We start from the raw sequence: 55,730 nt of genomic DNA on the forward strand, positions 1-55,730 counted from the left end.
GGGTAGACGCAGAGGGCCGCGGTCGCGGGCGTCGAACGGTCCGTGGGGTCGGGGTGCACCGCCTTGGCGCCGAGCGCCCGGACCTTGCCCGGGGTGTCCGCGCCTTCCAGCGTCGTCAGGTCGACCATCGAGATGGCGAGGTCGAGGGCGTACGCCTTCGCGGTGGTCTTGATGGAACGGGTGCCGAGGGAGGCGGCGCGCGCCTCCAGGCCGACCGCGTCGACGCCGGGCAGCCCGTGCAGGAAGCGGCGCAGCGTGCTGTCGGACGCGGTGACGTCGGCGAGAGCGTGTGGGGCCTGTGCGGCAGTGGTGGGCATGGTCACCAGCCGAGCATATCTACGCGCGTAGCGGCTGTACAGCCCCGGGACAGCCCCGGGAGGCTCCGAGGCGGGCGCGGGCCGGCGGCGCACCCCGCGTGCCGGGTTGCCCCGGTGCGTACGCCGTGCACGCACCGGACGCGTCCCCGGGCGGCGTACCGGCCACGGGCCCGTCGTCCCGTCGTGCAGAATCGAACCCATGACGACCCCGGATCACCAGTCACCCGCGCCGGACTCCTCGGCACCCCCCTCCCGGGACCGCATCTACCGGTCGCCCGCCGGTATCGCGGCCGGCGGACTGCTGCTCGCCATCGTGCTCTGGCTCGGCATCGACGCACTGGTCTCCGGACACGGCCGCACCCCGTGGCTGGCGCTCGCCACGATGATCCTGGTCATCCCGCTGGTCACCGCCTTCACCCTGCGCCCGGCCGTGTACGCGAACGAGGAACGGCTGCGCATCCGCAACCCGTTCCGGGTCATCGTGCTCCCCTGGGGCTCGGTGGCCTCGCTCCGCTCCGGCTACTCGAACGAGGTCGTCGCCACCTCCGGCACCAAGTACCAGCTGTGGGCCGTGCCCGTCTCGCTGCGCGCCCGCAAGAGGGCGGCCCGGCAGCACACCCGGGCCACCGCCCAGGCCGCCCGCCCCGGCGCGCGGGGCCGCACCGACACTGCGCCGCCGGTACCGGCCGGCCCCACCCGCGCCCAGACCGACCAGATCATGGACGACCTGCGCGAACTCGCCGAGACCCGCCAGAACGCCGAGCACGCCCAGGGCGAGCCGACCGTCCGCTGGGCCTACGAGGTGATGGGACCGGCGGTGGCGGGGGCGGTGGTGCTGGCCATCCTGGTGGCGGTGGGGTGAGCCGCGGGCGGGCGGATGCTGGCGGGGGGAGGGGCGGTTGCCTGCGGGGACGGCGGCGGACGCCGGTGGGGGCGGGGCGGATGCAGGCCCCGTGAGCCGTACGTGGTGAGGGGGCCGGCGCCGCGCGTGAGGTGACGGTGGGAGCCGCTTCCTCTTCAGTGCTGTGGGGGGCGCCCGCTTCTTTGCCAGTGTCGTGCTTCCGCGGGCCGCGTCAAGGGCGCTGCGTTCCGCTGCGCTCCACTTCGCGTCGGCTTCGCCGATGGCCCTCCGGGCCACCCTTGACCCGGCCCGCTCCAGCACGGGGGAGAAGCGAGCGGGCGGCCGGGGGAGGAGCGGGTGCCCAACCGGGGTCGGGGGTTCCGTGGGCCGGGGCGTGGGCCGGCGGCTGGGGGCGCGGTCGCGCCTCGCATGCACGCCAGGTGGGCTCAGCGGCTTGCGGTCGGTGGGTGGGTGGAGCGCGGTCGCGGAGTGGCGGCACGGCGGGCCGGTTTGGCGACGTGGGGTCGGTGGGTGGGGCGCGGTTGCGGAGTGGCGGCACGGCGGGCCGGTTTGGCGACTTGCGGTGGGTGGGCGGTGATCGCGGTCGGTTCTCGTCGGCACGCCGGGCCGGTTCGGCGACGTGGGGTCGGTGTGGGTGGGGTCGGCGTGCGGGGTCGGGTGGGAGTCACTGCCACGTCACATCAGCCTCTGGAGTCACACCGCCGGGGGGATTGGTGGATTTGTGCCACCCCGGACGTCGGCCACCTTGCGCTGTCTTGGTGCTTCTCACCGTCGGCCTGCCGACGGTGGCACAAATCCACCAATCGTCCATCGCCACATCGCGGCCCGCGACGGTCGCACCATGTCATGTCGTACGCCGCCGAACCGGCCCGCCGTGCCGCCACTCGCGACCGCGCCCCACCCACCGTAAGCCGCTGAGCTCACCCGGCGTGCATGCGAGGCGCGACCGCGACCCGTCAGCCACCGGTCCACGCCCCGGCCCACCGCACCGCAAACCCCGGTTGGGCACCCGCTCCTCCCCCGGCCGCCCGCTCGCTTCTCCCCCGTGCTGGAGCGGGCCGGGTCAAGGGTGGCCCGGAGGGCCATCGGCGAAGCCGACGCGAAGTGGAGCGCAGCGGAACGCAGCGCCCTTGACGCGGCCCGCGGAAGCACGACACTGGCAAAGAAGCGGGCGGCCCCTGCGGTTACTTCCCGGCGTACGGGACGAAAGCGGACCACGCCCCGGGGGACAGAGCCAGCCGGGGGCCCTCGGTGTTCTTGGAGTCGCGGACGTGGACGGTGCGGGGCGTTATCGCGATCTCGACGCAGGAGTCGCCGTCGGGGCCGCTGCTGTAGCTGCTCTTGAACCACGCCGGCTCGGAGACGCCCCCGGCAGCGGTCTTGCGGATCATGTTTCCCCCAGCAGTCGCTCAATCAGGGCCAGCGACTCCCCTGGTGGAAGAGCCTGAGCCCGGATGGTGCCATACCGCAGCTCAAGGATGCGTAGCTGCCTAAGGTCGGAGACAGGGCGGCCGCTGAACGCGCCGTCTGAACGTCCGACAGCCGTGCCGTCGTCGAACTTCAGCAGCTCGATCCTGCCACTCATGCCGGGGTGCGCCGCGCTGTCCAGCGGCATCACCTGGAGGGTGACGTTGCTCAACCGCCCCACCTCCAGCAGGCGTTCGAACTGCTGCCGCCGCACCATTGTGTCTCCAACCTTACGGCGCAGCGTCGCTTCTTCCAGGACGAAACCGAGGGCGGGCGCAGGCGACCGTTCGAAGACGGACCTCCGGGCCATGCGGGCAGCCACCCGCCGTTCCAGGTCTTCCGGCGAATAGGCGGGCAGCCACGATTCCAACAGGGCCCGCGCGTGCTCCGGCGTCTGCAGCAGGCCGGCGATGCTGCTGCACTCGTACACCCCGATCTCGACGGCGCGCGCCTCCAGTTGTGCCAGCTCCCGCACCTTCTTCGGGTACCTGACCTTCTTGACGTCCTCTTTCATCGCCGAGAGCAGTCCGCCCGCCCCCAGCACCTCGTCCGCCTTGTCCAGATACTCGGGCCGGGGAATCCGCTTCCCGCCCTCGATCTTGTAGACCAGGTCCTCCCCGTACCCGACCGCCGCGCCGAACTCCGCGGCCCGCATCCCCGCCGCCTCCCGCCGCAGCTTCAGCTGCCGCCCCACGGTCGCGACGACCGCGACACCCCAGTCGTCGTCCGGGTCCACCTCCCAACCCGGCTCGTCCCTCTCGTCCTTGAGCCCAACCGTTGCACCGTCCACCCGCATCGCCCGCGCCCCTCCGGTCGTACCGCCGTGCCGCGACGCCCGGTACCCGCGCACCCCTTTTGAAAGCCCCGTCACCACCGGACACTCTCCGGACGGCGGCTGGACGTATGGGCGTCGTCACCGGTCAGATTAGGTGCAAGTGTCCACGCTGGGTGCCGTGAACGAGCAATCCGTCCAACTCCACGGCGGGGGCCGGATGCCCGGATCCGGAGCAATCACGTCACCCGGGCGTGCCGCCGCCCGTGACCGCCGCGTCCAGGAGATGGCCGGCCACCGTGCGCGCGCCCTCGTCGCCGACGAGCACCGTGTAGTGGTTGACGTCGGCCACCCGGTGTGTCGCGATTCGGGTGGGGTCCAGGTCCGCGGCGGCCAGCCGCCGCTCGTCGTACAGCCCCTGCGGCTCGTCCATCAGGCCCCGGTCGGCCCACAGCAGCCGGGCCGGAAGCTGCAGTCGCCGTACCGCGGACAGTACCTCCGGATCGCGCAGGACCTGCGTGCCGTCGACGCGCACGGCGTCGCGGACGCAGGACGAGCGCAGGTGGGGCTCCTCGCCGACGAGGTCGCGCTGGATGTAGGCGTCCACCCACGGTGACCACGAGCCGGAGAAGGCGGGATGGTTCCGCCAGTAGTCGCGGTAGGACTGCCGGTCGGGGAAGGTCATGGTCAGCCGGCGCATCGCCGGGCCGATGACGGCGTCGAGCAGCGCGTCCGGGTCGAGGTGGGCCGGAGCGGGGAAGCCGAGGCCGCCGTCGACGAGGACGAGGGAGGCGAACCTCGCGGGATGGCGTACGCCGGTGAACGCGCTGACGAAGGCGCCCATCGAGTGGCCGGCGAGCACCGCCCCGCGCAGCTCGAACGTGTCGGCGAGCGCGGCCATGTCCGCGGCGTGCGCGGCGATGCCGTACGGGCCGGGCAGCGACCGGCTGCCGCCCCGGCCGCGCAGGTCGGGCGCGATCAGGGTGGCCCGGCCCGCGAGGTGGTGGGCGACCCTGGCCCAGGAGAGCGCGTTGGCGGTGATGCCGTGCAGCGCGAGCACGGCCGGGGCGCCCGGCTCGGCCGCGGGCCAGCGCAGCACGGCGAGTTCGCCGCCCTCGACGGGCACGCTCAGCTCCTCGTACGGGCCGGTCTGCGGTGTGGCCTCGCGTTGCGGGCCCTCGGGGTGACGCGTCATTCTCGGCGGCTCCTCGTCTCGTCGCGCACCGGAGGGCGGTCGTCCGGTCGCGTGTCGCGCACGATAGGGCCCGGCGGGCGGCACCGACATGTGCTCGGTGCATGCAGGTGGCCTTGGGTTCGTGTGGCGGGCCCATGTGGGTGGGTGCGGCCACCGGCTTCTGATGTGCCCGTCGGCTCACCGGTCCTGCAGCACTGACGCCGCCCGGGCAGAAGAGGGGCGCGGTGCGCGTGATCCGGTACGGAACCCGTGCCCGCGGCTGCAGAAGCCGCGGGCACGTGCGTGCGTGGGTCAGATGCCGGCCGCGGCCGCCAGGTCGCGCTTGAGTGCCGCCAGCAGGTCCGTGGCCCTGGCCCGTGCCGCCGGGAGGCCGGCGCGCCCGGTGACGGGGACCACGACCTCCAGGTAGCACTTCAGCTTCGGTTCCGTGCCGCTGGGGCGGACGATCACGCGGGCGCCGTCGAGCGTGTAGCGCAGCCCGTCCGTGGGCGGCAGGGTGTCCGTGCCCCGTGTGAGGTCCTCGGACCGGGTGACGGGCAGGCCCGCGAGTTCCGTGGGCGGCCGCTCCCGCAGGCGGCGCATCGCGTCGGCGATGAGCGAGAGGTCCTCGACGCGCGCCGAGAGCTGGTCCGTGGCGTGCAGGCCGTGTTCGAGGGCCAGGTCGTCGAGGAGGTCCAGGAGGGTGCGGCCCCGCGCCTTCAGGTGCGAGGCGAGTTCGGTGATCAGCAGGGCCGCGGTGATGCCGTCCTTGTCGCGTACCCCGTCCGGGTCGACGCAGTAGCCGAGCGCCTCCTCGTAGCCGTAGCGCAGGCCCTCGACACGGGCGATCCACTTGAAGCCGGTGAGGGTCTCCTCGTACGCAAGGCCCGCCTTGGCGGCGATGCGGCCGAGGAGGGAGGAGGAGACGATCGACTCGGCGAAGGTGCCCCGGGCACCGCGCTCCACCAGGTGGGCGGCGAGCAGGGCGCCCACCTCGTCGCCGCGGAGCATGCGCCAGTCGGCGCCGTCCTTGACGGCCACGGCGCAGCGGTCGGCGTCGGGGTCGTTGGCGATGACGAGGTCGGGGTCCGTCTCGTGGGCCTCAGCGAAGGCGAGGTCCATGGCGCCGGGCTCTTCCGGGTTGGGGAAGGCCACGGTCGGGAAGTCCGGGTCGGGGTCGGCCTGTTCGGCGACGAGTACCGGAGCGGGGAAGCCGGCGCGGGCGAAGGCGGCGAGGAGGACGTCCCTGCCGACGCCGTGCATCGGGGTGTAGACGGTACGGGCGGTCCGCGGGGAGTCCGGGGCGAGCACGGCGTCCGTGCGGGCCAGGTAGGCGTCGAGGACACCGTCGTCGAGCGTGTCCCAGCCGCCGTCCGGGCGGGGGACGTCGGTCAGCGTGTTGATCGCGTCGATCTCGGCCGCGATCCCGGCGTCCGCGGGCGGCACGATCTGGGAGCCGTCGCCGAGGTAGACCTTGTAGCCGTTGTCGCGCGGCGGGTTGTGGCTCGCGGTGACCTCCACACCGGCGACCGCGCCGAGGTGCCGGATGGCGAAGGCGAGGACCGGCGTCGGCAGCGGGCGGGGCAGGAGCGCCGCGCGCAGGCCCGCGCCCGTCATGACGGCGGCGGTGTCGCGGGCGAAGTCGGCGGACTTGTGACGGGCGTCGTAGCCGATGACCACGAGGCCGTCGCCGTGGCCCTGGGACCTGAGGTACGCCGCGAGGCCGGCGGCGGCGCGGATGACCACGGCGCGGTTCATGCGCAGGGGGCCGGCGCCGAGTTCACCGCGCAGACCGGCGGTGCCGAACTGGAGGGTGCCGCCGAAGCGTGCGGCGAGCTCGGCGTGGTCCCCGGCGTCGATGAGCTTGGCGAGTTCCTCACGGGTCTCCGCGTCGGGGTCCTCGGCCAGCCACGCCTGGGCCCGTGCGATGAGTTCGTCGTGCACGTCGGGTCAACCTCTCGTTGTGTGTGGGTGGGGCGGGGGCTGCGGCGTCCGTGGTCGTTCCCGCCCGCTCGGTCCGGTGCCGGGCCGTCACCGGCGGCCGCACCTACAGCCGCTCCAGCACCTGGGCGAGGAGCGCTCCCATGCGCGCCGCGCTGTCGCGGCCCGCCTGGAGGACCTCCTCGTGGTTCAGCGGCTCGCCCGTCATACCGGCGGCGAGATTCGTGACCAGGGAGATGCCCAGGACCTCGGCGCCCGCCTCGCGCGCGGCGATCGCCTCCAGGACCGTCGACATGCCCACCAGGTCCGCGCCCATGCCGCGGGCCATGCGGATCTCCGCCGGGGTCTCGTAGTGCGGGCCGGTGAACTGCGCGTACACACCCTCTTCGAGGGTGGGGTCGATCTCCTTGCACAGGCTCCGCAGGCGCGGGGAGTACAGGTCCGTGAGGTCGACGAAGTTGGCGCCGACGATCGGGGAGGTCGCGGTCAGGTTGATGTGGTCGCTGATCAGGACCGGCTGGCCGGGACGCATCGTCTCGCGCAGGCCGCCGCAGCCGTTGGTGAGGACGACGGTCTTGGCGCCGGCGGCGACGGCGGTGCGGACGCCGTGTGCGACGGCGGCGACGCCGCGGCCCTCGTAGTAGTGCGTACGGCCCAGGAAGACCAGGGCCCGGGTGTCGCCGACCAGGTAGGAGCGGAGCTTGCCGCCGTGGCCCTCGACGGCCGGAGGCGGGAAGCCGGGCAGCTCCGTGACCTGGAACTCGGCCTCGGGCTCGCCGAGGGCGTCGACGGCCGGGGCCCAGCCGGAGCCCATCACGAGGGCGACATCGTGGGTCTCGGCACCCGTCAGCTCGCGCAGGCGCGCGGCGGCGGTGTCGGCGGCGGCGTAGGGATCGCCCTGGATGTCGTCCGGAAGAAGAGATGCGTTCACGCGGATGAGAGTAGCCGCTCTCTGCCTACGCGCGTAGATGAGGGAGCTCACGGGAATGCGATCGTTGTCTTGTCGTTTCCGACGATTCCCGTCGTCGCTGTGGCTGTGGGCGCGGCCGGTCCGGCGCGTGCCGGGGCACGCCGTCCGCTGTCGCGGCCGGGCGTTGTGCCGTGGTTGTGGTGCGCTGTCCGCCGTCGTGGCCGGGCGTTGTGCGGCCGCCGGCCCGCCGGGCGCTGTCCGCCGCCGCTGCCGTCAGTGCCGTCGTCGCCGGAGGGGAGGTGTTCCGGCGCCGGCGGCCTCGGCAGGGCTCAGCAAGGGCGCTTGCGCAGTTCCATCACGTAGTCGTGCGGCGCCCCGGCCGACTCCGCCGCGTCCGCGATCCCGCCCAGGTAGCGGGCGGACGGGAGGCCGCCCTCGTAGCCGTTGAGCACGTAGGTCCAGGCCGGTTCCTCGCCGTCCAGGGTGTGGGCGCGCACGCGCAGCCTGCGGTAGACGCCGAGACCCACGCCCTCCCAGCGGTCCAGGGAGTCCTCGTCCATGGGGGCGATGTCGTACAGCGCGACGAAGACCTGGGACAGCGGGTCCTCGACGATCGTCGCCAGGGCGCCCTCCCACCCGATGTGCTCGCCCCCGAAGGTCAGCCGCCAGCCGTTGAGCCAGCCGGTGGCGCGCAGCGGCGAGTGCGGTGCGCGGCGGGACATCAGCCGCGCGTCGAGGTTGCCGGCGTACGCGGCGTAGAGCGACATGGAGTCGAGGGTACGACAGCGCCACGGCGGCCTCTGCTGTAACAGAAGTACCACCGGGCGGCCCCCGGGGAGAGCGCCACCCCACGCGTGCGGGACAATGGAGTACGTGACTCGGATCGTGATCATCGGTGGCGGACCCGGCGGATATGAAGCGGCGCTGGTGGCCGCGCAGCTCGGCGCGGAGGTGACCGTCGTCGACTGCGACGGTCTCGGCGGCGCGTCGGTGCTCACCGACTGCGTGCCGTCGAAGACGCTCATCGCGACGGCCGAGGTGATGACGACCTTCGACTCCTCGTACGAGGAGCTCGGCATCATCGTGGCCGACGACACCCCTCCGCTGGAGAAGGCCGCCCGCGTCGTCGGAGTGGATCTCGGCAAGGTCAACCGACGGGTGAAGCGCCTCGCGCTCGCCCAGTCCCACGACATCACCGCATCGGTCACCCGCGCGGGCGCCCGGGTCATGCGCGGGTGCGGCCGGCTGGAGGGCATGCAGGCCCTGGACGGCTCGCGCAAGGTCGTCGTGCGGGTCGCGGACGGCAGCGAGGAGACCCTCACCGCCGACGCCGTGCTCATCGCCACCGGCGGTCACCCGCGCGAGCTGCCCGACGCCCGGCCCGACGGGGAGCGGATCCTGAACTGGACCCAGGTCTACGACCTCGACGAGCTGCCCGAGGAGCTCATCGTCGTCGGGTCCGGTGTCACCGGCGCCGAGTTCGCGGGCGCCTACCAGGCCCTCGGGTCCAAGGTCACCCTCGTCTCCTCGCGCGACCACGTGCTGCCCGGTGAGGACCCGGACGCCGCCGCCGTCCTGGAGGACGTGTTCCGGCGCCGCGGCATGAACGTCATGGCCCGCTCGCGGGCGCAGTCCGCCAAGCGCGTCGGCGACCGGGTCGAGGTCACCCTCTCCGACGGGCGGGTGATCACGGGCTCGCACTGCCTCATGGCCGTCGGCGCCATTCCGAACAGCAGCGGGATGGGCCTGGAGGAGGCCGGGGTCAAACTGAAGGAGTCCGGGCACATCTGGACCGACAGGGTCTCCCGGACGACGGCACCGGGCGTGTACGCCGCCGGCGACGTGACCGGTGTCTTCGCCCTCGCGTCGGTCGCCGCCATGCAGGGACGCATCGCCATGTACCACTTCCTGGGCGACGCGGTGGCCCCCCTCGACCTGAACACCGTCTCCGCGAACGTCTTCACCGACCCCGAGATCGCCACCGTCGGCTGCAGCCAGGCCGACGTCGACTCCGGGAAGATCGACGCCCGGTGCGTCAAGCTGCCGCTGCTGCGCAACCCGCGCGCCAAGATGCAGGGCATCCGCGACGGTTTCGTCAAGATCTTCTCCCGGCCCGGCACCGGGATCGTGGTCGGCGGTGTGGTCGTCGCGCCGCGCGCGTCGGAACTGATCCATCCCATCTCGATCGCGGTCGACAACAATCTGACGGTCGAGCAGATCGCGAACGCCTTCACCGTGTACCCCTCCCTGTCGGGCTCGATCGCCGAGGTGGCACGGCAGTTGCAGACCCGGAAGGTCCCGGGCGAGATCTGACCGCCCCGCCGGGAAGACCGCCGGTCACGGGGAGTGGCCGGCGAAGCGCGCGGCATCGGTGTCGGGAGTGGGCGTCTATACCACTTTCGGCCCCGCTGTGCGAACAACTTCTGTTATTCGGCGCAAACTGCTGAAAGCAGACGGTCGTTGGGGTTACTGTCAGTTTCGTGTTCGCTGCAGAACGTCGTCAATTGATCCTCGAAATGGTGCGAGCCAACGGGGCCGTGTCGCTCCGTGAGCTCGCCCGCGTCGTCCAGACCTCCGAAGTGACCGTACGGCGGGACGTGCGCGCACTGGAGGCAGAAGGACTCCTCGACCGCCGGCACGGCGGTGCGGTACTGCCGGGCGGGTTCACGCGGGAGTCCGGCTTTCCGCAGAAGTCACATCTCGCGACCGCCGAGAAGACCGCCATCGCCGACCTCGCCGCGGGCCTCGTCGAAGAGGGTGAGGCCATCGTGGTCGGGGCGGGGACCACCACGCAGGAACTGGCGCGCCGGCTCGCGCGTGTGCCCGGGCTGACGGTCGTCACCAACTCCCTGCTGGTGGCCCAGGCGCTGGCCCACGCCAATCGCGTCGAGGTCGTGATGACCGGCGGCACCCTGCGCGGTTCCAACTACGCCCTCGTCGGCAGCGGGGCCGAGCAGTCCCTGCAGGGGCTCAGGGTCTCCAAGGCGTTCCTCTCCGGGAGCGGGCTCACCGCCGAGCGCGGGCTGTCCACGTCCAACATGCTGTCGGCGTCCGTCGACCGGGCGCTGGTGCAGGCGGCCGCGGAGGTCGTCGTCCTCGCCGACCACACCAAGCTCGGCACGGACACCATGTTCCAGACCGTGCCGACGGACGTGATCACCCGGCTGGTGACGGACGATCCGCCGTCGCACGACGACCGTGCGGCCACCGAACTGCAGGCCCTGGCCGACCAGGGGGTGCAGATCGCGGTCGCCGGTGCGCCGGGCGGCGGGTCCGGAAGCGAATCAGCGCCCACGGGGCGCCAGCCGCGCCGGGACGTGCCGCTGCCGGGGCCGCGCCGCAGCCAGGTCCCCGGCGGCCCGCAACTGCGCAGCGCGACCGCCCTCGGGGAGCCGTCCACGGGCGACCGGGCCAGGGTGGCTGACCTCCGCCGCCGCTGAGCGCTCCGCCGCAGTCCGGTACGCCGTCCTCGGGCGCGATGGAGGCGCCCCCTGCTCGAACGTGGTTGAGAGCCTGGGGAAGGCCGGTCGCGCCCACGCGGCGCAAAGCCGCTTACCGGCGCGCCGGGAAACGCCAGGCGCCCGGGGGACCGGTTTGTGCGGTCGGCCGGGCGCCTGGTTCTTGGGGTGGGTGGGTGGGTGTGGGTCAGTCCTTGATGTCGCAGATGGTGGCGCCGGAGGTGATGGAGGCGCCGACTTCGGCGTTGAGGCCCTTGATGGTGCCGGCTTTGTGGGCGTTGAGGGGCTGTTCCATCTTCATGGCTTCGAGGACGACGATGAGGTCGCCTTCCTTGACGTCCTGGCCTTCTTCGACGGCGACCTTGACGATGGTGCCCTGCATGGGGGAGGCGAGGGTGTCGCCGGAGGCGAGGGGGCCGGACTTCTTGGTGGCGCGGCGTTTGGGCTTGGCGCCGGCGGCGAGGCCGGTGCGGGCCAGGGACATGCCCAGGGAGGCGGGCAGGGAGACTTCCAGGCGTTTGCCGCCGACTTCGACGACGACGGTCTCGCGGCCGGGTTCTTCCTCCGTCTCGGTGTCGGCGGGGGAGGCGAAGGCCGGGATGTCGTTGACGAACTCGGTTTCGATCCAGCGGGTGTGGACGGTGAAGGGGTCCTGGGAGCCGGTGAGTTCGGGGGCGAAGGCGGGGTCGGTGACGACGGCGCGGTGGAAGGGGAGGGCGGTGGCCATGCCCTCGATGTGGAACTCGGCCAGGGCGCGGGCGGCGCGTTGCAGGGCCTGCTCGCGGGTGGCGCCGGTGACGATGAGTTTGGCGAGCAGGGAGTCCCAGGCGGGGCCGATGACGCTGCCGGGTTCGACGCCCGTGTCGAGGCGGACGCCGGGGCCGGTGGGCGGGGTGAAGGTGGTGACGGTGCCGGGGGCGGGCAGGAAGCCCCGGCCGGGGTCTTCGCCGTTGATGCGGAACTCGAAGGAGTGGCCGCGCAGTTCGGGGTCGGTGTAGCCGAGTTCCTGGCCGTCGGCGATGCGGAACATCTCGCGGACCAGGTCGATGCCGGTGACCTCTTCGGTGACGGGGTGCTCGACCTGCAGGCGGGTGTTGACCTCGAGGAAGGAGATGGTGCCGTCCTGGCCGACGAGGAATTCGACGGTGCCGGCGCCGACGTAGCCGGCTTCCTTGAGGATGGCCTTGGAGGCGCGGTAGAGCTCCGCGTTCTGCTCCTTGGTCAGGAAGGGGGCGGGGGCTTCCTCGACGAGTTTTTGGTGGCGGCGTTGCAGGGAGCAGTCGCGGGTGGAGACGACGGCGACGTTGCCGTGGGTGTCGGCCAGGCACTGGGTCTCGACGTGGCGGGGTTTGTCGAGGTAGCGCTCGACGAAGCATTCGCCGCGGCCGAAGGCGGCGACGGCTTCGCGGACGGCGGAGTCGTAGAGTTCGGGTACTTCGTCGAGGGTGCGGGCGACTTTCAGGCCGCGTCCGCCGCCGCCGAAGGCGGCTTTGATGGCGATGGGCAGGCCGTGTTCCTTGGCGAAGGCGACGACTTCCTCGGCTCCGGAGACGGGGTCGGGGGTGCCGGCGACCAGGGGTGCGCCGGCGCGTTGGGCGATGTGGCGGGCGGCGACCTTGTCGCCGAGGTCGCGGATGGCGTGGGGCGGCGGGCCGATCCAGACGAGGCCGGCGTCGAGGACGGCCTGGGCGAAGTCGGCGTTTTCGGAGAGGAAGCCGTAGCCGGGGTGGATGGCGTCGGCGCCGGAGTCCTTGGCGGCCTGCAGCACCTTGTCGATGTCCAGGTAGCTGGTGGCGGGGGTGTCGCCGCCCAGGGCGAACGCCTCGTCGGCCACGCGGACGTGCAGGGCGTCCCGGTCCGGGTCGGCGTACACGGCCACGCTCGCGATCCCGGCGTCACGGCAGGCCCGGGCGACACGGACAGCGATTTCGCCACGGTTGGCGATCAACACCTTGCGCACGATGGCTCCCTCTCCTTGAAACAAGCCGAGTTTAGGGACTGCCGACACGACGTTTCGACCCGTCCCCAGTGGTGAGCTTGCCCACACGGAGCGTGAAACGAGGCTCACTCAAGCTGTGAAATCCCTTGTCGCACCGCCGCACAGGGGAATCCACCGCAAAACCCTAGCCTTCCCATGTGGTCAAGGTCTCTATGAACTAGTCCCGCCGACCGTCGTGTTTCTTTGTGGAGTCCCTACTAATGGCCCAACGAATCTTTGCCCGTGCCGGACCTCTTGTCCCCAGGTTTACTCGTTAGTAGCGTTCGCATGGCTCGAACGTACTTGAGGTAACAGTCAGCGCGCGTCGAAGGTGGGTGGGGACCGGTGGTCCGCAGACCGGTGGCATGGATCTTGGCCCTCGTCCTCTTCGTGGAGGCGTTCGGCATCGCGCTGCTGAACTGGTTCCTCGGGATGGTCGTCGACCGCCAGGACATGTCCCTGGCCGGGCTGGACCCGAACGCGATGTCCGTGTCGTCGAAGGCGGGCGGCGTCGCCTTCGGGCTCTACTTCGCGGTGTGCGGGCTCGCGGCCCTGCTCGTCGCCGTGCGTGACCGCTCACCGTCCGGTATCTGGCGCATCCTCCTGATCAGCGCCGCCGTGGTGCACGGCCTGCTCGGCGCCTTCACGGTCGGTCTGGTCGGCTGGGGTGCGTTCGCGTTCATGATGGTGGTGCTGGGGCTGATCCTGCTCACCCTCATGACATACGATGACCGCCGCGAGGGCCCGGCCGACACGCCGCCCGCCGAGAGCGGTCCCGAGGGTGACGGCGGCGCCGGGCAGTCGGTCCCGGAGCAGGGCGGCACCCCCGAGAACGGCGGCCCGGCACCGGTCACCTCCTGACCGCGGCCCGCTCCGCCGGCCCCTGGGTTTCCGGCCGCTGCGGGCTTTCCCCGCCTCCCCCGCCTCCCCTGCCTCCCCCCCCGGCACCCCGGCCGGCCTGTGCTCACGGCTCCCGCGGCGCCCACAATTCGGTGATCCGGACGCCCAGTTCGACCAGCAGCCGGCGGACCAGCGGCAGGGAGATGCCGATGACGTTGCCGTGGTCGCCGTCGATGCCGTCGATGAAGGGCGCCGAGCGGCCGTCGAGAGTGAACGCCCCGGCCACGGAGAGTGGTTCTCCGGAGGCGACGTAGGCGGCGATCTCCTCGTCCGTCGGCTCGCCGAAGCGGACCACGGTGGACGCCGTCGCCGACGCGTACCGGCCGCTGAGCGTGTCGTAGACGCAGTGGCCGGTCTGCAGCGTGCCCGCCCGGCCGCGCATCGACTTCCAGCGGGCCGTCGCCTCCTCCGCGTCCGCGGGCTTGCCGAGCGCCTCGCCGTCCAGGTCGAGCACCGAGTCGCAGCCGATCACCAGCGCGCCCATGACCTCCGGCCTCGCCGCCACCACGGAGGCTTTCGCCTCGGCCAGCGCGAGCGCGAGTTCCGCGGGCGTGGGTGCGCTGATGCCCTCCTCGTCGACGCCGCTCACGACGACGTCGGGGTCGAACCCGGCCTGCCGGAGCAGTCCGAGCCGGGCGGGTGACTGGGAGGCGAGGACGAGACGGCGACGGAGCTGATCGGTCATGTGCTCAGCGTATCGGCGCCCTTCACCGGATGCCGATGACGATCATCGTCAGCAGCATGGCCAGCGCCATGAGGACCCCCAGCCGCCGCAACATCTCCTGCATGTCGCGGAGTTCCTTGGGCGGCTCGTTCTCGGGGTCGGACCACAGCATGCCGTCGATCGTCCGTCGGTGAGGCGCACGGGCGCCTGAGTACGCGTACTCAACTTACCCAAACGGGTCTGCTGTTCCATTAAGCGTCGTCCGGCTGCTAGCGTCCTGTGCATCACTAAAGGGAGTGCAGTTCCATTTGGAAGGGAAGGCTGCCGTGTTCACCACCGCCTGGACCGCATCGCCCCAGCTCCCCAGCGAGGGCTTCACCCCCAACTGGTCCCGGGAGGGCTTCTGGCGCCAGTCACTGCGTCAGGTCGTCCGGCTCACCGCGGGCGGAAGCCGGGTCCGCGTCCGGCTCACCCACGCGTACGGGACCTCGCCGCTGAGGATCGCCGGGGCCACCGTCGCCCGTGCCGCCGACGGGGCGGCCGTCGCGCCGGGCACGGTACGGCGGCTCACCTTCGGCGGGGTGCGGGCCGTGCAGGTCCCCGCCCGCGGCCAGATCGTCAGTGACGCCGCCGAACTCGCCACCCGGCCGGGGACCTCGATCACCGTCACCCTGTACTTCGACGCCGCGACCGGCCCGGCCACCTTCCACGCGCAGGCGTTCGCGACCAGCTACCGTGGCGCGGGCGACCGGCTGGAGGAGGCCGGCGGAGCGGGCTTCGGGGAGTCCTCCGAGTCCTGGTACGTCCTGTCGGCCGTCGAGACCGACTCCGGCCGCCGGGACGGCATCGCCGTCCTCGGCGACTCCATCGCCGACGGCTTCGGCTCCACCCCGGGCGCGAACCGCCGCTGGTCCGACGCCCTCGCCGAACGCACCGGGCGGCCCGCACTCAATGCCGGCATCGGCGGGAACCTGCTGCTGAACGACTCGGCGTGGTACGGCGAGAAGGCCGTCCACCGCGTCGCCCGGGACGTCCTCGGCCACCCGGGCGTGGACACGCTGGTGGTCCTGCTCGGCCTGAACGACATCGGCTTCAGCGAGACGGACCGGCAGCCGACGTACAAGCCCGCGCCCGTGGTGGAGGCCGCCGAACTCGTCGACGGCCACCGGGACGTCATCCGCCAGGCGCGCGCGAGGGGCCTGCGGGCGGTCGGCGCGACCCTGCTCCCCTTCGGGGGCTCCGACCACTGGGGCGAGCATGCGGCGAAGGTGAGCCACGAGCTGAACGGCTGGATCCGGTGCTCGGGGGAGTACGACGCGGTCGTCGACCTCCACCGCGTCCTGGCGGATCCGGCCGACCCGGACCGGCTGCACCCCGCGTACGACTTCGGTGATCACCTGCACCCGAACGACGCGGGACACGCGGTGATGGCCGAAGCCGTCGCGAAGGTGCTGTAGGCCGGCCGGGCCACCCGGGCGCGGCCGTCAGCCGGGCCAGTAGGTGCGGCTCCATGCCGTCGGTCCCGGCTCGGGCAGCCGGTGGGAGGCGATACGGGCCGGGTCGGCCCAGGAGTCCCGCTGCCGCGCCGCGCCCGGCGGTATGGAGGCCGCCGCTGCGGCGCGGGCTCGGACCACCGCCAGGGCGGCGGCGAGCTCCTCGGGGGTGGGGTTGCCCCGTACGACCTTGATCGTCATGTCGGTTTCCAGGGGGGCCGGGGTTTACAGGGGGATGTTGCCGTGCTTCTTGGGCGGGAGGGTTTCGCGTTTGGTGCGCAGGTGGCGCAGGCCGCGGACGATGTGGGCGCGGGTGTCGGAGGGCGTGATCACGGCGTCGATGTAGCCGCGTTCGGCTGCGACGTAGGGGTTGAGGAGGGTGTCCTCGTACTCCTGGATCAGGCGGGCACGGGTGGCGTCGGGGTCGGCGGCGTCGGTGATGGTGCGGCGGTGGAGGATGTTGACGGCGCCCTGGGCGCCCATGACGGCGATCTGGGCGGTGGGCCAGGCCAGGTTGAGGTCGGCGCCCAGGTGTTTGGAGCCCATCACGTCGTAGGCGCCGCCGAAGGCCTTGCGGGTGATGACGGTGATCAGGGGCACGGTGGCCTCGGCGTAGGCGTAGATGAGTTTGGCGCCGCGGCGGATGATGCCGGTGTGTTCCTGGCCGACGCCGGGCAGGAAGCCGGGGACGTCGACGAAGGTGAGCACGGGCACGTTGAAGGCGTCGCAGGTGCGGACGAAGCGGGCGGCCTTCTCGCTGGCGTCGATGTCGAGGCAGCCGGCGAACTGCAGGGGCTGGTTGGCGACGATGCCGACGGGGTGGCCCTCGACGCGGCCGAAGCCGGTGAGGATGTTGGGGGCGAACAGCGGCTGGGTCTCGAAGAACTCGGCGTCGTCGAGGATGTGTTCGAGGACCGTGTGCATGTCGTAGGGCTGGTTGGCGCTGTCGGGGACGAGGGTGTCGAGTTCGCGGTCCTCGTCGGTGAGGGCCAGGTCGGCTTCCTCGGGGTAGAGGGGTGGTTCGCTGAGGTTGTTGGAGGGCAGGTAGGACAGCAGTTGCTTGACGTACTCGATGGCGTCCTTCTCGTCGCCGGCCATGTGGTGGGCGACGCCGGAGGCGGCGTTGTGGGTGCGGGCGCCGCCCAGTTCCTCGAAGCCGACGTCCTCGCCGGTGACGGTCTTGATGACGTCGGGGCCGGTGATGAACATGTGGGAGGTCTGGTCGACCATGACGGTGAAGTCGGTGATGGCGGGGGAGTAGACGGCGCCGCCGGCGCAGGGGCCGACGATCAGGCTGATCTGGGGGATGACGCCGGAGGCGTGGGTGTTGCGGCGGAAGATCTCGCCGTAGGCGCCCAGGGAGGCGACGCCTTCCTGGATGCGGGCGCCGCCGGAGTCGTTGATGCCGATGACGGGGCAGCCGGTCTTGAGGGCGAAGTCCATGACCTTGACGATCTTCTGCCCGTAGACCTCGCCCAGGGCGCCGCCGAAGACGGTGAAGTCCTGGGAGAAGACGGCGACGGGGCGGCCGTCGACGGTTCCGTAGCCGGTGACGACGCCGTCGCCGTAGGGGCGGTTGCTGTCCAGGCCGAAGTTGGTGGAGCGGTGGCGTGCGAACTCGTCCAGTTCGACGAAGGAGTCCTCGTCCAGCAGCAGCTCGATGCGTTCACGGGCTGTCAGCTTGCCCTTGGCGTGCTGCTTTTCCACGGCGCGTTCCGAACCGGCGTGCGTGGCCTCCTGCACACGGCGCTGGAGATCCGCGAGCTTGCCCGCAGTCGTGTGAATGTCGATCTCTTCCGGCTCGGACATCGGGGCGCGGCTCCCTGCTCAGTGGGGACGTGGAGGTGAGGCGAGCGAGAATGCTCAGAAGTACGGACGGTTACTCATCCGTAGCGTAGTGGTGTGCCCACCCTTCGGCAGTGCGGCGTTTACCACACCTAGGGTTGCTTGCATGATGCCGCGAGATGCCTCTGACGCGAACGACCCGTCGAACGACTCCGCCGACGCCGCCGGGGGCGGCAGCCGCTGGTCCGACCTGGACCGCCCGCCCCTCAACGGCGCCGTGCTGCGCCGGGCGCTGGTGCGGGAGGGCGGGCTCTGGTCCCGGATCGAGGTGGTGCAGCGCACCGGGTCCACCAACAGCGACCTGGTCGACCTCGCCGTGACCGGTGCGGGCGAGGGCACGGTCCTGGTCGCCGAGGAGCAGACCGCGGGGCGCGGGCGGATCGGCCGCACCTGGACCGCTCCGGCCCGCTCCGGCCTGTTCTTCTCGGTGCTGCTCCGTCCGGCCGACGTGCCCGTCGCGCGCTGGGGCTGGCTGCCGCTGCTCACCGGGGTCGCCGTCGCGACCGGCCTGTCCCGGGCCGGGGGCCTGGACACGGCGCTCAAGTGGCCCAACGACCTTCTGGTCACGGTGGGGGACGAGGAGCGCAAGGCCGGGGGGATCCTCCTGGAGCGCGCGAGTGAGGACGCGGTCGTGATCGGCGTCGGCATCAACGTGACCCTCCGGGAGGACGAACTGCCGGTGCCCATGGCGGGCTCGCTGACCCTCGCGGGCGCCCGCGTCACGGACCGCGACACGCTGCTGCGGGCCGTGCTGCGCTCCCTGGAGGACTGGTACGGGCGGTGGCGCGCCGCCGGCGGCGACCCGGTGGACAGCGGTCTGCAGGAGACGTACGCGGCCGGATGCGCGACCCTGGGCCGGCTCGTACGGGCCGATCTGCCCGGTGACCGCTCCCTCACCGGGGAGGCGGTGGCGATCGACGGCGACGGCCGGCTGGTGCTGGCGACCGCGGAGGGGGTGCAGGAGCCCGTGGGGGCGGCGGACATCGTGCATGTGCGGCCCGCCTGAGCACCGCGGCCCGCCGTCCGCCCCGCCGACGCGATACCCACCTGAGCCGCTGAGGAGTGAGCTACCGCACACCTGCCGTAAAGTTGACCGCGGTCGAACCTGACCGCGGCAGATGGGAAGGGCAGCACGCGTGACCGTCGACGACACGGGCTCGGGCACGGGCGTACATCCCGACCCCGACGGCGAGCCGGAGCGGGACGCATACGCCGAGCCCGAGGGCAATCCCCTCGCGATCCGCCTGGAGCAGCTGATCCTGGGGGCGGAGCGCCGCTACACCCCCTTCCAGGCGGCCCGCAGCGCGGGCGTCTCCATGGAGCTGGCGTCCCGTTTCTGGCGGGCGATGGGCTTCGCGGACATCGGGCAGGCCAAGGCGCTCACGGAGGCCGATGTGCTGGCCCTGCGCCGTCTGGCCGGTCTGGTCGAGGCGGGCCTGCTGAGCGAGGCGATGGCGGTGCAGGTGGCCCGTTCGACCGGGCAGACCACCGCCCGCCTCGCCGAGTGGCAGATCGACTCCTTCCTGGAGGGCCTCACCGAGCCCCCCGAGCCCGGCATGACCCGCACCGAGGTGACCTACCCCCTGATCGAGCTGCTCCTGCCGGAGCTGGAGGAGTTCCTCGTCTATGTCTGGCGGCGCCAGCTCGCCGCCGCGACCGGACGGGTCGTCCAGGCCGCGGACGACGAGGAGATGGTCGACCGCCGCCTCGCGGTCGGCTTCGCGGACCTCGTCGGCTTCACGCGACTGACGCGCCGTATGGAGGAGGAGGAACTCGGCGAGCTCGTCGAGGCGTTCGAGACGACCGCGGCCGATCTGGTGGCCGCCCACGGCGGACGGCTGATCAAGACGCTGGGCGACGAGGTGCTGTTCGCGGCGGACGACGCCGGGACGGCCGCGGAGATCGCCCTGCGCCTCATCGAGACGATGGCGCACGACGAGACCATGCCGGAACTGCGCGTGGGCATCGCCTTCGGCACGGTGACCACCAGGATGGGCGACGTCTTCGGCACGACCGTGAACCTGGCGAGCCGGCTGACCTCGATAGCGCCCCGGGACGCGGTCCTGGTGGACGGCGCCTTCGCGGAGGAGCTGATCCGCACCGGTGAGGCGCCCGCCTCCGAGGCGGAGGCCGCCGAGGCCGCGGCCGCGGCGGAGAAGGAGGGCGCGGAGCCGCCCGTGTACCGCTTCGCGCTCCAGCCGATGTGGCAGCGCCCGGTGCGTGGCCTGGGCGTGGTCGAGCCGTGGCTGCTGACGCGCCGGGAGGAGACGGAGTAGCCCGCACGCCGTCGTCGGGCCGGCACGTCGTCGGGGCGGCCCGTCGTCGGGGCGGCCCGTCGTCGCGTATGTGCGCGAGCCCTGTGTACGGGGTTCCGCGCGGCGTCCGCGTGGGGTGCGGGGGCCGGCCGCCGGGAGGTCGTGGGTGCGGGGCGCGCCCCGGTGGCTGGGGATACGGGGTGCCTCGCCGCCCGCGGTACGGGCGGGCGTGTCAGGCGCTGCGGGACGCTGTCGCGTGGACGGGTCGGTGCAGGTGTCGCGCAGGTGTCGTGCAGCTGAGGAGCCGCGGGACCCCGCCGCGGCGGGCGGCCGTGCGCGCGGCCCGGCTCAACCCTCCGTTGCCATCAGGCCGTTGACGCACAGTCCGATGATAGGGACGCACAGGCCCGGAGGGTCCTGGTCCGGGGCGGGCACCGCGGTCGTGCTGGGGGACGGGGCGGGCGATCCCGCGGGCGGTGCCGTGGCCGTGGGGGAGCGCGGTATGCGCGATGCGGTGGGGTCCGACGGGGCGTCGGGAATGCCCGTCGCCGCGTCGGCCGTGCGCGGGGCCGCCGAGGACGGCTGCGCGAGGGGGCGCACGGTGGCCGTCGCGGCCCGGGCCCCGCCCCCTGCCGCTGTGCCGGGGACGGCGGAGTGGCCCCGGCCGCCCGCGGACGGAACCGCCGGGCCCGAGGCCGGCGCCGTGGACCCGGTGGTGGCGCCGATCCGGGGTTCGGCCTGCGCGGTTCCGCTCCCGCCCGTCACCGGAGGGGACGCGAGGTGGACGAGGCCGAGTGCCCCGGAGGCCAGCGCGAACCCGCCGACGGCGAGGACCAGCCGCCGGGGGCGGGGCTTGCGGTGCCGGCCCGCCGGGCGGAGGCGGAGGGGGCCCCGGGCGCCGTGCGGCGTCGTCGTGGTCCCGGCGGTGGCCGTGTCCGTGGTCATGGTCATGGTCATCCCTCCCGCGCCGGCGACTCCCCGATACGCCGTGGCGGTGCGCAGGTTATGTGCAGATTGGGGGTGGGGGGTGCGGAGACGGGTCGAATGTCACCCGAACGGGGGTGCGTAGCCCGGAAGTGGCCCCCGGCCGTCCGGGGCTCGCGGCGGCTTTCGCCGGGCCGCTTCGGCTGCGATGATCGTGGGATCGTAGTTAACCCGCGTTAACCGGGAGGGTGTCATGGCGGAGCAGGAGGACGAGCGCCGGTTCGGCGACCACGTGGTCGTACGGCGGCACGCGTATGTGGCGGAGCTGGCGCTCGACCGGCCCAAGGCGATGAACGCGGTGTCCACGGAGATGGCGCGTTCGATCGCCGCGGCGTGCGAGCACCTCGCCGCCGACCGGGACGCCCGGGTGACGGTGCTGACGTCGACGCACGAGCGGGCGTTCTGCGTGGGCGCGGACCTGAAGGAGCGCAACTCCTTCACGGACGCCGATCTGGTGCGCCAGCGGCCGGTCGCGCGGGCCGCCTACACCGGGGTCCTGGAACTGCCGATGCCGACGATCGCCGCCGTGCACGGGTTCGCGCTGGGCGGCGGCTTCGAGCTGGCACTGTCCTGCGATCTGATCGTGGCCGACCGCACGGCGGTGGTCGGGCTGCCCGAGGTGTCGGTCGGGGTGATCCCCGGAGGCGGCGGTACGCAGCTGCTGCCCCGCCGGGTGGGCGCGGCGCGCGCGGCGGAACTGATCTTCACGGCGCGCCGCCTGGAGGCGGCCGAGGCGCGGGAGCTGGGCCTGGTCGACGACCTCGTGCCGGAGGGCCGGGACCGGGCGGAGGCGCTCGCCCTCGCGGCCCGGATCGCCGCGAACTCCCCGGTGGGCCTGCGCGCCGCGAAGCGTGCCCTGCGGCTGGGGCACGGCCTCGATCTGCGGGCCGGTCTGGAGGTCGAGGACGCGGCGTGGCGGTCGGTGGCGTTCTCCGGGGACCGCGCGGAGGGGGTGGCCGCCTTCAACGAGAAGCGGAGCCCCCGGTGGCCGGGCGAGTAGCCGGGAGACGCCCCCGCCCCTGACGGCCCCGGGGCCCGCCGGCTCGCACCCCTGATCGCCGCACCGATGTCTCATATGGTGCCGATCGTCCCTAGCCTGGAGTGATGGGTGAGGACAGTCGGCTGAGGGCCGTGGTGGCGCTGGCGCAGGGCATGGCGGCGGCGCACACCCCGCGGGAGGCGTGGCGGGCGGCCGCGCTCGGCGCGTGCCGGGCCCTCGCCGGCAGCTTCGCCGCGCTGTCCGTGTGGGAGCGTGAGCGCGGACGGCTGAGGGTCCTCGTCAACGTGGGGGAGCGGGCACCCGGCGAGGAGGAGTTCCCGGAGCACGAGGCGTACCCGGTGCACCAGTTCCCGGAGATCACCGAGTTCCTGCACGAGCGCTGGGCGGGCGGCGGCGGGCCGAGCGCCTGGGTGGAGACGGCGGAAGGGCCGGCGGCGGGGCACGCCGGGTACTGCCACCAGCGTGTCGCCGCCCTGCGCCGGCGCGGCCGCGGCTGCTGTGTCGTCGCGCCGGTCGTGCTGCACGGCCGCGCCTGGGGCGAGCTGTACGTCGCGCGCCCCGTCGGCGCCCCCGTCTACGGCGGTGCCGACGCCGACTTCGCCACCGTCCTCGCCTCCGTCGTCGCCGCGGGAATCGCCCAGAGCGAACGTCTGGAGGAGGCCCGCCGGCTCGCCTTCACCGACGCGCTGACGGGCCTCGCCAACCGCCGTGCCGTCGATGTGCGCCTCGAAGAGGCGGTCGAACGGCACCGGGGCGAGGGGGCGGTGGTCTCGCTCGTCGTCTGTGACGTGAACGGGCTCAAGCGGGTCAACGACACGCAGGGGCACGCGGTGGGCGACCGGCTGCTGGAGCGCTTCGGGTCGGTCCTGTCCCTGTGCGGCGCCATGCTGCCGGGCGCTCTTGTCGCGCGGCTCGGCGGCGACGAGTTCTGCCTCCTCGCGGTCGGCCCGCCGGCCGACGAGGTCGTCCGGGTCGCCGACGAGATCTGCCGGCGCGCCGCCGAGCTGGAGCTGGGCGACGGGGTCGCCTGCGGGGTCGCCTCCACCGAGGACCCGATCGGTCCGGTCCGCTCGGCCCGCCGGCTGTTCCGGCTCGCGGACGCGGCCCAGTACCGCGCCAAGGCGCTGCGCGCCGCGAAGCCCGTGGTGGCGGGCCGTGAGGGGCCCGACGATCCGGTGGTGCGGCTGGCCGACGCGCCGCCTCCGGCCGCCGTGGAGCGTCGCCGCTTCCGGGGCCGCAGCTGAGAGCCCTGGGGCCGCGAGGGTCGGCGCCGTGGGGGTGCCGGAGGCGCCGGGTGCGGCCCGTGGGGGGGTGCGGGCCGTGGGCCGTGTGCCGGAGGCGCCGGGTGCGGGTCCCGCAGGGGTCGGGGTCATGGGGGTGCCGGAGGCGCCGGGTGCGGGCCCGCGGGGGAGCGTGGGGGTGTCGGAGCCGCCGGGTGCGGGCCGTTGGGGGTCGGGCCTGTAGGGGTTGTGCCGGAGCCGCCGGGTGCGGGCCGTGGGGGTAGGGCCCCGGGGGTTTGGGCGGCGGAGGTCGGACCGCGGAGGTCGGACCGCAGAGGTCCGGGTGGCGTTGGTGCCGCCGGGGCGGAGGCGCGGGCACAGCGGTTCGGGCGCGGGCCCGGGGCAATCCGCCGCCCCCTGGTGACATCGTCGAATTCACTGCGTACGCTCCTGAATATGGATATGCACACTGTGGTGGTGGGGACGTCCGGGCTGACCGCGTCCGACGTTCTCGCCGTGGCGCGCGACGGCGCCCGGATCGAGCTCTCCGACGAGGCCCTGGCGGCCCTCGCGGCGGCCCGCGAGATCGTGGACGCGCTGGCGGCGAAGCCGGATCCCGTCTACGGGGTGAGCACCGGATTCGGCGCGCTGGCGACCCGGCACATCGGCCAGGAGCTGCGCACCCGGCTGCAGCGCAACATCGTCCGCTCGCACGCGGCCGGAATGGGCGCCCGGGTGGAGCGTGAGGTCGTACGCGCCCTGATGTTCCTGCGGCTGAAGACCGTCTGCTCCGGGCACACCGGCGTACGGCCCGAGGTCGCGCGGACCATGGCCGACGTCCTGAACGCGGGCATCACCCCCGTCGTGCACGAGTACGGCTCGCTGGGCTGCTCCGGCGATCTGGCGCCGCTGTCCCACTGTGCGCTGACGCTCATGGGCGAGGGTGAGGCCGAGGGTCCGGACGGCGTCGTGCGTCCCGCCGCCGAACTCCTCGCCGAGCACGGCATCGCCCCGGTCGAGCTGCGCGAGAAGGAGGGCCTCGCCCTTCTCAACGGCACCGACGGCATGCTCGGCATGCTGATCATGGCGCTGGCGGACCTGGAGTCGCTGTACAAGGCGGCCGACATCACGGCCGCCCTCTCGCTGGAGGCGCTGCTCGGCACGGACAAGGTGCTGGCGCCGGAGCTGCACGCCATCCGCCCGCACCCCGGGCAGGCGGCGTCGGCCGCGAACATGCTGGCCGTGCTGAGGGGATCGGGCCTGACGGGCCATCACCAGGACGACGCGCCCCGCGTCCAGGACGCCTACTCGGTGCGGTGCGCCCCCCAGGTCGCGGGTGCCGGCCGGGACACGCTGGCGCACGCCCGCCTGGTCGCCGAGCGCGAACTGGCCTCCGCGATCGACAACCCGGTGGTGCTGCCTGGGGGCGCCTCCCGCTCGAGCGAAGCCGAGAGCGGGGGAGGCCGCGTGGAGTCGAACGGCAACTTCCACGGTGCGCCGGTGGCGTACGTCCTGGACTTCCTGGCGATCGCGGCGGCGGACCTGGCGTCGATCGCGGAGCGCCGCACGGACCGGCTGCTCGACAAGAACCGCTCGCACGGCCTGCCGCCGTTCCTGGCGGACGACCCGGGCGTCGACTCGGGCCTGATGATCGCCCAGTACACCCAGGCGGCGCTGGTGAGCGAGATGAAGCGGCTGGCCGTACCGGCCTCCGCCGACTCGATCCCGTCCTCGGCGATGCAGGAGGACCATGTCTCGATGGGCTGGTCGGCGGCGCGCAAGCTGCGCGCGGCGACGGACAACCTCACCCGGGTGCTCGCGGTCGAGCTGTACGCGGCGGCGAGGGCGGTCGAACTCCGCGAGGGCCTGACCCCCGCGCCCGCCACCCGGGCGGCGATCACGGCCCTGCGTGAGGCCGGCGCCCAGGGCCCGGGCCCCGACCGCTTCCTCGCGCCCGATCTTGCGGCGGCCGAGGCGTGCGTACGGGACGGTGGTCTGATCGCCGCGGTGGAGACGGTCACCGGGATGCTCAGGTAGCGCGGCCGGGATCGCCGGGGCCCTGTCGCCGGCCGGGCCCCGCCGGGCGCCCGGCTTCAGGAGTCCATGCGCTCCCTGCGCACCGAGTAGGTCACGAATCCCGCGCCCAGGCACAGGAAGAGGGTCCCGCCGACCACGTACGGCGTCGTGTCCACGCTTCCGGTGTCGGCGAGTTGCGTGTCCGCCGCCGTCGAGGCCGTCGCCGCGCCGGCCTCCTCGGACGTCCGCAGGGAGACCGACGACTGCGGCCCGGACGTGTCCGGGGTCGCGTTCGCGGACGGTACGAACCACAGGGCCCCGAGCAGGGTCCCTGCGGCGGTGGCGGTCAGCAGCGTCCTGCGGGCGCTGGACGACGATCGACGTGCGGCGGACACGAAATACCGATCCTCTTGTGACGCTTGCGAATTGGCCGGGTGGATCGATGCTAGTGAAAGGCGCGGGTCGCGGGAAAGCCGCACCCCCTCCGGGCCGTACGCTGCCCGGCATGAGTATTCCTGAGACATCACGGTTTGTCCGTCTTCGTGTCGAACTGGTCGTCGAGGTCGGCGACCCCGATGCCGTCACCAAGGCCGCCCTGCGCCGTGTCGCGGACGACCCGGACATGCCCGAGGGCGAGCGCGCGTACACGGAGAGCGCGGTGACGGACGACACAGCCGAGGCCCTCGCGTATCTCGTCGACCCGTCGGATCTGGTCCGCGAGGTGCCGGGGGTCGAACTCGCCCACGCCTCCTGGAGCAGTGAGCAGGCCGACTACGACCCGGATTCGCCGGACTGGGCCCTCGGCGAGGATGATGAGGCCGACGAGGCCGATGAGGAGGACGAGGAGGAGGCCGGGGAAGGGGTCGGACTCCGCTGACGCGTCCGGGGGGAAAGATCCGCGACCCCGGGCGGCAACCGGCGCCCGGGGTCCCGTCGTCTCAGGGAGCGTTCCCGGGTCCCGTGTGACGCGGGGGCACCGGGGCACCCGCCGGGACTGCCGTGCCCCGGCGCGGGACGTGGTGTGCCCCACACGTCCACGGGATATGGAACCGGTCGTACCGGTCGTAGCGTTGGTGGTTCTTACGGGGGCTCACGGGGTTTGGGGATATCGCGACGATGGAGAAGCGTGTGATGACGACCAGTAAGCGGCGCCAGGGCCTGATAGCCGCGTCCGCACTGCTCGGCGGGGTGCTGGTGCTCTCGGCGTGCAGCGGAGGGAGCGCGGCTGCCGGGGGCAGCGGCGGCGGGGACTCGCAGGCCAAGGTCGACGAGGCCGCCGCCCAGAAGACCTCCGAGGCACAGATCAAGATCACGCCGGCGGACGGTTCCGACAACGCCTCCATCAACAACGCCGCCAAGGTCACGGTCGCCAAGGGCACGCTCACCGACGTCACCATGACCACGCAGTCCGGCACCCGCGTGGACGGGCAGATATCCGCGGACAAGAAGAGCTGGGCACCCACCGGCCAGCTGGAGCGGGCCACGACCTACAAGGTCGCCGTGACGGCCGAGGACTCCGCGGGCCGCGCCGCCCACGAGAACGCCTCGTTCACGACCGTCGCCCCCGCCCACTCCTTCATAGGCAACTTCACGCCCGACAACGGCTCGACCGTCGGTGTCGGCATGCCGGTCTCGATCAACTTCGACAAGGCGATCACCGACAAGGCCGCCGTGCAGAAGGGGATCACGGTCACCTCCAGCAGCGGGCAGGAGGTCGTCGGGCACTGGTTCGGCGCCAACCGGCTCGACTTCCGGCCCGAGCAGTACTGGACGGAGGGCTCCACCGTCACCCTGAAGCTGAACCTCGACGGCGTCGAGGGCGCGAGCGGCGTGTACGGCGTCCAGCAGAAGACGGTCACCTTCACGATCGGCCGCAACCAGGTCTCCTACGTCGACGCGAAGACCAAGCAGATGAAGGTGACGCAGGACGGCAAGGTCATCAAGACCATCCCGATCTCCGCGGGTTCGCCGCAGAACAAGACGTACGAAGGCCAGATGGTGATCTCCGAGAAGTTCAAGGAGACCCGGATGAACGGCGCGACGGTCGGCTTCACCGACGACGACGGCAAGGGCGAGTACGACATCAAGGACGTGCCCCACGCGATGCGCCTGACCGGCTCCGGCACGTTCGTGCACGGCAACTACTGGGGCGCCAAGTCCGTCTTCGGCAGCGTGAACACCAGCCACGGCTGCGTGGGCCTGTCGGACACGAAGGGCGCGGGCGACCCGAACACGGCGGGCGCGTGGTTCTTCACCCACTCGATGGTCGGCGACGTGGTGGTCGTCCGGAACACGGGCGACAGGACGGTCTCCCCGGACAACGGCCTCAACGGCTGGAACATGGACTGGGCCCAGTGGAAGGCGGGCTCGGCGATCTGACCGCCGGACGCCGACCGCGTCGTACCCGATGCCGCCGACCGCCCCCGCGGGCAGCCGGCGGCATCGGCGTTCCATCCGACGTCCTCATCCGCAGCGACGGCGCCGGAGGCGCGAGGCGGATTGTCTGCGCGACGGGGACGAGGCCGTGGAGCTCGCCGGCATCGTCGGCGTGACGGGCGACCTGGACGGCACTCGGCTAGGCGTCGGGCCGTGCCGGCATCGTGTCCAGGATCGTGTCCGCCATGTGGGTGGCGGACGCGTTCGTCTGTGCCGCTACCCGGCGGAAGGTTTCCTGCGCCTGCTGCGCGGGCCAGGATGTCGGCAGATGCTGGGCGGGCAGCCGCGGGTCGCTGCGGATCACCTGAAGCCACTCGGTGACGAGACGCAGCCTGGTGCCGAGGGAGTCCGCAGCGATGTCCGTCTGCGCTGTCCACCGCTCGTGGAAGGAGGTGTAGCGAACGGCGATGCCGTCCAGGTCCCAGCTCTCCTTGATCATCTGATCGATGTCGGTCCCGGTGTCCGCCTGCCCATGGAAGATCTTCACATGGTCGGTGAGCCCGAGTTCCGCCACAGTGGTGGAGACATCGGTCCTTCCGGGGGCGATCCACAGTCCGCTGTACAGGGTTCCGAAGCCGAACCAGACCAACTTGGAGCGCAGTTCGTGCCGCTGGCGCTGCCAGGAGTCGGGCAGGGAGAAGCCCAGCAGGGTCCAGGTGCCGTCCCAGTCCTCGTTGACCGCGCCCTCTTTCCAGATGCGCCGGTCCCCTTCCTGGAGGATACGGATCGCGTGCGGTGTCAGGCCGAAGTACATCTTCCTGCCCTGTCGCTGGCGCCACAGCAGTCCCCGGTTGACCATGCGGGTCAGCGTGGAACGTACGGCCGGCTCACCGACTCCGACACGGGAGAGGACGTCGATGATGCTCCCCGAGTACACACAGCGCTCCTGCCGCCCGAGGAAGTGGTTGCCGAAGAAGGCGAGCATGAGCGACTGAGGACGCAGCACCGGGGCGGATGGGCCGTTCGCCGTCTCCATACGTTCCTCCACGAGGGTCAGCCTACGGTCCGGCCCGCAGACATCACCACGGCTCCCGCCCGAACACCGCCATGGGGCGGAGGCGCACGGCGTGGGATGGGTCGTCCGCGGTCGAGCGGGCCCGGACTCCACGGGCAGCGGCCGACGCAGCCCGCTCTGATCCGAACGAGACCTTCCGGATCAGGGCTGCCGCCTGCGCCGCCACGCATCCTGGAGCGTGGGCACGAGCCCGCGGGGTGCGAACAGCACGGCGACGATCAGCAGGATCGCGTAGACGGCGTAGGACAGCACCGTGGGTGCGGAATCGGGCATGCCCGGCCAGGTGCCCAGATCGTTGAGAAACTGGACGAGGAGGGTGATCGCGATGGCTCCGACAACGGCGCCCCACACGGTGCCCAGCCCACCGACGACCACCATGACCACGTACGTGATGGAGAGCAGCACCGGGAAGGATCCCGGGGCGACATAGCCGAGGTAGAAGGCGTAGATGCCTCCGGCCAGGCCGGCGAAGGCGGCGGCCTGGGTGAAGACGGTCAGTTTGTACCGGCCGACGGGGACACCGCTCGCGCTCGCCGCGGTCTCGCTGGTGGCCAGCGCGCGCAGGCCGCGCCCGCTGCGGGAGTTGACGATGTTCCGGGCCAGCACCACGGTCACGGCGAGCGCCGCCCATGCCAAGTAGGCGTAGTGGATGTCCTCGGTCAGCGTGAATCCGAACAGCGACATGGCGGGGATGCCCTGCAGGCCGATGGCTCCGCCGGCCCACTCCGCCTCGCCGACCAGGGACACCATGATCAGCTGGAGGGCGAGCGTGGCGAACGCCAGATGGTGGCCGCGCAGGCGGAGCAGGGGCACACCGACGATCACGGCGAACAGGCCGGCCGCGCACGGAGCCGCAGCCAGTGCGAGCAGCGGCGGCACGCCGTGGACGGACAGCAGGCCCGCGGTGTAGGCACCCACGGCGTAGAAGGATGCCTGGCCGAGGGAGACCTGCCCGGCGTACCCCATGAGAAGGGACAGCCCGACAGCCACCGTGCCGGCGAGGCCGAGCAGCACGTACACCGACAGCTGGCTGTCGCTGAGCACGGTCGGAAGCACCAGGGAGGCCACGGCCAGCAGCGCCGTTGCGATGTGCGCGAGCGAGGGTGTGGGCTTCCGCACGGCTGCCCGGGGGTTCACGGACTCCTCGGTCCGGGTTCGGACTCGATACGCTGTCACGCTGTCTCCTGTACGACGCTTCGGGTACGGGCGCCCTGCGCGATCATCAGCGCCAGCATCAGGACGAGGGCGACTTCCAGCTGGTACGCGGCATCGCCGTAGCCGGCCACCAGGGCCTGGGCGACGCCGAGGAGCAGGCCGCCGGCGAGGCTGAGTCCGATCCGGGCGAGGCCGCCGAGAACGGCTGCCGCGAACCCGTTGACTATGAGCACGACATCGGAGTCGAAGCTGATCGACTGCATCGGGGTGATGAGCACCCCGGCCAGACCACCGAGCGCGCCTCCGCACGTGAAGGCCACAAGCCCCATACGCCTGGTGTTGATGCCGACCACGCGCGCCGCGTACGGGTTGGCGGAGCAGGCGGTCAGCGCCTTGCCCAGATCCGTACGGCTGAAGAAGAGGGCGACCGCGGCGAACACGACCGCGGTGACCCCGATGATCAGCAGGTAGTGGCTCTGTATCCGGGCGCCGAAGAGGTGCACGGCACCGGGCACTCCCTCGGAGGACCTGGTCTGGTCGCCCCAGATCATGATTTCCACGGCGTACATGAGGATGCCGGCGCCGAGCGTGACGATCAGCGCGGACTGCGGGCTCGTGTCCCGGCGGCCGGTGGCGAGGAGCCCGACCATCAGGCCCGCGACCGCGGCGGCGACGACGGCCAGTGCCTCGCTCGCGATGTGCGGCAGTCCGGCGCCGAGCAGGGAGGAGACGGTGAGTCCCGCGATGACGGCGAAGGCGCCCTGCGCGAAGTTCACCACCCGGGTCACCCGGTGGATGACGACGATCCCGCTGCCGACCAGCGCGAATCCGCATCCGGCACCGAGGCCGGTGACGAGGTAGACGAGGAAGTCGTTCATGGCGTGCCTCCGGGGTCGGTGGCGTCGGGGATGTCGGCGTGGCCGCCCAGGTATGCCTGGGCGACGGCGGTGTTCGCCGCCAATTCGGCGCTGGTCCCTTCCAGCGCGATGCGTCCTGCCTCCATCACGTAGCCGCGTGTGCACAGGTCGAGGGCGAGCCGGGCGTTCTGCTCGATGAGCAGCACGGCGAGTCCCTGCTCCCGGTTGAGCTTCGTCAGATGGCCGGCGAGGTCGGCGACGACCAGCGGGGCGAGGCCGAGCGACAGCTCGTCGACCACGAGCACCTGCGGACGGCTCATGAGGGCCCGCCCGACCGCGACCATCTGCTGCTGACCGCCGGACAGGCTGCCGGCGCGCTGGCGGCGCACCCGGACCAGTTCGGGCAGCAGTTCGTACACCCAGGAGGTGTCCCGACTGCGGCGGTCGCGCAGCCGCCACGCGCCGAGCCGGAGGTTGTCGTCGACACTGAGGTCGGCGAACATCTGCCGGCCCTCGGGCACCTGAGCGATCGGGGCGCGTACCGTGACGCTTCCCGCTGCCGGGTCCAGCAGGCCGGTGAGGGTGTTGACCAGGGTCGACTTTCCCGCGCCGTTGGGCCCCACCAGGGCGACGGCCTCGCCCGGCGCCACCCGAAGGCTGACCCCGTCCAGCGCCGTCGCGGCCCCGTACCGGACGACCAGGTCACTGACCTCGATGACGTCGTGGTCGTCCCGCCGGTCTCCGGCCGGTGCGGATCGAGTGGCCGCGCCGGACCCGCTGTGCTCGGTCATGAAGCCTCCTTCCCGAGGTAGGCGGCGACCACCCGCGGGTCGGTGCGTATCTCGCCGGTGGTCCCTTCAGCGATCACCTCGCCCAGGTCGAGGACGGTGACCCGGTCGGCGAGGCGGGTGACGAAGGCGACGTCGTGCTCGACGAGAATCATCGTCAGCCCTTCGGCACGCAGTTGCTCGATCAGCGCGGCGAGACGCTCGCGTTCCGCCGCGCGCAGCCCCGAAGCCGGTTCGTCCAGGAGCAGCAGCCGTGGCTCGCCGCACAGGGCGCGGGCGACCTGCAGGACGCGCTGCTGTCCCAGGGGGAGCGTCTGCGCCGGGCGGTGGGCCCACGCCGTGAGCCCGACCCGTTCGATCGCCTCCTCGGCACGTGCCCGGATGGCGCGCTCCTCGGCACGGTGGCGGGGCAGCCGGAGCGATCCCGCGAGGAAACCGGCACGGCTGGTGGAGTGGGCGCCCACCATCACGTTCTCCAGGACGGACATTCCGTGGAACACCCTGGCGCCCTGGAAGACGATGGCGACCCCGAGGTGCGCACGGCGGTGCGGGGAGAGCTGGTCGATGCGCCGCCCGCCCAGCACGATTCGTCCGCGCTGAACGGGAAGTTGCCCGCTGACCAGGTTGAACAGGGTCGACTTACCCGCGCCGTTGGGGCCTATCACCGCGCGGACCTCGCCGTGCGCGACCCGGAGATCGACATCGCGCACGGCGTACACCCCCCCGAAGGAACGCGCGAGTCCGGTGGCGTCGAGGAGGGGCGCGGGACCGGACTCGGTCACTGCGCGGCGCCCTTCGCGAATTCGCCCCTGGCCCACTCGGTCGGTACGAAAGCCCCGTCCTTGACGGTGTTGACAGAGATGAAGTCGGCGGTGAGGCCGGCGTGGTTCTGCCCGCTGTAGCGGTAGGTGCCGTTCGGGGTCGTGAGGGTCAGGCCCTCGAGTGCGTCGCGGATCTTCTTGTGGTCGGTGCCGTCCGCCTTCTTGATGGCGGCGACCAGCAACTGCACCGCGCTGTATCCGTCCTGGGCGAACTGCGGCGGGTTCTGCCCGTACTTCTGGTGGAACGCCTGGGCGAAGTCGACGGCGGTCTTGGTCAGCGCGCTCTTGGGGAGCTTGTCGGCGACGACGCCGACCGAGCTGGCGAGGGTGACGCCCTCGGCTGCCTTGCCGGCGGGGGCAGCCCACAACTTGCTGGCCTGGGCGCCGGTGAGGGCGAGCGGGACGCCGAGGCCGGAGGCCGCGTACTGCTTGGTGATGATGACGCCGGGGGCGCCGGTGGCCCAGACGAGCAGGGCTTGGGCGTCGGTGCCCTTGACGTGGGTGAACATGGGGTTGAAGTCCGTGGCGGTGGTCTGGAACGTCTCCGTGGCCACCACTGTGATGCCGTATGTGGCGGCGAGTTCCTTCGTCCCGTTGTAGCCGGCGACCGCGTAGGAGCTCTTGGTGTCGTAGGCGACCGCGATCTTCTTGACGCCCTTGGCCTCGTAGTACTGCAGCAGCCGCTCGGCGTAGGTGCGGGAGGTGGCCGGGGCGAGGAAGACGTACGGATGGATCGGGTCCACCTGCTCGTCCGCGGGCGTCAGGGACAGGTAGGGGATCCTCGCCCGGTCCACGATCGGGATGGTGGCGAGCGCGGAGTTGGAGAACGGCGAGCCGATGACGGCGGTCACGTCGTCCTTCATGTCGTTGAAGGCGAGCACCGACTGGTCGGGCTGGCTCTTGTCGTCCTTGACCTGGAGTTCGATCTTGCGGCCGAGGACCCCGCCCTGGGCGTTGATCTGCTCGACCGCCAGCTCGACCGACTTCTTGTTGTCGGTGCCGAGCGGCTGGTAGTTGCCGGTGAGGGAGGCGATCAGGCCGAGCTTGATCGGGCCGTTGTCGGAGGCGGAGGCGGAGGAGCCGGACTGGGATCCACAAGCCGTGACCGTCAGGCTCGCAGACAGGACGAATGTGGCAATGGGCACGAGGGGACGCACGGTATCTCCTGGAGTGATCGCGAGGCGTTTGATGCGCATCTGGGGCGCTTTCTGCGCACGCTCCCAGCGTCGTGGAGGCGAACTTAGGCGTAGGTTTGACGGCCGTCAACTATGTGCGCAACATTGCTTCTCGCCGGACATGCTCGACCGAACCCGCCCCGGCTCGGGAACCAATCGGAGGCATCACCTTGAACGACCGGCCGCAGTCGCCCGGCACCGGGTACGGCCCGCCCCTTCGCCCGCAGTCGTTGATGTTCGGCTTCCTCGGGAGCAGCGTCCTCGGGCGGGACATCTGCGTCTTCTCGGGCAGCATCATCGACGTCTTCGCTCGCCAGGGCGTGTCCGAACAGGCAACCCGCTCGACCCTCACACGCATGGTCAACCGCCGGCTCCTCCGACGTCAGAGGAGGGGTCGCCGGATGTACTTCGGCCTCACGCCCCGCTCCCGGGAGATCCTCGAGAACGGGAAGGAGCGCATCTGGAAGACGGGAGCGGTCAACACGAGCTGGGACGGCACCTGGACGATCCTCGGCTTCTCACTCCCCGAGTCCTGGCAGCGCCAGCGCCACGACCTGCGGTCAAGGCTGGCGTGGGCGGGCTTCGGGCCGGTGCTCGGCGGGCTGTGGATCGCCCCCGGTGAGGTGGACGTCCACGAGATCGTCACCGGGCTGGGCCTGGAAGCGCACATCAAGGTCTTCCGCGCACAGGCCGATCCCGGCATGAACATCGAAGAAATGATCAAGGACGCCTACAACCTGGGCGATCTGGCCTCCCGTTACCGGGCATTCCTGGATGAATGGGCATGTCTGGCGACCCCGCCCCCTTCGGGAGAGCCCGAAGATCCGCTCGTACTCCAGCTCCGGCTCGAGACCCAGTGGCTCGGAATCACCAGGACCGATCCGCGGCTCCCCGTGCAGCACCTGCCCGACGACTGGCCCGCCGGCCCCGCGCAGCAGGTGTTCCAGCAAGTGCACGACAGGGTCTCGGGGCCGGCCCGGGAGATGGCGGACCGCATGCTGGACACCGTGCCCGACGAGACGGCGGGCTGACGGACGGCGGACCCGCCTTCGCCCCTGACCGCCTTCGCCCCTGACCGCCGTCGTCACAGCGCCGCGAGCCGCAGCCGGCGCTGGTCCCGGACACCGCCGTGAGAGAGGCGGAGGGCCTCTCGGCCGGTCCTCGCCCAGGACACGCCCTCCGTGCGGCACGGACTCCCGGTGCGGCGGCACAGGAGGCAGGGCTGGCGCCGGGCCGGCAGCCGAACGGCCGGGCCGTCACCGCTCCACGCGGACGACGGCCCGGCCCCGGCCGGTGGCACGGTCGCCCCAGGCGTAGAAGCGCGTCACGCATGGCGGCGGCGACCTCGCCGAGCGCCGACCTCGCCGAGCGCCGACCTCGCCGAGCGCCGACCGGCCCCTGGTGATCGTCGCAGGCGCATCATCGTCCTGACGGAGAGCGGCCGGGCCGCCCTGCACGACACCGGCAGGGCCAGCCGCCGCGTCACCGACGACCTGCTCGGCCAACTGAAGCCCGAAGAGCGCGAAGCCCTGCACACCCTGCTCCCGCAGGTCGCCGAGGACGACCTGAGCCCGTAAGCCCGCTGCGCGGCCTCCGGGTGACGCCCCGAACGCTCCCGGACGGGACCGGATCGTCCGATGTGGTGGTGTCAACCGTCCGCCCCGGCGCGGCCTTCTCATTGTTCTCTTATGTCGGGCTTACGGGTTCATCAGGGTGCCTCCCTAGCTTGCGGCCATGTTCTTCACCTACCTGAGGCGCGAACTGCGCCGCCGGAGAAGGGCGGCCCTCGTCGTCGCCTCCGGGCTCGCGCTGGGCATCGCTCTGGTCATCGTGGTCAACTCCGTGTCCTCGGGCATGGGGAAGGCGCAGGACAAGGTTCTGCAGTCGCTGTACGGACTCGGCACGGACATGACCGTCAGCAAGGCGGCGAGCTCCACGAGCAGCGCACAGCGGCCGCGCTTCCAGTTCGACGCCCGCGGCAACGACTCCGACGAGACACAGAGCAGCGACCGCGTGATGGTCCAGGGCTTCCAGACCCTGGCCGACAGCACGGTCGCGAAGGTCGGCTCGCAGAAGGGCGTGTCGGACTCCGTCGGCGGGCTAAGCCTGCAGGTCGTCAAGGTCAGCGGCCAGTTCAGGCAGGGCCAGTTCAAGCAGGACCAGAACGGCGGCAGGCAGGGCGCCCCGACCGGCGCGCCGCAGGGCCGCGTCGAGGGCGGCGGCGCCGACTTCGACGTGAACAGCTACTCCGTCTACGGCACCGACGTCACCAAGCCCGCCCTGGGCCCGCTGACCTCCTCGAAGATCACCAGCGGCCGTACCTTCACGACCTCGGAGACCGACGCCGAGGTCGTCGTCGCCGACGCGTCGTACGCCAAGCAGAAGAAGCTGTCCGTCGGTGACACGGTGACCATCAAGGGCGTCAAGTTCAAGGTCATCGGCATCGCCACCCCCGACAGCGGGGACGCGGCGGCCAATCTCTACATCCCGCTGAAGCAGGCGCAGACGCTCAGCGGCTCCAAGGGCAAGGTCACCACGATCTACGTCAAGGCGGCCGACTCGCAGCAGATCGACAGCGTCAAGAAGACCATTCAGAAGAACATCCCGGGGACGACGGTCACCACCTCCGCCGACCTCGCCAGCACCGTCTCCGGTTCGCTGTCCACCGCCTCCGACCTCGCCTCCTCCGTCGGCAAGTGGCTGTCGATCACCGTGCTCGTGGCCGCGTTCCTGGTCGCCGGGCTGCTCACCTCCTCGGCCGTCTCCCGGCGCGTGCGCGAGTTCGGCACCCTCAAGGCCCTCGGCTGGAAGTCCGGGCGCGTCACCCGTCAGGTCGTCGGCGAGGCCGTGGTCAACGGACTGGTCGGGGGTGTCCTCGGCATCGCGCTCGGCCTCGCGGGCGCCTACGCCGTCACCGCGGTCAGCCCCACCCTCCAGGCACAACTGGGCGGCGGCAGCGGCGGCGGCTTCGGCGGCGGCCCGGGCGGCGGCTTCGGCGGCCCCGGCCGCCAGGCCGCCAAGACCCTGGAAGTGGCGCTCACCGCGCCGGTGAGCCCGTCGACCATCGGCCTCGCGGTCGCCCTCGCCGTCACCGGCGGCCTGATCGCCGGCGCCTTCGGCGGCTGGCGCGCCTCACGGCTGCGTCCCGCGGACGCCCTGCGCCGCGTGGAGTAGCACCCGCCCCGCACACCTCTTGCCCTACGCGGTCCGCGTGCGCGGCACGGGGCCTGCCGCCGCGGCAGGCCCCGACCCCCATCCGTATCCCAGGAGTTGCACCCATGTACGAACTCAGAGGCGTCACCAAGCGCTACACGCGGGGCAAGGAGACCATCGTCGCCCTGGACGGCGTCGACCTCACCATCGGCGACGGCGACCGGCTCGTCATCCAGGGGCCCACCGGCGGCGGCAAGTCCACACTGCTGCAGATGCTCGGCGGACTCGACAAGCCCACCGCGGGCAGCGTCGAACTCGACGGCACCGACCTGGCCAGGCTCTCCGAGGCCCGGCTCACCAAGGTGCGCAGCGAGAACATCGGCTTCGTCTTCCAGAGCTTCAACCTCATCCCGACGCTCACCGCCCAGGAGAACGTCGAGACGGCCCTCGTGCCCCTCGGTGCGAAGGGCGGGGAACGGCGTGAACGGGCCGCCGAGGCCCTGGAGTCGGTGGGACTCGGCGAGCGGCTCGGGCATCTGCCGGCGGAGCTGTCCGGCGGTCAGCAGCAGCGCGTCGCCATCGCCCGTGCGCTGGTGAAGCGGCCGAAGGTGCTGCTCGCCGACGAGCCCACCGGAAACCTGGACGAGTCCATGCGCGACGAGATCATGGACGTCCTGGAGGCCCTGTGGAAGGAGCACGGGCTCACCTTCGTGATGGTCACCCACGACTCCACGATCGCGAGGAAGGCCCCGCGGCTCGCGACCATCCGCAAGGGGAAGATCACCATCCGGGAGAACGCCGCCCCGTAGCCGGCCTCAGGGCCCCAACTCATGGCCCCCCAGCGCTATTGAGGCATTGATCAACCCCCCGGCATACTGCGTACTCCGGGGGGCTGACGTGCATCTGTGCGAGACCACCCCCGGCCGGGTGAACGGGGAATTCGCCCGGTACGCCATCTCCAGGGGGAGTTTTGCGCAGACAAGTGAAAAGAGCATGCGCGGCGACCGTCGCCACGGCGGCCGCCGTCGCGCTGGCGGCGGGAATGACCAGCCCGGCGTCGGCGGGGCCCGGGACCGCGCCGCCCGAGGCCGCGCCGCCCGGGGCCGCGGCCGGCTTGACGGCCAAGCACCGCGTCACGCTGATCACCGGCGACCGCGTCGTCCTGGACACCAAGGGCCGTGTGGTCGGCTTGGAGCGGGCGAAGGGCCGCCAGAACGTTCCGGTGCAGCTCCGCAGGGCACACGGCCACACCTATGTGGTGCCGGCCGACGCGGCGGGCATGATCGCCACCGGGAAGCTGGACCGGCGGCTGTTCGACGTCACCGAACTCGACACGGCCCGCACGCGCAAGGACCAGAAGAACGGCCTGAAGGTCATCGTCGGCTACAAGGGCGCGGCGAGCACCGCGAAGGCCGGCGTCCGCGACGCGGGCACGCTCCGCAGGACCCTGAAGTCCCTGAACGCGGACGCCGTGCAGACGCCCCCGCGGGACGCGGCCCAGCTGTGGAGGGCGGTCACCGACGGCGACACCCCCGCCTCCGGCATCGCGCACGTCTGGCTCGACGGCACCCGCAAGGCGAGCCTCGACAAGTCGGTGCCGCAGATCGGCGCCCCCAGGGCCTGGGCCGCCGGGTACGACGGCAAGGGCGTCAAGATCGCCGTCCTGGACACGGGCGTGGACGCGAACCACCCCGACCTCAGGGGCCAGGTGATCGAGGCCAGGAACTTCTCGACCGCCGCCACCGCCGACGACAAGGTCGGCCACGGCACGCACGTGGCGTCCATCGCGGCCGGCACCGGCGCCAAGTCCCACGGGAAGTACAAGGGCGTCGCGCCCGGAGCGAAGATCCTCAGCGGCAAGGTCCTGGACGACGACGGGTACGGCGACGACTCCGGCATCCTCGCGGGCATGGAGTGGGCCGCCCAGCAGGGCGCCGACATCGTCAACCTCAGCCTGGGAGGCGGCGACACACCGGAGATCGACCCGCTGGAGGCCGAGGTCGACAGGCTCTCGGAGCAGAAGGGCATCCTCTTCGCCGTCGCCGCGGGCAACAGCGGCGAATTCGGCGACCAGACCGTCGGCTCCCCGGGCAGCGCGGCCGACGCGCTCACCGTCGGCGCCGTCGACGACCACGACAAGCTGGCGTCCTTCTCCAGCCGCGGGCCCGGCCTCGACGGCGCCATCAAGCCCGACGTCACCGCGCCCGGCGTGGACATCACCGCCGCCGCGGCCCCGGGCAGCCTCATCGACCGGGAGGTCGGCGAGAACCCGCCGGGCTATCTGACCATCTCGGGTACGTCGATGGCGACCCCGCACGTCGCGGGCGCCGCCGCCATCCTCAAGCAGGAGCACCCGGACTGGTCGTTCGCGGAGCTGAAGTCCGCGCTGACGGGCTCCGCGAAGGGCGGGGCGTACACCCCGTTCCAGCAGGGCTCGGGCCGGATCGCCGTGGACAGGGCGATCCGGCAGACGGTGCTCGCCGACCCGACCTCGGTGGACTTCGGCACCGCGCAGTGGCCGCACACCGACGACAAGCCGATCACCAGGCGGCTCACGTACCGCAACACGGGCACGGCCGACGTCACCCTCGCGCTCTCGGTGAAGGCCACCAGCCCCGGGGGCCAGGCGGCCCCTTCGGGCTTCTTCACGCTCGGCGCGACGAAGCTCACCGTCCCGGCGGGCGGCACCGCGTCGGTGCCCGTCACCGCCGACACCCGCCTGGGCGGCGGCACGGACGGCGCGTACTCGGCGTACGTGACGGCGACCGGCGGCGGCCAGAGCGTGCGGACGGCGGCGGCCGTGCAGCGCGAGGCGGAGTCGTACGACGTCACCCTCCACTACGTCAACCGTGCCGGGCGGTCACCGGTCCACCTCACCGACCTGATCGCCTTCGCGGGCGCGCACGCCGGCCAGGACTACTTCTCCCAGACCTCCGCGACCACGGTGAAGCTCCGGGTGCCCAAGGGCAGCTACCTGCTGGACTCCGTCTCGGTGAAGGACCCGGCCTCCATCGAGGGCGGCCTCGACTGGCTGGTCCGGCCCAGGCTGAGCGTCACCAAGGACACCTCGGTCACCCTGGACCTGAGGACGACCCGGCCCGCCGACATCACGGTGCCGGCCGCCGCCGCCGAGCCGCTGGCCGCGATGGTCTCGTACGCGTACGACCCCGCGGGCGTCGGCGGCGGCATCATCGTGCCGTCCTTCCCGGACCTGCGGGTGGCGCACACCGGCCCGGCGGTGTCCTCCGGCCTGCGGCAGAGCTGGTTCGGGCAGTGGACCAAGGGCGGCGCGGCCGAGTACGACGTGATGACCGGAGCCCCGGTGAAGAAGCTCGAAGGCGCACACGTCCGCCACTACGCGGCCCGCGAACTGGCCACGCTGAAGGTGAACCTCGGAGCTCCGACGGCCGGCAAGACCGGCGCCGTCGGCGCCTACGCCGTCCTGCCGGACGACATCGGTTTCAGCACGGCGGTCGAGCAGAGGCTGCGCAGCACCCGCACGCTGTACGTCTCGACCGGCGACCGGGCCCGGTGGTCGCTGGACTTCACGCAGTACGCCGGCAAGCGGGACCCGCAGGGCTTCCCCGTCCCCGAGGCGTACTACACGCTCGGCGACGCGCAGACCTTCAAGGCCGGCCGGAGCTACACCAAGACGTTCAACACGGCCGTGTTCGGGCCGCGGGTCACCTCCGAGTACGGCATCTTCCGTGAGGGCAACGAGATCTACGGCTATCTGCCGCTGTTCGCCGACGGCCGGACGCACGCGGGGTCCTCGGACTTCACGTCGGTCAGGACCACGCTCTACCGCAACGGCACCGAGGTCGGCTCCAACCAGGACCCGCTGCTGGGCGGCGAGACCTTCAAGGTCCCGTCGGGCGAGGCCTCCTACAAGCTGACGACCTCGGTCGTCCGCAGCGTGAAGGTCGCCGCGGCATCCACCCGGATCGACGCGAGCTGGACGTTCCGCTCGAAGAAGGCGAGCGACGCCAAGCTGCCCGCCTCGACGGTCCGCTTCGGCGCGACCACCGGCCTGGACAGCCGCGTCCCGGCCGGCCGGAAGGTCACGGTCCCGGTCAGCGTGCAGGGGTCGGCCGCCGGCCGCAACCTGAAGTCGCTGTCGGTGTGGGTGTCGTACGACCACGGCCGGACCTGGACCAGGCTCACGGTCAGGAACGGCACGATCACCTACAGGAACCCGGCCAGGGGCAAGGGCCTGTCGTTCCACGCGAAGATCGCCGACAAGAAGGGCAACACGTCGACGATCTCGATCTACAACGCGTTCTACGGCCGGTGAGCGATGCCCCGCGGGGTGTCCGGGCCACCGGGCCCGGGCCCCGCGGGGTGCCCGGGCCCGCAGCGGGCCCCGCGGGCCCGGTGCGCGAGCGCCTCAGCGACGGGGCGCGGTCGTGCCCGCCCTGGTCGCGTCCGTGCCCCAGCTCGCCAGCAGCCGCAGTGCCTCCGCCGACGCGGAGCCCGGCTCGGCGTGGTACGTCACCATCACCTGCTCACCGTCGCCGGCGAGTTTGAACGACTCGTAGAGCAGGGCGAGGTCACCCACCAGGGGATGCCGCATCAGCTTCAGCCCGTGGCTCTTCTCCTTGACGTCGTGCGTGGCCCACAGCCGCCGGAAGTCCTCGCTCTTCACCGACAGCTCCCCGACCAGCGCCGACAGCCGCGGATCGTCCGGTTGGCACCCGGCGTCGTAGCGCAGATGGCACACGATGTCGATGGCCTTCTGCTCCCAGTCCACGAACAGATCGCGGTACTCGGGCCGCAGGAACACCAGCCGCGCCCAGTTGCGCTCCTGCTGCGGCAGCTCCGCCCAGTCGCCGAAGACGGCGGCGGCCATCCGGTTCCACGCCAGGATCTCCGAGCGCCGACCCACGATGTACGCCGGGACACCTTCGAGGACACCGAGCAGATGGTGGAGCGACGCCCGCACGTGCTGCGGCCGTGTCGACGGCTTCTTCTTGTGCGCCGTCGGCTTCGCGAGATGCGTCAGATGCGCATGCTCGGCGTCGGTCAGCCGCAGCGCGCGGGCGATCGCGTCGAGTACCTCCGCCGACACGTTCCGTCCGTTGCCCTGCTCCAGGCGCGTGTAGTACGCCACGGACACCCCGGCAAGCTGCGCCAGCTCCTCGCGCCGCAGTCCCGGCACCCGCCGGTGCCGTCCGAAGTCCGGCAGCCCCACGTCCTCGGGCTTGAGCCGGGCCCGGCGGCTGCGCAGGAACTCGCTCAGCTCGGCACGCCGGTCCAGGGCGCCGCCGGCATCCGCCCCGGGCTGCCGTACGGCCTCGGCCTGTTCGTCCATACGTCCAGTATTCACGGTCGTACGACCACGAGGCTGACCCCGCCGGTGGTAGGACCGGCGGTCGTAGGCAGAGCCGTGGTCTGGGTGGATCCGAAGGCCCCGGGCACGCTGGGTGCTGTGCCCGGACGAAGGCAGCCGGGCACAGCACCCCACTGAGGAGAACTCGGCATGACCACTGTCGCCGCGTACGCCGCACCCGCTGCCAAGGCTCCGCTCGAACGCACCACGATCGAGCGCCGTGAGGTCGGCGAGTTCGACGTCCTGATCGACATCAAGTTCGCCGGCATCTGCCACTCGGACATCCACCAGGCCCGCGAGGGCTGGGGCAAGGCGATCTTCCCGATGGTTCCGGGCCACGAGATCGCGGGCATCGTCGCCGAGGTCGGTTCCGGCGTGACCAGGTTCAAGGCCGGCGACCGGGTGGGCGTCGGCTGCATGGTCGACTCCTGCCGCGAGTGCGAGAACTGCCGGGCAGGACTGGAGCAGTACTGCCTCGCCGGCAACGTGGGCACGTACAACGCCCTCGACAGGAACGGCGAGCCCACCTACGGCGGCTACTCCCAGAAGATCGTCGTCGACGAGAACTTCACCCTCCGCATCCCGGACGGCATCTCCCTCGACGAGGCCGCCCCCCTCCTGTGCGCCGGCATCACCACCTACTCCCCGCTCCGGCACTGGGACGCGGGCCCCGGCAAGAAGGTCGCGATCGTCGGCCTGGGCGGCCTCGGCCACATGGGTGTCAAACTGGCGCACGCGCTGGGCGCCGAGGTCACCGTGCTCTCGCAGTCCCTGCGCAAGAAGGAGGACGGGCTGAAGCTGGGCGCCGACCACTACTACGCCACCAGCGACCCGAAGACCTTCGAGGAACTGCGCGGCACCTTCGACCTGATCGTCTCGACCGTGTCGGCCCCGCTGGACCTCGGCGCGTACCTCTCGCTGCTCCGCACGGACGGCGCCCTGGTGAACGTGGGCGCGCCGGAGGAGCCCGTCTCCCTCAACCTGTTCTCGGTGATCTCCGGCCGCAAGACACTCGCCGGCTCCGGCATCGGCGGCATCCGCGAGACCCAGGAGATGCTGGACTTCTGCGCCGGGCACGGCATCGGCGCCGAGATCGAGCTGATCGGCGCGTCCGAGATCAACGACGCGTACGAGCGGGTGCTGGGCAGCGACGTCCGGTACCGGTTCGTGATCGACACGGCCACCATCTGAGGACCCGGCGGCGACGCCGTGAGGTGACCTGGGGCCACCTCACGGCGGCCGGCCACGCACGGGCGCGGAAGGGGGACCGGAGACCGATGACAGGGGCCGGCGCGGCCGCCTAGCGTGGGAGGTGGTACTGGCAGCCGAGGGGAGCGGAGGGCCGAGCCATGGCCGTCGAGCTCAACCACACGATCGTCGCCGCGCACGACAAGGAAGAGTCCGCGCGGTTCCTCGCGGACCTGCTGGGGCTTGACGTGGAGCCCCCGTACGGGCCGTTCATCCCCGTGCAGGTCCCGAACGGGGTGACGCTGGACTTCATGGACACGCCCGGCGCGATCACCCCGCAGCACTACGCGTTCCTGGTCTCCGAGGACGACTTCGACGCGATCTTCGCCCGCATCCGCGCGGCGGGCCTGGCGTACTGGGCGGATCCCCAGCACAGCCGCCGCGGCGAGATCAACCACAACGACGGCGGCCGCGGGGCGTACTTCGACGACCCGAACGGCCACCGCCTGGAGATCCTGACGAGGCCGTACGGCAGCGGAGGCGACCGGCCGTCCTGACCGGGACCGGGCGGCGGGGCGCGCGGCCGGTTTCAGGGCCGGGGCGGGTCGTCCACGGGACAGGAGACCCCGGTGCCGCCGAGGCCGCAGTAGCCCGCCGGATTCCGGTGCAGATACTGCTGGTGGTGGGCGCGCGCGGGATAGAAGGGGTGCCCGTCGGCCGGAAGGATCTCCGTGGTGACGGCGCCGTGCCCGAAGGAGGTCAGGGCCTCCTGATAGCGGGCGCGGGAGCGCTCGGCCGCCGAGTGCTGCGCCGGGGAGTGGGTGAAGAGGACCGACCGGACATGGGTGCCGACGTCGTTGCCCTGCCGGAAGCCCTGCGTGGGGTCGTGCCCCTCCCAGAACACCCGAAGCAGATCAGGGTAGGAGACCCGCGCGGGATCGAACACGACGCGCACGGTCTCCGCGTGCCCGGTGCGCCCCGTGCGCACCTCGTCGTCGACGGGGAACCGTGTGAACCCGCCCTGGAAGCCGGTCAGGGTCGTCCAGACGCCGGGGACCTCCCAGAAGCGCCGCTCGGCTCCCCAGAAGCACCCGAGTGCGAAGTCCGCGAGAGGGAATCCCTCGGGATACGGCCCCTGCAGCGCGGTGCCCAGCACGGCATGCGTCTCGGGCACCTCGTAGGCGAGCGCCGCCCGCCCCGGCGGAGCCTCCTCGGGCGTGGGCATGCGCGGTGCCCCGCCCCCTGCGAACCACACGACGACCCCCTCCGCCCCATGACGGCCACGGGACTCTGTCCCACGACCATGCCAGCGGGCGTCCCGTCCCGCCATGGGGCGGCCGCGTCACCGCCGTTCACCGGCCACCGGCGGCCGCCGTCCCCGTGCCGCGGTGCGTGTGTCAGCCGCCGGTGGACTGCTCCTTGCCGTGTGCGGCATGCCGGGGGCGGTACTTGCACGAGACCTGGCCGACGAGTTCCCGGAAGCACACCAGGGCGGTGATCGGGGGAATCCCGACGATCACCATGGAGAGGATCGAATGCGAGGAGTGGCTGACACACAGGGCCACCGCCGTGCCCGAGGCGACCAGGAGGACGGACCAGGACCGCCGGGCGGTCCGGTGCTGAACGGCGGCCCGCAGGATGGACAGGGCGGCCACGAACCACGGCCCGTACACCGTCAGCGGCCACCACTGCGCCAAGGGCGCCGGAAGGACCGTCCCCGCGATGGCGCGCAGCTGGTTGTAGGAGTAGCCGATGGACCAGCCGAGCATGGCCACCGCGCACGCGGCGATCGTCGCCACGAGGATCGTGACGGGGGTGACTTTGTGGGCGCCGTCGAGGACATGGGAGCCTGGCCGGGGCCGCCTCCGATCGACCCTGTGGCGATGCGGCCCGTCCAGCGGGGCGGACGGGGCGGGGTCCACGTCGGACACGCCGGGCATGCCCGACGCGGACGACAGCATCTGGGCCAGTTCTTCGTCCGGATCCCAGTTGTTCGACGCGATGTCGGGGCCGGGCGCGCTCCAGACATGATGCGCCTCCAGCGGATCAACATGATAAGAATGCTGGCCCAGCGCATCATAATCTGATCTCAGAGGGAACTGAATGTCGTAGAGGCTCGGCTCGCCTTCAAGCCTGTCCATTCTCTGGCTCCTCCGCGCCCTTGATCAGGGCGTTCCGTCTAGAGCGCGCAGGTATTCGCTTTCCATCTCGCTGATCTTCTTGAGGAAGTCTTCAAGAAGATCGGAACAGTACTTGAGGCGCGCGTCACCACTGGCCGGTTCGTGCCAGACGGTCCCGATTCCGACAGGGATCTGATCTTCCGGTTCGTTCCAAGTCACGATCACCTAACGAGCGTCATAGGGTCCGAGGTATCGGGCATTCGGGGGAATGGGCCGATGGAGAATCCTTTCGGCTGTCTGATGACCGTACCCGGTTGACGTAATTCTGGATATGTGTCCGAGCATATATTTCTGTGAATAGCATTTAATTCTCAGTGGTACGCGGCGGCGCACGGCCGCCGGCCTCGCCGTTCACGCCGGGCGAGCCGATGATGGAGGGAGACGGAGAAAGGGGTGATCGCGTTGCCTCCGCACTGCGATGCACTCGACGGTCCCGTCGTCACGGCCGCGCGCCTGGCCCTGCAGGACGAGAACGTCGATCACGTCCTCCCCTACGTCCACGAGGACGGAGAGGCGGAGGTCCGGGCGGCGTTCGACCGGGCCCTGGGGGCGCGAACGCTCGGCCCGCGGGCGCGGGACGTGGCGGACCGCTGGTTCTTCGAGACGGTCGTCCGCGTGCACCGCGCCGGCGAGGGCGCGCCGTTCACGGGGCTCAGGCCCGCCGGGCTCGGCGTGGGGCCGGTGATCCCGGCCGCCGAACGCGCCCTCGACACCGGCTCCGCGGACGAACTGACCGCGGTGCTGTGCGAGATCGTCCGCGACCAGGTGGCAGACCGTCACCGCAGGGCGCTCGCCCTCAAGGAACACGCCGGCGAGGGAGTGGCCGGCGCCCGCGCCTACGTCGAGGCCGCGCTCGGACTGCAGGTGTGGGCGCACCGCCTGTACCAGCAGGCGACGGCCGCCCCGCACGCGCACGCCGAGGCGCACGCCCCTGCCGACGGGCACGGCACGCCGTCGGGGCGCTGATCGGGCTGACACGGCGTCATGACGGGCCCGCTCCGGGCCCGCCCGGGCCCGCTCCGGGCCCGCTCCGGGCCCGTGCGGATCCGCTCAGAGCCGCCGGTACTTCTCGATGTCCTCGCTGAACTCCTCGATCGCCTGAGCGGTGAGCGTGGGGCGGGTGTCGGCGATGGCGGTCATGTAGTCGTCGGTGGTGGCGGATCCGCCCTGACGGCGCGTGACTTCGCGTTCGAATGCCGCCTGCGCCCCCTTGCGGGCGGCGAACTCGATGTCGGCCGGGGTGAACAGCTCGCTGGCCGTGACCAGTTGGGCCAGGTCCACCGAGTCGGCCGCGGGCCCGAGATAGCGGGTCCAGATCGCCGAGCGGGCGGCCGGGTCCGGCGGCCCGATCGGGATGACGTAGTCGAACCGGCCCGGCCGCAGGAACGCCGCGTCGAGGGAGCGCACCGAGTTGGTGGCGCACACCAGCAGTCGCGCGTCGTGCTCACGGAAACCGGGGATGAGTTTGAGGAGTTCGTTGGTCACCCCGTGCCCCGGGTCGATCGCCTTCCCCGAACGCACGCCGGCGATCTCCTCGACCTCGTCGATGAAGAGCAGCACCGAGTCCAGTTCCGCCAGATCCGCGAACGTCTCCCGCAGCGCCGCCGCCAGCCCCTCGCTCGTGTCGGCCGCGAGCCTGGACGGGAAGAGTTCCACGAACGGCCAGGCCAGCCGCGAGGCCACCGCCTTGGCGAAACTGGTCTTGCCGGTACCGGGCGGGCCGAACAGGATGACCGCCTTCGGCGGCACGACGCCGTAGCGGTCGGCCAGGGCCGGCTCCGTCAGCGGGAGCACGATCCGGCGCTCGACGACCTGCTTCTCCCACTCCATACCGGCCATGGAGCCCCAGAGCCCGTAGGGCAGCATCCGGCCGCCCAGGTCCGTGAGCACGCCGGTGTGGGCGGTCTCGCGCGGTTCGAGTTTCTCGTAGTAGGTCAGGTCCCCACGGGTCAGATAGCCGGAGTGCTCCAGGGCCTTCGCCCCGGCGGCGCCGGCGGGCAGGAGGGCGCTGACCCGGCGCACGCCCAGTGCCTGCAGGCGCCGCTCCAACTCGGCGACCAGGGCACTGCCGATCCCGCGCCCGCGCCACTGGGAGGCGAGCGCCACCAGCAGGATCCAGGCCCGTCCGCCGTGCTCCTGCGCCACCGCCATGCCCACCAGTTCGTCGCCGACCACCGCGACCACCGCGGTGTGGCCGGTCTGGGCCGCGGCCATGACCTCGGAGACCGGGAAGGCCGGCTCCTCGTCGGTCCGGCGGCTCTGGTCCCAGACCCGGATCGCCTGGTCGAGGTCGTCGTCGTGATAGTCGCGCAGACGCCATGCGGGCATCGCCACCACCTCGCCCGGTACGGGAGTCCCATTGTCCCCCGTCGGCCCTCCGGTCACGATCGCATGCGCGGCGCGTGCGCGGTCGTACGCCGAGGGTATGAGGCCGCACCCGGAACACCGCCCGCGCCCCGTGGCCCCGGCGCCACGACCGCGCCCGTGACAGTGCCGGACGAAGGGCGCTCACCCGCTCGGCGGCCCGGTCCGCGTCGCGGTGCGCCCGGCCTCCGCACGGCCCCCGCGCCGCCGACGGGCCTACGGGCACCGCGGCACCGCGCGCGCCCCGTGCCCTTACGACCCGCGGTCCCGGTCGCCACCGCCCACCACGAGCGGTGGCCGTCTCCGATTGCGGCCCGGGGGCGGTCACCTTAGTTTCAGTGCGTCGGATTCTCCCGATAAGGCCGATATTCAACCGTATGTCGGCTTTCCCATGGTGCCATCGAATGGAGCATTCATGTCGGTGATGACCGGTACCCAACCCCAGCAGCAGTTCGGTCAGCAGATCGGCGGCCCGCAGCAGATCGCGCAGGTGGTCCAGCAGGCCATCCAGCAGGCGTGCCAGCAGACCAGCCAGCAGGTCGCGCAGCGGATCCAGCAGACGTTCCAGCAGCTCCAGCAGGTCCAGCAGCAGCTCCAGCAGCAGGGCATGACCCACCAGGCGCACCCGTACCTGGCCCTCGCCCTGTACCGCTCGCTGCACACGGGCATCCGGAGTGCTGTGGAACATTCCGTGCAGCAGGCGCTGCCGACCGCGATCGTGACCCTGCTCCAGCAGAGCCAGCAGGCTCAGCAGGGCCAGCAGTGGGGCGCCGGGTTCGGCCAGCAGCAGTTCGGCCAGCAGTTCCCGCAGTACCAGCAGCCTGGCTTCGGCTACGGCCAGATGGGCCAGCCCTTCGGTATCGGCTGACCCCTGGCGGCGCGCGATGCGGTGCGCCCCGGGGTCGTCCCCGGGCGCACCGCATCACCGTGGAAGCGCGAGCCGCCTCTCGCCGGATCAGGAGTGGACATACGACGTAGGCGTGGTGAAGGTGGACGTAATGGTCAAGGAGAGGTCCGGAAACAACCGCGCGAGCGGGTCCGAGGGCGCGGGGGCAGGGGGGCCGGGACCCGAGAGCGAAGAGACGGGGCCACGCAGGCAAGGCGCGCGGTCACCGCTGCCGGTGCGGCCGCGCCGTGAGCGGTACATGGTCACACCGCTGCCGCAGCATCTGCTCCCACCGGGCGTGCCCGAGATCGGCCTGGACGCGGTGTGCGACCGGCTGGAGCGGATGCCCGAGGTCACAGTGATCCGCAGACTCAAGCACTCGGAGAAGCTCCAGTCGGCCGGGCTGCACCCCTCCTGCCCCGAGATCGCGGTCGTCGAGGCGGCCGAGTCCCAGGTGCCGGCGATGCGGACGCTGCACGTGCACATCGAGCCGGACCTGCCGCTGGCCGGAACCGGACCCGCCGCCGCGCCGACCGCGGGGATCCTGCCGCTCCGCGATCCGGGGCTGGTCATGCCGATGGAGCAACCCGTCGAGATCTCGCTCCGCGTCTGCGGCCCGGACGGCGAACCGCTGGCCGGCGCGGGCGTGTTCCTCATCGGGGCGACCTGGCCGGGCCAGGGCGTCACCGGGTCCGACGGCACCGTCACCGTCACCCTGGCGACGGAGACCGCACAGTCCGTCCAGTCCCTGTACGTCCGGCCCGCGGGCGGCTACACGGACCGCTGGATCCACCGCCCCGACCTGTCGGCGACCCGGGAGAACGTCGTCACCCTGACGCCGCTGGGCAAGGTGTACCCCGAGTTGGAGAAGCGCCAGCAGTACGGCTGGGGCCAGCAGGCCATGCGGCTGGACCGGCTGCCCCCCACGTTCCGCGCCTTCGGAGTCAAGATCGCGATCATCGGGTCGGGCGTCAGCGACGAGCATCCCGATCTGAAGCAACGGGTGCGCTCCGGGGTCGATCTCGTCCGCGGCACGCAGGACGGATGGGCCCACGACACGGTGGGCAGCGGGACCCACACGGCAGGCATCATCGCCGGGGCGGACACCGGCAAGGGCGTCATCGGGATCGCGGTCGACGCCGAGATCGAGGTCTGCCAGGTGATGCCCGACGGGCATTTCAGCGATCTCATCGCCGCCCTGGACCACTGCATCGAACGCGAGGCCGACATCGCCCACATCGGGGTCGCGACCCCGTACTCGTCGGCACTGGTCTCACGCAAACTCGCCGACGCCAACGCGGCGGGCATCGCGTGCATCGCGCCGGCCGGTGACACCGGCGGGCCGGTCGCCTTCCCGGGCTCGCTGCCGACCGTGTTCACCGTGGGCGCCCTGGGTGTCTTCGGCTCGTACCCGCCGGACACCTCCCAGGCCACCCACACGGGAGCACAGCTGACACCGGAAGGGCTGTTCGCCGCGCCGTTCGGCTGCTACGGCCCGGGTGTCGACGCGGCCGCCCCCGGTGTGGCGGTCCTGTCCTGCGCACCGCGGGGCGGATACGCGGCCGTCGACGGCACCGGCACGGCCTCGGCCCACGTGGCCGGACTGGCCGCCCTGGTCCTCGCACACCACGAGGACTTCCACGGCCAGTTGCAGCCCCGCGGCGCCGGCCGGGTGCAGCACCTGTTCGAGATCATCGCCGCCAGCTGCCGCCGGCTGGCCACTCCGGGCACCGTGGAGGCGGCCCGCGTCGGACGCGGGCTGCCCGACGCCCTCGTCGCCCTCGGCCTGGCCCCCGGAGTGCAGCTCGCCCCGGCCCTGTCGCCCTACGCCCCGTCCATGGCCGGCTGACCCCGGCCCCACCCGCGGGCCCACGCAACGGCACCCGTCCCGAAGGGGAGGGTGCCGTTCGGCCTGCCGCCGTCTTGCGCGGCCGTTCCGGTCACGCCTACTCGCCGTTCGGGGGAGCGACCGTCTCCGGATCGCCGATACGGGGCTCGGGGGACTGGGCGGCCGAGGCGCCGGGCGCGGCCTCGCCGGTCAGCTCGAAGAGGGCGAGGCAGGGCGCGGTGGGCGAGTGGGAGACCTTGAGCTCGGTGGCCTGGAGGGGGGCGCCCATCTCGTGGAGGGCGCCGCGCATCAGGCCGAGGTGGACCGAGCACGCCACGTCCGGGCGCTCCTCGGCGACCGAGCGGAAGGGGCAGCGGTGGACCCGGAGCAACGGCGGGTCGTCGCTCCGCTCGGTCTCGAAACCGAGGTCGTCCATCAAAACGGTGATCTTGCCGAATGCCTCTTCTGCGGAGATGGACGAGAACGGGGCGGGGCGCTCGGTCAGATGGCGGCCCCATTCCCGCCCTGCCGCGACGGCGTCCTTCGACGGGCTGTCGGAGGTGGCGGCCAGGTGGCCGGCCAGGATCTGGGCGAGGAGCCGGTAGCCGTCGCCCCGCTCGGCCGGGCCGGCGGGTCCGGCCGTCTTCCCGGCGGTGGGCTCGTACGTCAGCTTGGGGCGGCCGGGGCCGCCGAGGCCCACACGCCCCTCGCGGACCTGGCCGTCCTTGGTGAGCCGGGTCAGGTGGAAGCGCACCGTGTTGGCGTGCAGCCCCAGGTCCTCGGCGAGTTGCTGCACCGTGAGCGGGCCCTTGGCGCGGCACAGGGCTTCGAGGATGGCCGTCCGGGAGGCGCCGCCCGCGGGACCGGGAGAGCTGTCGGAAGGCTGAACTGGAGCCATGGTGTCAACGTCCGAAAGAATCGTGGAAATCCACATTGGTCTGAGAAATTCTCCTCCAGCCTAACAAGGGAGGGAGCCGTGGTGGCCGGTTTCGGGTGAGGAAGAGGTGTGAGCGAAAGGCGCGCGGCAGCGGGGAGCACCGCCCGGAACGGGAGCGGACGGCCGTCGCCCGGCGTACGCGACTCGCGTACGCCGGGCGCCGGTTCCACCTCCGCTCCGTCGCCCTTCCTGCTACGGAGCGGGGGCGGGATCAGGGTGGTCAGTGGGCCGCCGCCGGGCCGTCGCCGGCCACGAGCAGGCCCGCCGCACCGCGGGAGAGGTCCTTCATGATGTGGTTGACGAACGTGTACGTGCCCGCCTTGTCGACGGTGAACTCGACGAAACCGCCCTGGGTGGTCGCGAGGTCCAGCGTCTGCGAACCGCCCTTGTTCGGGCTGCCCGGCTTCAGCAGGTACTCGCCCTCCTTCCACACGGTGTCGAAGATCAGGCCGACGGTGTGGAAGGCGAGGGGCTCGTTGATGGCGGCGTTGTCGACCCAGATGCGGACCCGGTCGCCGACCTTCACCTTCACCGGCTGGTGGACGTACTGGTTGTAGTAGCCGTTGAAGACGACCCCGTCGTTGGTGCCGGCCATCATCTTGGTGAGGTCGGACGCCTTGCCCTGCGGGCCGAGGTACAGCTCGGACTGGACCAGCGCGATCTCCTTGTCCACCGTCGGCAGGTTCGGCGGGTCGACGATCACGGCACCGTACATGCCGTTGCCCATGTGGTGGATCATCGGCGCGGCACCGCAGTGGTAGGTGAAGATGCCCGAGTAGTTCGCCTTGAACTCGTAGATCAGGGACTCGCCCGGCTTGATGGTCCGCATCTCGACGTTCGGCGCCACCTTGGAGGCGTGGAAGTCGATGGAGTGGTTCATCGAACCGTCGTTGGTCAGCTTGACCCGGAAGGTGTCACCGACCTTGCCGCGCAGGGTCGGGCCGGGAGCGGTGCCGTTGTAGGTCCACAGGGTCTGGGTCACCCCGGGGGCGACCTCGGTCTTCTTCTCCTTCACGTGGAGGTCGACCTGGTGGACCTTCTGGCCGTCGGCCGGCTTGACCGTGGGGTCCATGGCCTTCCAGGTGGCGGGCGGCGCGGCGTTCGCGTCGATCTTGGCGTTGCCGGCGTTCGGATCGGCCTTGGTGACGGCACCGGCGGCGGAATCGGCGGCGGCCGCGCCCTTCACCTTGATGTCCAGCAGCATGCCCGCGGCCTTGTGGCCCTCGACGGTGCACCACGCCTGGGTCGACTCGTTGATCGGGCCCCAGTTCATGGTGGTGGCGGCGCCCGGCTTGATCAGCGGGGTGTCCTCGCCCTTGAGGGCGAGGGTGTGGTCCATGGCGCCCTTGTTGACGACGTGGAGCTTGACCTTCGCGCCGGCGTCGACCTCGATCGCGGCCGGCTTGACGTAGAGTTCGCCCAGTTCGATGTCGAACGTCATGGTCCTGCCCGCGCCGGGCGCGGCCGCGGCCGCGGCCTCGGTACCGGCGGCGGGCGCCGTCGCGGCGGACGACGACTGCGGCTGGAAGATGCCGACCAGGGCCAGGCCGATGACGAGGCCCAGGGCGAGCGCGGCGCCGATCACGGGCACGAAGGGGGTGAGGGCCCGCAGCAGTATCTGTGGTCTCTTCTGGGGGCCGGGAGTGGTCCGAGGGGGATCCGTGCTGACTGACACGGCGTTACTCCAATGGGGAGGGGAGGGACAGGGGGATGAGGGGGGAAGCGGGTCGGGCGGCGGACGTCCCGGCCGGCCGTGTCGTCAGCTGACGATCATCTCGGTGAACATGCCGAACATGCCGGTCTTGCCCTCGGAGTGCGGGAAGATGTGGCAGTGGAAGGCCCACTTGCCGGGCCGGTTCGCGTTGACCAGCACGCTGTACCGCTCACCCGGGGCGACCAGGACGGTGTCCGCCTTGTAGGGGTTCTTCAGCGGGAATCCGTCCTTGGCGACGACCACCTGGTCGAGTCCGTGCAGGTGCATCGGGTGCGCCATGGTGCCCGCGTTGAAGTAGTGGATGAGGACCGAGTCGCCCTTGCGGACGCGCAGGGGTTCGGTGGCGGGGAACGACTTGCCGTTCAGGGTCAGCCCGATGCTGCCGGAGTCCTGCAGCTCGATCGGCACCTCCTGGGTGACCTTCGTGTGGTCCGGCAGCGGCACGTCGCCGATCAGGAAGGCGCCCCACAGGCCGCTGGTCACCTGCTCGGTGCCGTTGTGGTGGGAGTGGTACCAGCCGACGGACTGGCGTTCGGCCTTGATCTTGTAGGTGAAGGTACCGCCCGGGACCACCGGGTCCTGCGTGATGTCGGCGACGCCGTCCATGGCGTTGTCGATGGGGATCCCGTGCCAGTGGATCACCGTGGATTCCGGTAGCTGGTTCTTCAGTACGACCTCGACCTTGTCGCCGACGTCGACCCGGATGGTGGGGCCGGGGACCATGCCGTTGTACGACATGGCGTCGACGATCTTGCCGGGCTCGACCTCCCACTTCACGGGCTTGGCGGTGAGTGTGAACCGCTTGGTCCCGTCCTTCAGGATCTCGGGCTTGATGAGCTGTGCGCCCCTGCCCGCCGTCTTGGCGGGGAACGACTTGTCGCGCTCGGCCATCTCCCTGTCCATGGACTTCCAGTCGTGGTGCTGGGTGTCCGTGGCCGTGGTGTCCCCGCCGGTGGAGGCGGAGGACGAGTCGTCGTGAGTGGTGCCTCCGTGGTCCACGGAGGCCGTGCCGGCGGCCGATGTGGCGGGGGCGGAGGAGGTCTCCGTGGAGACGGACCACCACGGGACGGCGACCGCGATCGCGAAGGAGACGGCGCCGACCAGCGCCTTTGTCCTCAACATGCTGCCTTCCTCGGGCTGGTGCGGATGGTGACATGGTTTTTATCAGAGAAATTTAATCCTTGACATGTTGCCCATGTCACATCCGGCGCCCCAGAGGTGTCTGAGTCGGCGATATGCGTGGCGTTTTCGCAGATCAGTGGCAGTCTGTCGTGAAGTGGACCTAGGTCGAGGGCGATCTGTTAATTATGGTAAAAATTGCTGGCCGACGACCATTGAACGGAGATCCCTCATGCGCCCCACCCCGTCCCGAGCCACCCTGACCGCCGTGACCGCGGGAATCGTCCTGCTGATGACGGCCGGCCCGGCCGCCGCCCACGTCGGCGTCAACCCGGACAGTGCCGAGGCCGGGAGTTGGGCCAAGCTCACCTTCCGGGTCCCCACCGAAAGGCCCTACGCCGCCACCACCAGGGTCGAGGTCGTCCTGCCGGCCGACCAGCCACTCGCCTCCGTCTCCGTCCGGCCGGTCCCCGGATGGACCGTCAGGACCGAGAAGCGGCACCTGGATCGCCCGCTGGCCCACGACGAGAAGAAGATCGACGAAGCCGTCTCCCGGATCATCTGGACCGGAGGGAAGATCAACCCCGGCGAGTTCCAGGAGTTCGACGTCTCCCTCGGCCCGTTGCCCGAGCACGCGGGCCGGATGGTCTTCAAGGCACTGCAGACCTACGACAACGGGGAGGTGGTGCGCTGGATCGACCTGCCCGCCGCGGACGGCACGGAGCCGGAGCACCCCGCGCCCGTCCTCGCACTGACCACCGCCGCGAAGGAGGGCGGCTCGGCGAACGCCTCGGACGCCTCGGACGCCTCGGGCGCCTCGGGCGCCTCGGGCGCCGACGGGGCGGCAGCAGCGGGGAAGCCCACCGGCACGGAGAGCGGCGGGGCCGGAGCGGACGTCCCCGCACGGCTGCTGGGCGGTGTCGGGGCCGCGGCCGGGCTGGCCGGTCTCCTGGCGGCCGCCACCCGGCGGCGCGCGACGGCCACGTTCTTGGGACGCCGGGGATGGTGAACTCCCGGAGACCGGGCGGGCCGTTTCCGCTCCCGGTCCTGGTCCGGGCGCTCGCCGCCACGGCCGCGGTGGTCGTCCTGCTGCTGACGTCGGCCGCACCGGCCTCCGCCCACGCCGGACCGGTCGCCACCGTCCCGGCCGCCGGAGCGGTCCTCGACCGGGCCCCGCGGACGGTCACCATGCGGTTCAGCGAGCCGGTCGAGGCCACCGCCGACGGCCTGCGCGTGCTGGGCCCGGACGGCAGCCGGGCCGACACCGGGCACACCGCCCCCCTGCCGGACCGGCCCGACGCCCTCGCCGTCACCCTCGGCTCCGGCCTTCCGAACGGGACCTACGTGGTGTCCTGGCGGGTCGTGTCCGCCGACTCGCACCCCGTCCACGGTGCCTTCACCTTCACCGTCGGCCCGATGGACGGGGCGGACCGGGTACCGAACCCGCCGGCGGGCGCCGACCGCGGCTCCGACCCCCTGCTGGGGGCCGCGGTGACCGTGGCGCGCGGGGCGGGGTACGCGGGGCTGGC

The 55,730-nt window shown here is 71.8% G+C and carries 52 protein-coding genes (2 of these 52 running past the window's edge); 24 read left to right on the plus strand and 28 right to left on the minus strand.

Annotation, left to right across the window (positions count from 1 at the left end):
* Positions 1 to 317 carry the beginning of a deoxyribose-phosphate aldolase gene (gene deoC, locus ACZ79I_RS24835; protein ID WP_471505200.1) on the minus strand. It extends 643 nt beyond the left edge of the window, so 317 of the gene's 960 nt are visible here — the first part of the coding sequence; its start codon is at positions 315 to 317; the stop codon falls past the left edge of the window.
* Between the two features lie 199 nt (positions 318 to 516).
* Between deoC and ACZ79I_RS24840 the strand changes: the two genes are divergently transcribed.
* Positions 517 to 1,179: a PH domain-containing protein gene (locus tag ACZ79I_RS24840; RefSeq protein WP_471499670.1), complete on the plus strand. Its 663-nt coding sequence runs from the start codon at positions 517 to 519 to the stop codon at positions 1,177 to 1,179.
* Between the two features lie 1,184 nt (positions 1,180 to 2,363).
* On the opposite strand, the gene ACZ79I_RS24845 is transcribed toward ACZ79I_RS24840, so the two are convergent.
* From ACZ79I_RS24845 to ACZ79I_RS24870, 6 genes are all read right to left on the minus strand, one after another.
* A complete protein-coding gene (locus ACZ79I_RS24845; RefSeq protein WP_471499671.1) occupies positions 2,364 to 2,570 on the minus strand; it encodes a DUF397 domain-containing protein in 207 nt (68 codons plus the stop codon).
* The gene (locus ACZ79I_RS24850) at positions 2,567 to 3,442 is read right to left on the minus strand and encodes a helix-turn-helix domain-containing protein (RefSeq protein WP_471499672.1); all 876 of its coding nucleotides are present in this window, start codon (positions 3,440 to 3,442) and stop codon (positions 2,567 to 2,569) included. Before ACZ79I_RS24850 ends, ACZ79I_RS24845 begins: the two co-directional genes overlap by 4 nt.
* Before the next feature lie 220 nt (positions 3,443 to 3,662).
* Positions 3,663 to 4,613: an alpha/beta fold hydrolase gene (locus ACZ79I_RS24855; protein WP_471499673.1), complete on the minus strand. Its 951-nt coding sequence runs from the start codon at positions 4,611 to 4,613 to the stop codon at positions 3,663 to 3,665.
* Positions 4,614 to 4,904: 291 nt separating this feature from the next.
* Complete coding sequence (locus tag ACZ79I_RS24860) at positions 4,905 to 6,536, minus strand: phospho-sugar mutase (protein WP_471499674.1); 1,632 nt, start codon at positions 6,534 to 6,536, stop codon at positions 4,905 to 4,907.
* Positions 6,537 to 6,639: 103 nt separating this feature from the next.
* Positions 6,640 to 7,464 (minus strand): purine-nucleoside phosphorylase, encoded by an 825-nt coding sequence (locus ACZ79I_RS24865; protein WP_471499675.1) that lies wholly within the window; start codon positions 7,462 to 7,464, stop codon positions 6,640 to 6,642.
* A 308-nt stretch (positions 7,465 to 7,772) separates the two neighbouring features.
* Positions 7,773 to 8,210, minus strand: a complete 438-nt coding sequence (locus tag ACZ79I_RS24870) for a gamma-glutamylcyclotransferase family protein (RefSeq protein WP_381089082.1) — start codon at positions 8,208 to 8,210, stop codon at positions 7,773 to 7,775.
* A 97-nt stretch (positions 8,211 to 8,307) separates the two neighbouring features.
* On the opposite strand from ACZ79I_RS24870, the gene ACZ79I_RS24875 reads away from it, so the two are divergent.
* Positions 8,308 to 9,756, plus strand: coding sequence for an NAD(P)H-quinone dehydrogenase (locus ACZ79I_RS24875; protein ID WP_471499676.1), 1,449 nt, complete (start codon positions 8,308 to 8,310; stop codon positions 9,754 to 9,756).
* A 167-nt stretch (positions 9,757 to 9,923) separates the two neighbouring features.
* Entirely contained in the window at positions 9,924 to 10,883 is a 960-nt protein-coding gene (locus ACZ79I_RS24880) for a DeoR/GlpR family DNA-binding transcription regulator (RefSeq protein WP_471499677.1), read from the plus strand.
* A gap of 205 nt (positions 10,884 to 11,088) precedes the next feature.
* Here the strand turns inward: ACZ79I_RS24880 and ACZ79I_RS24885 are convergent, their stop codons facing one another.
* Positions 11,089 to 12,861 carry an acetyl/propionyl/methylcrotonyl-CoA carboxylase subunit alpha gene (locus ACZ79I_RS24885; RefSeq protein WP_471499678.1) on the minus strand — a complete coding sequence of 591 codons (1,773 nt, stop codon included), beginning with the start codon at positions 12,859 to 12,861 and terminating at the stop codon, positions 11,089 to 11,091.
* Positions 12,862 to 13,224: 363 nt separating this feature from the next.
* Here ACZ79I_RS24885 and ACZ79I_RS24890 point away from each other — a divergent pair, with 363 nt between their 5' ends.
* Positions 13,225 to 13,740 carry a hypothetical protein gene (locus tag ACZ79I_RS24890; RefSeq protein WP_471499679.1) on the plus strand — a complete coding sequence of 172 codons (516 nt, stop codon included), beginning with the start codon at positions 13,225 to 13,227 and terminating at the stop codon, positions 13,738 to 13,740.
* A 103-nt stretch (positions 13,741 to 13,843) separates the two neighbouring features.
* Here the strand turns inward: ACZ79I_RS24890 and ACZ79I_RS24895 are convergent, their stop codons facing one another.
* Positions 13,844 to 14,464, minus strand: a complete 621-nt coding sequence (locus tag ACZ79I_RS24895) for a Maf family protein (RefSeq protein ID WP_471499680.1) — start codon at positions 14,462 to 14,464, stop codon at positions 13,844 to 13,846.
* Between the two features lie 22 nt (positions 14,465 to 14,486).
* Entirely contained in the window at positions 14,487 to 14,615 is a 129-nt protein-coding gene (mmpB, locus tag ACZ79I_RS24900) for a morphogenic membrane protein MmpB (RefSeq protein WP_351235935.1), read from the minus strand.
* 154 nt (positions 14,616 to 14,769) lie between these two features.
* Between mmpB and ACZ79I_RS24905 the strand changes: the two genes are divergently transcribed.
* Positions 14,770 to 15,900, plus strand: coding sequence for an SGNH/GDSL hydrolase family protein (locus tag ACZ79I_RS24905; RefSeq protein ID WP_471499681.1), 1,131 nt, complete (start codon positions 14,770 to 14,772; stop codon positions 15,898 to 15,900).
* Between the two features lie 27 nt (positions 15,901 to 15,927).
* Here the strand turns inward: ACZ79I_RS24905 and ACZ79I_RS24910 are convergent, their stop codons facing one another.
* Positions 15,928 to 16,137 (minus strand): acyl-CoA carboxylase epsilon subunit, encoded by a 210-nt coding sequence (locus tag ACZ79I_RS24910; RefSeq protein WP_471499682.1) that lies wholly within the window; start codon positions 16,135 to 16,137, stop codon positions 15,928 to 15,930.
* Positions 16,138 to 16,161: 24 nt separating this feature from the next.
* Entirely contained in the window at positions 16,162 to 17,745 is a 1,584-nt protein-coding gene (locus tag ACZ79I_RS24915) for an acyl-CoA carboxylase subunit beta (protein ID WP_471499683.1), read from the minus strand.
* A 142-nt stretch (positions 17,746 to 17,887) separates the two neighbouring features.
* Between ACZ79I_RS24915 and ACZ79I_RS24920 the strand changes: the two genes are divergently transcribed.
* Together ACZ79I_RS24920 and ACZ79I_RS24925 are read left to right on the plus strand one after the other, a co-directional pair.
* Positions 17,888 to 18,787: a biotin--[acetyl-CoA-carboxylase] ligase gene (locus ACZ79I_RS24920; RefSeq protein ID WP_471499684.1), complete on the plus strand. Its 900-nt coding sequence runs from the start codon at positions 17,888 to 17,890 to the stop codon at positions 18,785 to 18,787.
* Between the two features lie 130 nt (positions 18,788 to 18,917).
* On the plus strand, positions 18,918 to 20,057 hold the full coding sequence (locus tag ACZ79I_RS24925) for an adenylate/guanylate cyclase domain-containing protein (protein WP_471499685.1): 1,140 nt from the start codon (positions 18,918 to 18,920) through the stop codon (positions 20,055 to 20,057).
* Positions 20,058 to 20,384: 327 nt separating this feature from the next.
* On the opposite strand, the gene ACZ79I_RS24930 is transcribed toward ACZ79I_RS24925, so the two are convergent.
* Positions 20,385 to 20,987, minus strand: coding sequence for a hypothetical protein (locus tag ACZ79I_RS24930; protein ID WP_471499686.1), 603 nt, complete (start codon positions 20,985 to 20,987; stop codon positions 20,385 to 20,387).
* Between the two features lie 226 nt (positions 20,988 to 21,213).
* On the opposite strand from ACZ79I_RS24930, the gene ACZ79I_RS24935 reads away from it, so the two are divergent.
* The 3 genes from ACZ79I_RS24935 to hutH all read left to right on the plus strand — a co-directional run bounded on the left by ACZ79I_RS24935 (position 21,214) and on the right by hutH (position 25,277).
* Positions 21,214 to 22,020, plus strand: a complete 807-nt coding sequence (locus tag ACZ79I_RS24935) for an enoyl-CoA hydratase/isomerase family protein (protein WP_471499687.1) — start codon at positions 21,214 to 21,216, stop codon at positions 22,018 to 22,020.
* Positions 22,021 to 22,124: 104 nt separating this feature from the next.
* On the plus strand, positions 22,125 to 23,264 hold the full coding sequence (locus ACZ79I_RS24940; RefSeq protein ID WP_471499688.1) for a GGDEF domain-containing protein: 1,140 nt from the start codon (positions 22,125 to 22,127) through the stop codon (positions 23,262 to 23,264).
* A 438-nt stretch (positions 23,265 to 23,702) separates the two neighbouring features.
* The gene (hutH, locus tag ACZ79I_RS24945) at positions 23,703 to 25,277 is read left to right on the plus strand and encodes a histidine ammonia-lyase (RefSeq protein ID WP_471505202.1); all 1,575 of its coding nucleotides are present in this window, start codon (positions 23,703 to 23,705) and stop codon (positions 25,275 to 25,277) included.
* A 56-nt stretch (positions 25,278 to 25,333) separates the two neighbouring features.
* Here hutH and ACZ79I_RS24950 read toward each other — a convergent pair whose 3' ends face one another.
* The gene (locus tag ACZ79I_RS24950) at positions 25,334 to 25,651 is read right to left on the minus strand and encodes a hypothetical protein (protein WP_471499689.1); all 318 of its coding nucleotides are present in this window, start codon (positions 25,649 to 25,651) and stop codon (positions 25,334 to 25,336) included.
* 110 nt (positions 25,652 to 25,761) lie between these two features.
* Here ACZ79I_RS24950 and ACZ79I_RS24955 point away from each other — a divergent pair, with 110 nt between their 5' ends.
* A complete protein-coding gene (locus tag ACZ79I_RS24955; protein WP_471499690.1) occupies positions 25,762 to 26,133 on the plus strand; it encodes a hypothetical protein in 372 nt (123 codons plus the stop codon).
* Positions 26,134 to 26,387: 254 nt separating this feature from the next.
* Positions 26,388 to 27,635 carry a L,D-transpeptidase gene (locus ACZ79I_RS24960; protein ID WP_471499691.1) on the plus strand — a complete coding sequence of 416 codons (1,248 nt, stop codon included), beginning with the start codon at positions 26,388 to 26,390 and terminating at the stop codon, positions 27,633 to 27,635.
* 196 nt (positions 27,636 to 27,831) lie between these two features.
* On the opposite strand, the gene ACZ79I_RS24965 is transcribed toward ACZ79I_RS24960, so the two are convergent.
* From ACZ79I_RS24965 to ACZ79I_RS24990, 6 genes are all read right to left on the minus strand, one after another.
* Complete coding sequence (locus ACZ79I_RS24965; RefSeq protein ID WP_471505204.1) at positions 27,832 to 28,668, minus strand: PaaX family transcriptional regulator; 837 nt, start codon at positions 28,666 to 28,668, stop codon at positions 27,832 to 27,834.
* 180 nt (positions 28,669 to 28,848) lie between these two features.
* Positions 28,849 to 29,844 carry a branched-chain amino acid ABC transporter permease gene (locus tag ACZ79I_RS24970; protein ID WP_471499692.1) on the minus strand — a complete coding sequence of 332 codons (996 nt, stop codon included), beginning with the start codon at positions 29,842 to 29,844 and terminating at the stop codon, positions 28,849 to 28,851.
* Positions 29,845 to 29,879: 35 nt separating this feature from the next.
* Entirely contained in the window at positions 29,880 to 30,740 is an 861-nt protein-coding gene (locus ACZ79I_RS24975; protein WP_471499693.1) for a branched-chain amino acid ABC transporter permease, read from the minus strand.
* Positions 30,737 to 31,510, minus strand: coding sequence for an ABC transporter ATP-binding protein (locus ACZ79I_RS24980; protein ID WP_471499694.1), 774 nt, complete (start codon positions 31,508 to 31,510; stop codon positions 30,737 to 30,739). The genes ACZ79I_RS24975 and ACZ79I_RS24980 overlap by 4 nt, the downstream gene beginning before the upstream one ends.
* Complete coding sequence (locus tag ACZ79I_RS24985) at positions 31,507 to 32,289, minus strand: ABC transporter ATP-binding protein (protein WP_471499695.1); 783 nt, start codon at positions 32,287 to 32,289, stop codon at positions 31,507 to 31,509. Before ACZ79I_RS24985 ends, ACZ79I_RS24980 begins: the two co-directional genes overlap by 4 nt.
* Positions 32,286 to 33,473, minus strand: a complete 1,188-nt coding sequence (locus ACZ79I_RS24990) for an ABC transporter substrate-binding protein (RefSeq protein WP_471499696.1) — start codon at positions 33,471 to 33,473, stop codon at positions 32,286 to 32,288. The genes ACZ79I_RS24985 and ACZ79I_RS24990 overlap by 4 nt, the downstream gene beginning before the upstream one ends.
* A gap of 200 nt (positions 33,474 to 33,673) precedes the next feature.
* Between ACZ79I_RS24990 and ACZ79I_RS24995 the strand changes: the two genes are divergently transcribed.
* The 5 genes from ACZ79I_RS24995 to ACZ79I_RS25015 all read left to right on the plus strand — a co-directional run bounded on the left by ACZ79I_RS24995 (position 33,674) and on the right by ACZ79I_RS25015 (position 40,950).
* The gene (locus ACZ79I_RS24995; protein ID WP_471499697.1) at positions 33,674 to 34,534 is read left to right on the plus strand and encodes a PaaX family transcriptional regulator; all 861 of its coding nucleotides are present in this window, start codon (positions 33,674 to 33,676) and stop codon (positions 34,532 to 34,534) included.
* A gap of 150 nt (positions 34,535 to 34,684) precedes the next feature.
* A complete protein-coding gene (locus ACZ79I_RS25000) occupies positions 34,685 to 35,080 on the plus strand; it encodes a MarR family winged helix-turn-helix transcriptional regulator (RefSeq protein WP_471499698.1) in 396 nt (131 codons plus the stop codon).
* A gap of 157 nt (positions 35,081 to 35,237) precedes the next feature.
* Positions 35,238 to 36,677, plus strand: coding sequence for an ABC transporter permease (locus tag ACZ79I_RS25005; protein ID WP_471499699.1), 1,440 nt, complete (start codon positions 35,238 to 35,240; stop codon positions 36,675 to 36,677).
* 104 nt (positions 36,678 to 36,781) lie between these two features.
* Positions 36,782 to 37,465 (plus strand): ABC transporter ATP-binding protein, encoded by a 684-nt coding sequence (locus tag ACZ79I_RS25010; protein WP_471499700.1) that lies wholly within the window; start codon positions 36,782 to 36,784, stop codon positions 37,463 to 37,465.
* A gap of 173 nt (positions 37,466 to 37,638) precedes the next feature.
* Entirely contained in the window at positions 37,639 to 40,950 is a 3,312-nt protein-coding gene (locus tag ACZ79I_RS25015; protein WP_471499701.1) for a S8 family peptidase, read from the plus strand.
* Between the two features lie 93 nt (positions 40,951 to 41,043).
* Here ACZ79I_RS25015 and ACZ79I_RS25020 read toward each other — a convergent pair whose 3' ends face one another.
* Positions 41,044 to 41,967, minus strand: a complete 924-nt coding sequence (locus ACZ79I_RS25020; RefSeq protein WP_471499702.1) for a helix-turn-helix domain-containing protein — start codon at positions 41,965 to 41,967, stop codon at positions 41,044 to 41,046.
* A 168-nt stretch (positions 41,968 to 42,135) separates the two neighbouring features.
* On the opposite strand from ACZ79I_RS25020, the gene ACZ79I_RS25025 reads away from it, so the two are divergent.
* Together ACZ79I_RS25025 and ACZ79I_RS25030 are read left to right on the plus strand one after the other, a co-directional pair.
* The gene (locus tag ACZ79I_RS25025) at positions 42,136 to 43,176 is read left to right on the plus strand and encodes an NAD(P)-dependent alcohol dehydrogenase (RefSeq protein WP_471499703.1); all 1,041 of its coding nucleotides are present in this window, start codon (positions 42,136 to 42,138) and stop codon (positions 43,174 to 43,176) included.
* A gap of 158 nt (positions 43,177 to 43,334) precedes the next feature.
* Positions 43,335 to 43,730, plus strand: coding sequence for a VOC family protein (locus ACZ79I_RS25030; protein WP_471499704.1), 396 nt, complete (start codon positions 43,335 to 43,337; stop codon positions 43,728 to 43,730).
* 32 nt (positions 43,731 to 43,762) lie between these two features.
* On the opposite strand, the gene msrA is transcribed toward ACZ79I_RS25030, so the two are convergent.
* The 3 genes from msrA to ACZ79I_RS25045 all read right to left on the minus strand — a co-directional run bounded on the left by msrA (position 43,763) and on the right by ACZ79I_RS25045 (position 45,512).
* The gene (gene msrA / locus ACZ79I_RS25035) at positions 43,763 to 44,398 is read right to left on the minus strand and encodes a peptide-methionine (S)-S-oxide reductase MsrA (RefSeq protein ID WP_471499705.1); all 636 of its coding nucleotides are present in this window, start codon (positions 44,396 to 44,398) and stop codon (positions 43,763 to 43,765) included.
* A gap of 172 nt (positions 44,399 to 44,570) precedes the next feature.
* Positions 44,571 to 45,314 carry a DUF2637 domain-containing protein gene (locus ACZ79I_RS25040; protein ID WP_471499706.1) on the minus strand — a complete coding sequence of 248 codons (744 nt, stop codon included), beginning with the start codon at positions 45,312 to 45,314 and terminating at the stop codon, positions 44,571 to 44,573.
* Between the two features lie 24 nt (positions 45,315 to 45,338).
* On the minus strand, positions 45,339 to 45,512 hold the full coding sequence (locus ACZ79I_RS25045) for a hypothetical protein (protein WP_471499707.1): 174 nt from the start codon (positions 45,510 to 45,512) through the stop codon (positions 45,339 to 45,341).
* A gap of 234 nt (positions 45,513 to 45,746) precedes the next feature.
* Between ACZ79I_RS25045 and ACZ79I_RS25050 the strand changes: the two genes are divergently transcribed.
* Complete coding sequence (locus ACZ79I_RS25050; protein ID WP_471499708.1) at positions 45,747 to 46,319, plus strand: DUF6448 family protein; 573 nt, start codon at positions 45,747 to 45,749, stop codon at positions 46,317 to 46,319.
* An 84-nt stretch (positions 46,320 to 46,403) separates the two neighbouring features.
* Here ACZ79I_RS25050 and ACZ79I_RS25055 read toward each other — a convergent pair whose 3' ends face one another.
* The gene (locus ACZ79I_RS25055) at positions 46,404 to 47,681 is read right to left on the minus strand and encodes an ATP-binding protein (RefSeq protein ID WP_471499709.1); all 1,278 of its coding nucleotides are present in this window, start codon (positions 47,679 to 47,681) and stop codon (positions 46,404 to 46,406) included.
* Positions 47,682 to 48,141: 460 nt separating this feature from the next.
* Here ACZ79I_RS25055 and ACZ79I_RS25060 point away from each other — a divergent pair, with 460 nt between their 5' ends.
* Both ACZ79I_RS25060 and ACZ79I_RS25065 read left to right on the plus strand, forming a co-directional pair.
* Complete coding sequence (locus ACZ79I_RS25060) at positions 48,142 to 48,585, plus strand: hypothetical protein (protein WP_471499710.1); 444 nt, start codon at positions 48,142 to 48,144, stop codon at positions 48,583 to 48,585.
* Between the two features lie 277 nt (positions 48,586 to 48,862).
* Positions 48,863 to 50,452, plus strand: a complete 1,590-nt coding sequence (locus tag ACZ79I_RS25065; protein WP_471499711.1) for a S8 family serine peptidase — start codon at positions 48,863 to 48,865, stop codon at positions 50,450 to 50,452.
* A gap of 97 nt (positions 50,453 to 50,549) precedes the next feature.
* On the opposite strand, the gene ACZ79I_RS25070 is transcribed toward ACZ79I_RS25065, so the two are convergent.
* From ACZ79I_RS25070 to ACZ79I_RS25080, 3 genes are all read right to left on the minus strand, one after another.
* Positions 50,550 to 51,329, minus strand: coding sequence for a helix-turn-helix transcriptional regulator (locus ACZ79I_RS25070; RefSeq protein WP_471499712.1), 780 nt, complete (start codon positions 51,327 to 51,329; stop codon positions 50,550 to 50,552).
* 259 nt (positions 51,330 to 51,588) lie between these two features.
* On the minus strand, positions 51,589 to 53,043 hold the full coding sequence (locus ACZ79I_RS25075; RefSeq protein WP_471499713.1) for a multicopper oxidase domain-containing protein: 1,455 nt from the start codon (positions 53,041 to 53,043) through the stop codon (positions 51,589 to 51,591).
* Positions 53,044 to 53,127: 84 nt separating this feature from the next.
* Positions 53,128 to 54,204 (minus strand): multicopper oxidase family protein, encoded by a 1,077-nt coding sequence (locus ACZ79I_RS25080; protein WP_471499714.1) that lies wholly within the window; start codon positions 54,202 to 54,204, stop codon positions 53,128 to 53,130.
* A gap of 229 nt (positions 54,205 to 54,433) precedes the next feature.
* Here ACZ79I_RS25080 and ACZ79I_RS25085 point away from each other — a divergent pair, with 229 nt between their 5' ends.
* Positions 54,434 to 55,210: a YcnI family copper-binding membrane protein gene (locus tag ACZ79I_RS25085; RefSeq protein WP_471499715.1), complete on the plus strand. Its 777-nt coding sequence runs from the start codon at positions 54,434 to 54,436 to the stop codon at positions 55,208 to 55,210.
* Positions 55,204 to 55,730 carry the beginning of a copper resistance CopC/CopD family protein gene (locus ACZ79I_RS25090; protein WP_471499716.1) on the plus strand. 1,402 nt of this gene lie beyond the right edge of the window, so the window shows 527 of its 1,929 coding nt (coding positions 1–527); it begins with the start codon at positions 55,204 to 55,206; the stop codon falls past the right edge of the window. Before ACZ79I_RS25085 ends, ACZ79I_RS25090 begins: the two co-directional genes overlap by 7 nt.

It is taken from the genome of Streptomyces sp. PSU-S4-23, from assembly GCF_055632315.1.

What these genes read in the sequence shown, in the direction of transcription:
- ACZ79I_RS24915 (WP_471499683.1), bottom strand. Translation starts at nt 17,745, where the DNA reads ATGTCCGAGCCGGAAGAGATCGACATTCACACGACTGCGGGCAAGCTC.
- msrA (WP_471499705.1), bottom strand. Translation starts at nt 44,398, where the DNA reads ATGCCCACGCCCGAGGAGGCTCCGCCGGGGCGGGCGGCGCTCGCCTAC.
- ACZ79I_RS24965 (WP_471505204.1), bottom strand. Translation starts at nt 28,668, where the DNA reads ATGGAGACGGCGAACGGCCCATCCGCCCCGGTGCTGCGTCCTCAGTCG.
- ACZ79I_RS25070 (WP_471499712.1), bottom strand. Translation starts at nt 51,329, where the DNA reads ATGGCTCCAGTTCAGCCTTCCGACAGCTCTCCCGGTCCCGCGGGCGGC.
- ACZ79I_RS25060 (WP_471499710.1), top strand. Translation starts at nt 48,142, where the DNA reads ATGACCGGTACCCAACCCCAGCAGCAGTTCGGTCAGCAGATCGGCGGC.
- ACZ79I_RS24960 (WP_471499691.1), top strand. Translation starts at nt 26,388, where the DNA reads ATGACGACCAGTAAGCGGCGCCAGGGCCTGATAGCCGCGTCCGCACTG.
- ACZ79I_RS25030 (WP_471499704.1), top strand. Translation starts at nt 43,335, where the DNA reads ATGGCCGTCGAGCTCAACCACACGATCGTCGCCGCGCACGACAAGGAA.
- ACZ79I_RS24955 (WP_471499690.1), top strand. Translation starts at nt 25,762, where the DNA reads ATGAGTATTCCTGAGACATCACGGTTTGTCCGTCTTCGTGTCGAACTG.
- ACZ79I_RS24930 (WP_471499686.1), bottom strand. Translation starts at nt 20,987, where the DNA reads ATGACCATGACCACGGACACGGCCACCGCCGGGACCACGACGACGCCG.
- ACZ79I_RS24975 (WP_471499693.1), bottom strand. Translation starts at nt 30,740, where the DNA reads ATGAACGACTTCCTCGTCTACCTCGTCACCGGCCTCGGTGCCGGATGC.
- ACZ79I_RS24895 (WP_471499680.1), bottom strand. Translation starts at nt 14,464, where the DNA reads ATGACCGATCAGCTCCGTCGCCGTCTCGTCCTCGCCTCCCAGTCACCC.
- ACZ79I_RS24855 (WP_471499673.1), bottom strand. Translation starts at nt 4,613, where the DNA reads ATGACGCGTCACCCCGAGGGCCCGCAACGCGAGGCCACACCGCAGACC.
- ACZ79I_RS24870 (WP_381089082.1), bottom strand. Translation starts at nt 8,210, where the DNA reads ATGTCGCTCTACGCCGCGTACGCCGGCAACCTCGACGCGCGGCTGATG.
- ACZ79I_RS24935 (WP_471499687.1), top strand. Translation starts at nt 21,214, where the DNA reads ATGGCGGAGCAGGAGGACGAGCGCCGGTTCGGCGACCACGTGGTCGTA.
- ACZ79I_RS24875 (WP_471499676.1), top strand. Translation starts at nt 8,308, where the DNA reads ATGGAGTACGTGACTCGGATCGTGATCATCGGTGGCGGACCCGGCGGA.
- ACZ79I_RS24940 (WP_471499688.1), top strand. Translation starts at nt 22,125, where the DNA reads ATGGGTGAGGACAGTCGGCTGAGGGCCGTGGTGGCGCTGGCGCAGGGC.
- ACZ79I_RS24920 (WP_471499684.1), top strand. Translation starts at nt 17,888, where the DNA reads ATGATGCCGCGAGATGCCTCTGACGCGAACGACCCGTCGAACGACTCC.
- ACZ79I_RS25020 (WP_471499702.1), bottom strand. Translation starts at nt 41,967, where the DNA reads ATGGACGAACAGGCCGAGGCCGTACGGCAGCCCGGGGCGGATGCCGGC.
- hutH (WP_471505202.1), top strand. Translation starts at nt 23,703, where the DNA reads ATGCACACTGTGGTGGTGGGGACGTCCGGGCTGACCGCGTCCGACGTT.
- ACZ79I_RS24910 (WP_471499682.1), bottom strand. Translation starts at nt 16,137, where the DNA reads ATGACGATCAAGGTCGTACGGGGCAACCCCACCCCCGAGGAGCTCGCC.
- mmpB (WP_351235935.1), bottom strand. Translation starts at nt 14,615, where the DNA reads ATGCTGTGGTCCGACCCCGAGAACGAGCCGCCCAAGGAACTCCGCGAC.
- ACZ79I_RS25010 (WP_471499700.1), top strand. Translation starts at nt 36,782, where the DNA reads ATGTACGAACTCAGAGGCGTCACCAAGCGCTACACGCGGGGCAAGGAG.
- ACZ79I_RS25005 (WP_471499699.1), top strand. Translation starts at nt 35,238, where the DNA reads ATGTTCTTCACCTACCTGAGGCGCGAACTGCGCCGCCGGAGAAGGGCG.
- ACZ79I_RS25080 (WP_471499714.1), bottom strand. Translation starts at nt 54,204, where the DNA reads ATGTTGAGGACAAAGGCGCTGGTCGGCGCCGTCTCCTTCGCGATCGCG.
- ACZ79I_RS24980 (WP_471499694.1), bottom strand. Translation starts at nt 31,510, where the DNA reads ATGACCGAGCACAGCGGGTCCGGCGCGGCCACTCGATCCGCACCGGCC.
- ACZ79I_RS24845 (WP_471499671.1), bottom strand. Translation starts at nt 2,570, where the DNA reads ATGATCCGCAAGACCGCTGCCGGGGGCGTCTCCGAGCCGGCGTGGTTC.
- ACZ79I_RS24840 (WP_471499670.1), top strand. Translation starts at nt 517, where the DNA reads ATGACGACCCCGGATCACCAGTCACCCGCGCCGGACTCCTCGGCACCC.
- ACZ79I_RS24850 (WP_471499672.1), bottom strand. Translation starts at nt 3,442, where the DNA reads ATGCGGGTGGACGGTGCAACGGTTGGGCTCAAGGACGAGAGGGACGAG.
- ACZ79I_RS25085 (WP_471499715.1), top strand. Translation starts at nt 54,434, where the DNA reads ATGCGCCCCACCCCGTCCCGAGCCACCCTGACCGCCGTGACCGCGGGA.
- ACZ79I_RS25065 (WP_471499711.1), top strand. Translation starts at nt 48,863, where the DNA reads ATGGTCACACCGCTGCCGCAGCATCTGCTCCCACCGGGCGTGCCCGAG.
- ACZ79I_RS25025 (WP_471499703.1), top strand. Translation starts at nt 42,136, where the DNA reads ATGACCACTGTCGCCGCGTACGCCGCACCCGCTGCCAAGGCTCCGCTC.
- ACZ79I_RS25040 (WP_471499706.1), bottom strand. Translation starts at nt 45,314, where the DNA reads ATGGACAGGCTTGAAGGCGAGCCGAGCCTCTACGACATTCAGTTCCCT.
- ACZ79I_RS25055 (WP_471499709.1), bottom strand. Translation starts at nt 47,681, where the DNA reads ATGCCCGCATGGCGTCTGCGCGACTATCACGACGACGACCTCGACCAG.